The sequence below is a fragment of the Nocardia fusca NBRC 14340 genome, from assembly GCF_001618425.1.
Lineage (GTDB): Bacteria > Actinomycetota > Actinomycetes > Mycobacteriales > Mycobacteriaceae > Nocardia > Nocardia fusca.
On sequence record NZ_BDCU01000023.1, the window covers coordinates 115,343 to 173,013 of the forward strand.

Genomic DNA, 57,671 nt, shown 5'->3' on the forward strand with positions numbered 1-57,671 from the left:
GAGGGTGAAATCTCCGTCGCCGTTCAGGTCAGTGCGGATAAGTTCTCCGGCTCCGCCAAGGAGAAGATCACCGCCGCCGGTGGCACCGCCACCGAACTGGGCTGACGTTCGCCGGTTTCGACGACAGGGCGCCGGACGAGTGCAGGCTCGTCCGGCGTCACTGTTAGAGTTCAAGTGTTGTCTGCCAAGACCCGTCATGGGTTCGGCGATTTCCGACCGGGACACGCTGAAAAATTCCATGGCCTGACCATGTCGTTCGCCAGGAGGATCTGTGCTTTCCGCCTTCGTTACGGCCTTCCGGACTACGGACTTGCGGCGGAAGATTCTCTTCACGCTGGGGCTGGTCGCGTTGTACCGCCTCGGTGCCGCGCTACCGTCGCCCGGGGTCGACTACAGGGCGGTCCAGGAATGTATCGACCTGGTCTCCGGTGGTGACTCCGCCGGCATCTACCAGCTCATCAACCTGTTCTCCGGTGGTGCGCTACTGCAGCTGTCGGTGTTCGCCATCGGCATCATGCCCTACATCACAGCGAGCATCATCGTTCAGCTGCTGACCGTCGTCATCCCGCGGTTCGAGGAACTGCGCAAGGAAGGCCAGGCCGGCCAGACCAAGATGACGCAGTACACCCGCTACCTGTCGATCGCGCTCGCGATTCTGCAGGCCACCGGTCTGGTGGCGCTGGCCGCGCGCGGTCAGCTGCTACAGGGCTGCCAGCAGGACATCCTGGCCGATACCAGTGTCTTCGGCATGATCATCATCGTCCTGGTGATGACCGCGGGTGCCGCCCTGGTGATGTGGTTCGGTGAGCAGATCACCGAACGCGGTGTCGGCAACGGTATGTCGCTGCTGATCTTCGCCGGTATCGCCGCTCGTATCCCGTCCGAGGGTAAGTCGATTCTGGACAGCCGCGGCGGGCTCGTCTTCGGCCTCGTATGCGTGGCCGCGCTGCTCATCATCATCGCGGTCATCTTCGTCGAACAGGGCCAGCGCCGTATCCCGGTGCAGTACGCCAAACGGGTGGTCGGCCGCAAGATGTACGGCGGCTCGTCGACCTACCTGCCGCTGAAGGTGAACCAGGCGGGCGTTATCCCGGTCATCTTCGCGTCCTCGCTGCTGTACCTGCCGAATCTGATCGCCCAGCTGACCGGGTCGACCACCGCCGAAGAGCCCAGCTGGTGGCAGGAGATCATCCAGAAGTACCTGGTCAATCCCAGTAACCCGGTGTACATCGCGATCTACTTCGGCCTTATCGTCTTCTTCACCTACTTCTATGTCGCGATCACCTTCAACCCGGAGGAACGCGCCGACGAGATGAAGAAGTTCGGTGGTTTCATCCCGGGTTACCGCCCGGGTAAGCCGACGGCCGATCATCTGACCTACGTGCTCAGCCGGATCACCCTGCCGGGCTCCATCTACCTCGGCCTTGTCGCCGTACTGCCGAACGTGTTCCTCGATATGGGCGGTTCCGGCGGCGCGGCGCAGAATCTCCCGTTCGGTGGTACCGCCGTGCTCATCATGGTGAGCGTCGGCCTGGACACCGTGAAGCAGATCGAAAGCCAACTCATGAATCGCAATTACGAAGGGTTCCTCAAGTGAGAGTTGTACTACTCGGGCCGCCGGGAGCGGGCAAGGGCACTCAGGCCGTGCTGCTATCGGAAAAGCTGGGCGTACCACATATCTCTACGGGTGACCTCTTCCGCGCGAACATCAGCGAGCAGACACCGCTCGGTCTCGAAGCGAAGCGCTACATGGACGCGGGCGAACTCGTGCCCAGCGATGTCACCAACCGTATGGTCCGGTCCCGGGTTGCCGAGCCCGACGCCGCGCGCGGGTTCGTGCTCGACGGCTACCCCCGCACCGTCGACCAGGCCGACGCGCTCGCCAAGATCCTCGACGATCTGGGCAGCGAACTCGACGCGGTGCTGTGCTTCGTGGTCTCCGAGGACACGGTGGTCGATCGGATGCTGGCCCGGGGTCGCTCCGACGACAACGAGGAAACCATCCGCACCCGGCTGCGGATCTACCGGGACGAGACCCAGCCGCTGCTGAACTACTACGACGGCCTGGTCGTCTCGGTGGACGGCGTCGGTGAGGTCGACGAGGTCAATGCGCGGGCCCTGGAGGCACTGGGTCGTAATGCCACGACCGGTTAGCCCCGGCCGCGGGTGCGGCGGTAATCCTTCGGCGATGGGGAGCTGACCCGATATGGTCTTCGGTCGAAAGAACAAGAAGGTCGTTCCGTTCCGCTCCGCCGGTGAACTCGACGCGATGGCGGCGGCGGGCGCCGTCGTGGGTCGCGCGCTCGTCGCGGTACGTGCGGCCGCCGCGCCCGGGGTCTCCACGCTCGAACTGGACCGGATCGCCGAACAGGTGATCCGGGACGCCGGCGCGGTGCCCTCGTTCAAGGGCTACCACGGCTTTCCCGGCTCCATCTGCGCCTCGGTGAACGATCGCGTGGTGCACGGGATCCCGACCGAGACCGAGGTGCTCGCCCCCGGCGATCTGGTGTCCATCGACTGTGGCGCGGTGCTGGACGGCTGGCACGGTGACTCCGCGTGGACGTTCGGCGTGGGTGACCTGATCGAGGCCGACCGGCTGCTCAGCGTGGCCTGCGAGAAGTCCATGGTGGCCGGTATCGCGGCCATGGTCCCGGACAACCGGCTGACCGATGTCTCGCACGCGATCGAACTCGGCACCCGGGCGGCCGAAACCGAACACGGCCGCTCGTACGGCATCGTCGACGGTTACGGCGGGCACGGGATCGGACAGGAGATGCACCTCGACCCGTTCCTGCCGAACGAAGGCCGGCCGGGGAAGGGTCCGCGGCTGGTGGTCGGTTCGGTCCTGGCCATCGAACCGATGCTGACTCTGGGCACCCACGACACCAAGGTGCTCGACGACGACTGGACCGTGGTGACCACCGACGGGTCACGCGCGGCGCACTGGGAGCACACCGTCGCCGTGACCGAGGACGGACCGCGTATTCTCACCCTGCGCCCGGAATAGCCGCCGGCTCCGCACCGGATCGCTCGGTCGTTGCCCGATGGTGTTCTCCGCCGGGATCAGATCTCCAGCATGACTGTTACCGGGCCGTCGTTGGTGAGCTCGACCTCCATATGCGCCCCGAAGCGGCCGCCGGCCACCGTGGCACCGGACTCTCGAAGGGTTTCGGCGAGGAGGTGGACCAGTGGTTCGGCGAGCGGTCCCGGTGCCGCCGCTGACCACGACGGACGCCGGCCTTTACGGGTGTCGGCATAGAGCGTGAACTGGCTGACCACCAGGATCGGCGCGCCGAGATCGGCGGCGCTGCGTTCGTCTTCGAGAATGCGCAGGCGCCAGATCTTTTCGGCCAGCGCCCGGGCGGTGGCCTCGTCGTCGGTGTGGGTGACGCCGATCAGCGCGAGCAGGCCGTGGCGGATCCCGGCGGCCCGCGGCTCGATCCGGCCGACCACTTCGCCGTCGACGGTCACCTGAGCGGAGGTCACACGTTGTAGCAGGGCTCGCATACCGCTCGATCATGCCGCCCCACGGCGCCGCGCCGGAATCCGGGCCCTCTCTCGCAACCGCCGGAAAAGTCCGTGTTCACGTCTGTGTCACACCGGATTCGCTCCCGGCTGCCATGGTCGAGTAGATGGATTCGGCCGGGACGGGGAGGTCCGGCACGCGGGAGGAGTGGATATATGGGCGACAGGGTCGATTACAACGACGAAGCCTTTCGCGCGGCCGCCGTGCGTACCGGTGGGGTGCGAGACCGGATCAACGGGGTGATCTCGAAACTCGAATCCAAGATCAACGGTCGCGGTGAGCCCTGGGGCAGTGATTCGCTCGGTCGGTCCTTCGCCGTCGGTCAGGACGGCAACGGCTATGTGCCGTCGAAGAAGAACCTCCTCGACAGCGCCGGCAATGTGTCCGCCACCATGGGGCAGTTCCACGACGGTCAGGTCGAGAGCGCCGACTACCTGCAGGACATGGAAGACGGCAACCGCGACGGCCTACGTTGAGCCGGGCGGTTCCGCGACGATGACCAACGAGCAGGCCAAAGCCGAACTGGCCGCGATCATGGACGGCGTGCGGGAGCAGATGCGCACCATCGCGCGCATCCAGCAGCAGCGCGCCGAACTCACCGCCAGCGCGACGGCGCGGGGCAAGAAGGTCACCGTCACCGTGAACGCGGACAACACGGTGATCGATGTGAAATTCTCCGCCGATATCGACGAACTGAGCTACTCGGAGATCGCCAAGGCGGTCGTGGAAGCCACCCAGCGGGCGGTCCGGCAGATCTCGGAGAAGACCACCGATCTGATGTCGCCCTTGGATATCCAGCGATCTCGGATGCCTAAACTCTCCGACCTGGTGGAGGGCCTGACCGATATCGAGATACCGAACCCGGTCGCCGCGTCCACCGAGCGACCCGCCACCGCGGCGCGCCGGCAGGTTTTCGACGGCAGCGGCCCGCCGCCGGGCTGGGACGAGCCGGACGGTACGCGCCGGGGCAAGTCGGTCACCGACTCCAGCTGGTGAACCCGGGTAATCGGCCATGATCGAGCTCTGGGGCCCGCTGCAGCATCTCGCCTGGCTCGCGGGCGTGGAATGGCCACAGGGCAACGAGGACGAGATGTGGGCCCTCGGCGGCGACTGGCGTACCGCCGCCGACGAACTCGACGATATCGTCGCCGACATCCTCGAGGCCAACCGTGCGTCGCTGCATGCCTATCCCGAGGGTGACGGCGTCACCGAGATGATCGCCGCCTTCGACAGCCTCATCTCCGGTGACGGTTCCGACTCCGACCAGTCGGTGCCCAAACTGGCCGGCTACTTCCGCCAACTCGGCACGTCCGCCTACGACACCGGTACCGAGATCGAGTACACGAAGCTGATGTACATCTCGTCGCTGGTGCTGCTGGCGGCGGAGATCGCGGCCGCGTGGATCTTCCCACCTACCGCGCCCGCGGTGCAGGCCGCGGCGGTCGCCATCACCAGGGTCGCGGTTCGCATCCTGGGCCAGCGGGTCATGCAGGCGATCTTCCGGCTGGTCTCCAATAAATTCGTCAGTTTTCTGCTCCGGCATGTCGCGATCGACACCGTCCTCGGAACCATTCAGGAAGTCGGCATCCAGGCCTACCAGGTCGAGGCGGGGCACCGCCCGGATTTCGACCTCGGGCAGATCGCGGTCACGGTGGTCAGCTCGGCGGCCGGTGGCGCGGCGGCCGGCCCGGTGGGCGACATCATCGGGAACAAACTGCAGAACGAGGCGCGGGGGATGGGCCGCCAGTATCTGAACGGGGCGATCACCGGTACCGCCGCCGGTTTCGTCGGCGGGCTCGCCGGGACAGCGGCCGCCATCCCGACCCAGTTCGCCGTCATCTGGGCCGACACCGGCAGCTGGGACCAGGCCATGGACCAGACGATGTCGACACTGCCCCAGCAGTTCGGTCCGCTCGCGCTGGTGTCCGGCGCCACCAACGGCCTGGCCACCGGTGTGAACAAGGTCGGTGCCGATCACGCGTACAGCAGCCTGAAAGTCGGTGTGCACAGCGACAGCTATCGCAACACCTGGGGCGACCGGACCTTCATGGATCGGCTCAACGACGCGGTGAGCGGGCCCGGTACCCGCAGCGGCGGCCTGCCCACGGGAACCGGCGGCGCGCCCGCCGGCGCGGACGGCACCGGTGATCTCGGCGGCGACGGATCACAGACCAGCAGCCCGGCCCGGACACCGAACAGTGCGGGGGGCAGCGGCGAGGGGAATCTGTCCCCGGCCGGAAGCAACGGGCACAACGGTGACTCGCCGGGCGGAGCCGGGGACGCCGGCGGAAGCGACCGCGGCGGGCCTGTCGGCAGCGGATCGAACGACGGAGACACCGGCGGCGCCGGGACCCACAGCGAGGGTTCGTCATCGTCGGTGGACGGCGAGGGCGGTCGGCAGACCGACTCCGGAGTTGTAGCGGGACAGCAGGCCCCGCTCGGTGACGACACGGGGGGCGGCGGTGGGACCGCGCAGAACGGGGACAGTGGGTCCGCCGACCGCTCCGACTCCACGTCGGGTCCGGCCGATCGTTCCGATTCCGGTGCGGGTGCGGCCGATCGTTCCGAATCGGCGGAGCCGAGTGACCGTTCCGGTGCGGCCGATACGCGTTCTCTTGCAGCAGACTCCGGTTCGACCGCGGCGCAGGAACGGTCCGGCGAATCCGGTCTCGCGGCCGGACAACAGGAAGCCGGTGGGGCCGGGACCGGGCGTAACGCCGGTGACGCGGCGACCGGACCCGGAGATTCCGCCGGGGACCCCGCCCGCAGCGACGCACCGGGTCCGGTCGTGGGCGCTCCGGTCACCGGACCCATGGGCGCTGCCACACCGCCCGCCACCGCGGCGCCTCCGGCCACCCCCGCTACTCCGGCAGTGCCCGGTTCGACTCCTGGCGGGACCGGCCCGGCAGCGCCCGGCTCGACGAATACGCCGGGCGGCGCGTCCGATTCGCGCGCGCAGCCGGGTTCCACGGGAGAGTCCAGATCCTCTGCCGCATCGGAGGGCCCGCGGTCACGCGCCGGGGTCGGTGAACGGTCTCCCTATCCGGGCACGGACAGCGGCGTGCGCGCCGGCCGGACCGGGGCGCCGGTGCCCGACGCGAACAACTCCCGCCAGGTGGGGGAACGGCAGGACCCGGCCGGTGGCCGGATACCGGGCGATCTCGGCGACGGCCGGATCGGACCCGAGGACGTACTCCCGCTACCGGTGCCGGATTCCACCGCGCGGGACGCCGAAGCGCGGCCCGGGTCACGGGAGCCGGGGTCGCTCGGGGCGCGGCGCGCTGGTGGACCCCGGCCCGGCGACGACAGCGAAACCCGCGACCGGTCCACCGACGACATCGGGGAACGAGGCACTCCCGAACACGGCGAACCGCAGGGCACACCCGACCCGGCCGATCGCGGGGAATGCGCCCGGCTCACGCTCGCCCAGCTCGCGGCGGAAACCGGAAGCGACCGGATCACGCCCCCGGAGGGGCCGGTGGGTCCGCAGGGTATGGACCGGCGCCAGATGGAAGACGCCCTGGGCGGAAAACTCTACGACTACCCCGACCCCGGGCCAGAGCACTCCCGCCACCAGGCCGTCGCCGACGAACTGCTGCGTCAGGCCGCGCGGACGGACCCGCGTCTGGTGGCAGCGGGCCGCGGACCCCGCGCCTTCGTGGTGGACGAATACGCGGGGCCGGCGGACGAACACGGGGTCGGATCGCACGCCTACTCGCTGACGGTGCGTATGGATCCGCTCACCGGCGAATACCGGGTCGTGGTCTCCGATCCGGCGGCGGGGCAACGCCGCGGCTTCCCGCCGGACGTTCCGGCCGAACTGCGTCATGTCTCGGCGACCCTGCTCGACGGCGCGGGCAGAATACTCCCGCCGAGCGGCCACGACGGGCGAGTGCGGCCGACGGTGGAACGCTATCGGCGACACAGCCAGTCGGACTACGAGGTCAACCGCCAGCGGCGCGAGACCGATGAACAGTACGCGGCACGCCGCGCCGCCGAGGACGCCGACCTCCGGTCGCTTCTCGAACGCCGGCGCGCGGAGTATCTGCGCGTGATGGCGGAACAGGTCCGGGAGGGCGGGCCCGCCGAACTCGCCGACCGGTTCCGTGACCGCGCGGAGGAAGCCGACCGCGCGGCCGAGTCGCATCGCTCCGTCGCGGACGACCGGTGGGACGAGGCCCGCCGCAAACCCGAGAGTCGGATCTCGGACCGGCCGCCCGATCAGGACCGGACGCCTTCTCGTGGCGACGATGACGCGGCAGATCGGCGTGACGATGAGGACCCCGCCCCACGGCGTGACGACGAGGATGCGGCAGATCGGCATGACGACGAGGACGTTGCCGACCGGCGCGACGATGAGGACCCTGCCGGGCGGCGTGACAGCGAGGACAGTGCCGGGCGGCGGGAGGGTTCTGCCGGCAGGCGTGACCATGAGGACGTTGCCGGGCGGCGGGACGACGAGGATCCTGGCGGGCGGCGTGACGGCGAGGATCGTGCCGAGGAGGGCTCTGCCGGGCGGCGTGAGGATGAGGACGTTGCCGGGCGGCGGGACGATGCGGATCGTGCCGGGCAGCGTGATGACGAAGACCCCACCGATCGGCGTGACGATGCGGACGTGGCGGCCCGGCGTCACGGCGCCGCCGCCGGGCCGGTCCGCGACGAACCGGAATCGGGAACCGATCCCGGTCGCTACCGTTACGACGCGCAACCGGATGAACCGCAGCCGTACCGGCCCGCCGATCCCGGTTTCGCCGAGGCGCTGGCCGCGACAGCAGCGCTGCGGGAGGCCGAGCAGGTTCGACGTGACAGCGTTGTCGCGGCGTTGCGGACGCTCGCTGTGGACCTGGGGCTGGTCGAGCCGGGAAGCCGGCCGGATCTGCGGCAGTTGCGGCCGAGCCGGATCGGCCCGCGGATCGACGCCCTGCAGCAGCGGGTACGCGACGATGGCACGCTCAGCGATTACGAACGGGCCCGGCAGCTTGCCGACCTGGAAATGTTGCGCGCCCATTCGGAGCGTTACCACCGGATCGTCGGCCGGATGTCCGAGACGTCGCAGCTCCTGGGCGAACTGGGTGGTCTCGCTTTCGCAGTGGACGCGGAACTGCATCCGGGCGCGATCCAGCTGACCCCGTACGAGGGCGCCAGTACCGCCAAACTCGTGGTGGATATCGCGGTGCTGGTGCCGGGGACCGCCACCAGTGCCCCGAAGCTCTTGATCATCGAGGCCAAGGGCGCCGATTCGCCGCTCGGTGGTTCGCGGCGCGCCGATGCCCAGCACGGCGCACCGGAGTACCTGCGCGACACGCTCGCGGTCGACAAGAACCTCGCGACCGTGCTCACCGAGACGCCTGACCGGATGCGATCGCGCGGGATCGATCCGGACGGAGCGACCGGTCGCGCGCTCCTGCGCGCGCGGGAGGAACTGCTCGCCGCCCATCGCGACGGCACTCTGGAGGTCGAATACCACCAGGTGCGTACCGCGGCGACCGGCGAGATCACGGTGCGGCGGTTCGATCTCGAACGCGACGGTGCTCCGGTCCGTGTCGATGTCATCGGGGGGATCGACCGATCCGCGCCGGAGGGTTCCGGACCGGCCGTCCGCGGGCGGTCTCCGGGCGAGGACGATGCGCGGCGGAATCCGGATGTCGGCGATACCCGGCCGATTCCGGTGGTCGGTGATACGCGACCGATTCCGGTGGTCGGTGATACGCGACCGATTCCGGTGGTCGGTGATACGCGACCGATTCCGGTGGTCGGTGATACGCGACCGATTCCGGTGGGCGATGACGCTCGGCCGATTGCGCAGGACGGTGACGAGCAGCCGATTTCGGTGGTCGACGACTCGCGGCCGACTCCGGGAGTCGACGGCACGCCGCCGCGTGCAGAGGCCGACGACACCCGGACTGGTCCGTCGGTGGACGGTACGCGGCCCGTCCCGCTCCACGGTGCCGACCGGCCCTCCGATGCCCAACTGCTGGGCGCCCCGGACGACGACTCCTGGTCGGGGTTGGACTCCGTGCAGGTCGGTGAGCGGTTGCGCATTGAACTACGGGATCTCACCGGCAACCCGCGGTTCGAGGTCTTCGGTTTCGACCGCCCGGAGGTGCATCCGGAGGTGGCCCGCGAATACGCCCGGGCGCTGGTCGATATGTTCCGGGCGTATCCGTCCGCCCGTCTCGATTCGGTGGGATTCCGCGATCTGGGTCCCGGCGTGTTCGGCCGGACCCACTGGTCGCTCGACAACGGGATGCCCCGTGCCGATTCGATCGAGTTCAACGCGTCCATGGCCACCGATCCGGCGGCGGTGCGCCGCGAGACCGGGCACGACGCCGGTACCGGCTGGTTCCCGGATGTGGCGCGGGACCGGCCCGCCTACGCGCGAGCCGTCCACGAGTTCGGGCATGTGCTAGACGGTTCGGGCGGCCACCGGGCCCGCCGCGAGCTCACCGGCCACCTGATGCGGCATTTCTTCGACCGTCACCCCGCGGCCACCGGCGTCGAGGACTATTTCGCGTGGCTGCGCGAATCGCTGAGCGGGTACAGCTTTCACCCCGGTACCCCGCACCCGAACCCGGCGGAGGCGCTGGCCGAGGCCTTCCTCGCGACCGAGATGCGACGCGGCGGCGGCGCCGAGCCGGACCCGGCACCGCGCGACCGCGGCGACGATCCAGTACAACTGATCCGCGACCTGCTGGTCGGGTACGTGGACGCTCCTCCCGGAGTGGCCGCGCTGCTGATCGGGCCGCTGCACGACGGGCCGGAACACATCGGGTCCGACGATACGCGGTCACCGGATTCCGGCGACCGGCACCGCGATGCCGTGGACGACGAATGGTCGGCGATGGGCCTCGACGAGATCGTCGCCACGCTGCGCGAACGGTACCCGTTCCGGGAGATCACCGGGTTCGCCGATCGTCCCGGCGTCCCGCCGCTGGACCTCACGCTGGTCCGTGAGGTCGCACGGGCCGTCGACCTGATGATGTCGCGATTCCCCATGCTCGACGTGCACAACCTGCGCATCGGGCCGGTCACCGACCCTGACCACGTCCGAGGCCTCGCGGGCTACGATCTGGACCCGCGCGATGCCGATCGGATGGTCACCGACACCATCACGCTCAACGAGCGGCTGCTGCGCAACCCCGGCGAGTTCTACGCCTCGCGCCGCCGCTCCGAGCAGACCTTCCACTCGCCGCGCAACTCGGCCGACCGGCCCGCCTTCGCGACAACCGTCCACGAACTGGGCCACGGCCTGGACTACGCGGGCAGTACGCGAGCACGCGGGACGGTCGAGGATCTGCTGGTCGAGTACTACAGCGAGAAGACCGGCGGTTTCGATCCGGACGAGTTCAGCGTGTGGATCAACCAGCTCAGCGGCTACAGCTTCACCAACCGGGGTGACCTGAACCGACCGGAGGTCCTGGCCGACGCGGTTCTCGATGTCGTGCTCAACGGCCCCGATGCCACCGAACCCGCGCGGATCGTCTACGCGGCGCTGCTGCGGGAATCGATCGACAACTACTACGACACCTTCGAGAACGAAGCCGCCGCGCTGCGCATCACGGACCTGGGCCTGGGACCGTGGACGGACGGCTACGACCGGTCGGCCGCGGACAGGCCCGACCGGCCGGCGGGCGAAGTCGCCGACCGGCCCGGCGACAGCGCAACGCCGGATTCGGATATCGCGCTGCTCGGCTCCCCCGCGGCCGACCAGTGGTCGGATCTCGGCCCGGCCGAGGTCGGCGAGAAACTGCGCGACCATATGCGTGCGGCGACCGGTAACCCCGACTTCGCGGTGTTCGGGTTCGACCTGCCCGACCTGAACCCGGAGGTGGTACGCGAATACGCCCGCGCCGTCACCGATATGTACCGCGGCTATCCGCAGACCGATATCCGCGCGATCGGGATCGGGAACCGCCGCGAGGGAATCCTCGCCGACGCCGGACCGGCCTTGGACCGCGAGACGGGACTCGTCCACACCGAGGACATCACCCTCAGCTACCGGCACGCCACCAGCGTCGAGAACTTCCGCGCCCAGGTGCAGCGGGGAGTGGACAACGAACAGTTCTCGCCGACCATGCTGCGGCGGCCGGTATACGCCATGGCGGTGCACGAATACGGTCATGCCCTGGACTACGCCGGCGGGCTGCGGGCGAGCGCCACGGCCCAGCGCCATCTGCTGCTGCGGGCCGCCGAGGTGGGTGGCGATTTCGGCGCCTGGCTGCAACAGCTCAGCGGATACAGCCGCGACGACGACGGCCTGCTGCGCGGGCATGAGGCGGTACCCGACGCCTTCGCCGAATACATCATGGGCGGCGACGATCCGGCCGCGCGCGACGGCGCGGTCGTCACGCCGGTACGAGAGCTGTACGAGCTGCTGATCCGGCACGCCGACAACCCGCCGGGCGGCGTACTCGAACGCGCCGGGGAACGCGGCGCGATGGACGCCGGGCGCCGGCCCGATGACGACGGCAGCGGCCGGGATCGGCCGGACGACGACCGGGACGGCAACGGGCCCGAGACGAGTACCGGCGGTGGTGCGAAGAAACCTCCGGCCGGGCCGCCGCGTCCGGCCCCGCCGCCGGAAGAACCCGACGGCGGCCGGCCGGACCAGGAACCCGGCGGGGACGAGGCACCCATCGATCCGGACGCGATCATCGAGCCCTTGGTGATCGAGGTCGACGGTGAGCGGATCGCCTTCGATCTGGTCCCGGACGGTCCGGACCGCTGGCGGCTGGTGCCGCGGGGCGAGCTCCCCTCGGCGACTCCCGAGCGGCCGGCCGCGCTGCGCCGCGAGTTGGCGGCGATCCGGCGGATGTGGCCGGGCCGCGAGCCGCAGGTCAAATACCCGTCCGGATCCGGGTGGGACAGCCGTGGTCAGGCGGCGATCGCCGACGGTGTCGCCGGTATCCCCGACCTGGTGAACCCGGTTCCGCCGCAACCCCCGGCCACCCCGGCGCCCACTCCGGACCATCCGGTGATCGGTCCGGCGCCGGAATCCGGTCCACCCGATCCGACCCTGTTGCGGATCGGGCAGCAGCTGCCGGTGTGGATCGGCAACCGCGAGCACATTCCGATCTTCGGCCGGCTGTCGGCCCGGATGCGCGACGACGCGGGCGAATTCGTGCCGATGCATCCGGGCGACGACGCGGAGTACCAGCCGTGGCTCACCGACGGAACCCTGGACGCGGCCCGCGACCAGTTGCTCGCCGACCTGGATTCTCGTCGCATATCGCCCGCGCATGCCCTGCGGGACCTGCTGGCCGTGGCCGCCCGGCCCGATGCCACGCCCGAGCAGCAGCGGCGGATCCTCGATGCCCTGCGCGATCGCGAGCTCATCTCCGGCGACGAGGCCGCGGCCCTCGCCCACGGGCTGGCCGAGGAGAGCGAAGCGCGGGGCTCGGCTCTCCCCGTCGGGCCCGCGCCCGACGGGGAGAGCCTGACCGACGCGGCCCGGCGGCTGCTCGATATCGACCTGCCCGACGACAGTCCCGAAACCCTGGCCCGGGTCATCGACGAACAGCAGTACCGGGTGGCCCGGGCGACCGGGGCCATCGAAGGGCTGGCCGCCGCGGTGCGGCGCTACCGGATCGAGCAGACCCTGCCCTACACCATGCGGGACGCGCCGTCGGCGGCCGATACCGAGCGAGGGCTCCCCCGGACCGACGAACCGGTCGCACTGGACGATCCGGGCGGGCGTCGCACTGAGGACTATCCCGACGACGTCTTCGACGATGATTTCTTCGATGGCGAGGCGGACGCGCCCTCGCCGCGGCGGCCCGGCCGCTACGCCGCACCGGATCCGGAGGGCCGGCCGGTCCCGTTCCGCGACGAGATCAGCTTCATCGATCAGAACCCCATGGGGCGGTTCCTCATCGAGATACTGGCCGCCTTCGGCCACGAGCCGGGCCTGCTCGACACACCGCCGGTGGAGAACGGCGCCGACCAGCTGCCGATGTGGGGTGACGGGTACGAACTCGGCCGCGACCAGGGTCTGCGCCGATTCTTCGAGAACGCGTTGCGCCGGGACCAGATCCGCGACGAACTCGCGAGCTGGGCGGCGATGCGCGACCTATCGCTCGAGGACCTGCTCGCCGATCCGGAAGACGTACTGGACCGGTTGCGGGCCGAGAACGTGGCCCGTTCGGAACGAGTCGCCGAATTCGTCGCCGCCGCACGCGCCACATTGCCGGAAACCGGGCTCACCGACCCGGTCGGAGACCTGCTCGGACGGCAGATCGTGCGTCTCCCCGGCGGGGTCGGGCATCCGGATCGGCTGGTGATCGTCGACGGTCCGCGCGACCGCGAGCAGGTACTGGCCGACGCACTGGCCGCCGACCCCGAGCTGCGTCATCTGCTCGACCGGGGCGATCTCGTCCTGGACTACCGTGCCGTGCAGCGGGACTGGACCGGGGAGACGGTACTCGTGCCCGCGCCGGTCCCGCCGCTGCGCTATCTCCACGAGTCCATCCTGGGACGCGACCTCGAAGTACTGCTGGTCCGGGCCGGCGACGGCACCTGGCACCAGGTTGTCGGGTCCGCGGCGGACCACCGGGCGGCTCTCGGCGAGCCGGTGCCCCGCTCGACACCGGAGATCGTGGCCGAGATCGCCGGCATCCTGCACGAACTCGGTATCGGGCCGGACGTGGTGACGCCGGATGCGCCGGCCGCGACCGTGGGTGATCTGCTGCTGGACAACGCGGTGCGGGCGGTGCAGCTGGAGGCGCTGGCCGATTTCATCCGCTCCGCCACCGATATCGAGATCTTCAACGAGCTGACCGACGCGCGAAGTCGACTCGCGCGCCGGCTGGGACTGAACCTGATCCCGGACCCCGGTGCACCGGAACGGACCCTCACGGCGGAGTCGCTGGCCGACCGCCTGTCCGATACCGGGCAGCGCCGGGCTCTGCGTGCCCAGCAGTTCGCCGATCTCGCCGAGTACGCGAAACGCCTGCGCGAGGTGGATTCGAATGCGGTCGCCGCCGCCCGTGACCGGCTGGCCCGGCGGCTGGTGCCGGAGGACCTCGCCCGCAGGATGGCGACGCAGCGGGCCGCCGACCGCGCGGGTGTCGACCGGCGGATAGCGGCCCTGCTCCCGCCCGGCTATGTCGACGGCCCGGACGGCAAACGCGTATTCGCGGTGACCCCTTCGGGTCTGGATCCGAAGAAGTTGTTCCAGGTGATCCGGCGGCTGGAACGCGACGGTCACAGCGAGCTGGTGCACGAGGCGCTGGTCGAGTACGCGAACGCCCTCTTCGATATCGACCCCTACACCGATGTCCCCCGCGGCGATCGCACCGCCGATCCCCGGATCGCCGACGGCCGCTTCCCGATGCACGACCGGGAGGCCATGGGCGGGCTGCGCGACCTCATCGCCGAGGCGGTCCGTGCGGTGGGGGCCGGCGATTTCGCCCGGGCGGTGGCCGATGCCGCGAACCGGCCCGACAGCCATCGGATCCCCGACGACGACCCGGATCAGCGTCCCCACGCCGACCGGGACTGGGCCCGGCTGGTCGGGGTCGATCTCACCGGCGCCGACGACGCGACCTTCGTACGGATCTACGAGGCCTACCGGGACGGCCGGATCGAGAACCACGAGGGCCTCAGCCCCGAGGACCTGGCCGCCGAACTCGACCACCTGCGGCGCGAAGTCCGGGACCGGGCCCGGCGGATCGCCGCCCTGGGCCGGCTGCTCGACGAATACGCGCGCAGCCGGCGGTCCGACCTGGCCGCGGCGGGGGACGGGAAACTCGCGAGTGGCGCCGGTGATCCACCTCCGGGACCGGGACCGGCCGGGCCGCTGGGAGGTCCGGAGGGGCCGGGACCGCAGGGGCCGCTGCTCGGTCCGGAGAGATCGGGTCCGCAGAAGCCGCCGCCCGGTTCGCCGGGGCCGCTCGCACCGCGCACCGGCGGCGAGACACCACCTATGCCCGAGCCCGGTGACTCCGGCGACGGCGGCGGGAAGCCGCCGGACACGCCTCCCGCGGTCCCGGGAGATCCCGGCGAAGGCCCGGACGACTCCGGTCCCGGGGCGGAACCCGGATCGGGCGAGGCCTCCGCGCTACCCGACTCCTATGCGGAACTGATGGATTGGGTGGAGCTGCGCCGGGCCGAGATCGCGGTCGACGCGGCCGCCGACGAAGCGGCCTGGGCGCGCCGGCAGGCCGCCGACCGGCCCGGCGACGAACTCTTGCGTTTCCGTGCCGAACAAGCGGATCGGATGCTCGGCTACGCCCGCGAACGGGTCGACCGGATCCGGCTGGCCCAGGTGGACCGAGCGGCATGGAATGCCCGTATGGACGCCGACCGGGCGCGCTTCCTGGCCGATATGGATCCGGACAATTGGCTCGCCGGCCAGCGGGCCGATCTGGCCGAATGGGTCGCCCGGATGGCCGAGGAGCGGGCGCGCTGGTGGCAGGACATGCTGGGAGGTCCGGGTGGGGACACCCCGCCGGGCGGGCCGGGACCCGACCCCGATTCCGGGCCCACCGGGCCGAAACCGGATTCCGCGCCCACCCCCGAGGGAGCGCCCGAGCCGGACTCGGGAGAGTCGGAAGCGGAAGCCGGGACACCTCGTGGCGCCGCCACCGAGGCCGCGGGTGGCCGGCCCGGAACCGGCGGGGACCAGCAGATACCCGACGGCGCGGCGCCGGTGTCGGAGGGCGGGCGATCCGCGGCCGACGGCGCGGAGCCGGGCGATACCGGCGGCCCGCGGGCACAGGAGGAGGACGGCGGCGCAACCGGGCCCCGGCCGCACGATCTGCTCGCCGATGCCCTGGTCGACGCCGTCGCACGGTGTGACGAACTGACCGCGCGGATCGCCGAACTCGCGTCCGGTCTGCACACCGATGTGGACCCGGCCGCCTTCGGCACCGCGCGGATCGCCGAGACCTTGGGTGAGTTGCGCGGTCGCGATCTGGATGCCGAGGACAGGGTCCGCGTAGAGGAGATCAGTGGTCTCATGACCCGCCTGCTGCACGCGGAGCAGGAGGTGCGCCGGATCACCGGGCGCATCGAATACGACCGGTTGGTGGGGGAGCGGCACGGGGTCACCCGCGAGCGGGAGTTCCTGCGGGCCAAGATCACCGACCGGGCCCGCCATCTGGGCCTGCAGAACCCCGGTGGCTGGGCCGATCTGGGGCCGGAGGCCCGCGAGCGAATCGTGCTGCGTCTCGACGAGGAGACCGGATACGACGCGGTGGAGGTCGCGGGTGGGATCGACGAGTTGCCGCTGCACGACCGCAGCGCGGTGGGCGACCAGGAGCGGCAGCATCGCCGGGATCTGATCCGCAAGCTGATCGCCCGGACAGCGGAGTTCGACGAACTCGGCACCCGCCTGCGGGAACTGGACCGGCAGATCGCCGGAATGGAGCAGGGCCAGGAACTCCTCGACCGGCCCCGGCCCGAGGAGGTGACCGCCGAACTGGAACGGCTGGCTCGCGAGCGCGCGGCCGAACTGCACCGCATCAAACCCCGACGGACCATGCGTGACGATCTCGCCCGGCGGCTCGGGGTGGACGAGCACGACGACCCGGCCGCGGGCCTGCTCGAGCCCGGCGCGCTGGACTCGACGCTGCGGGACCTGCGCGAGGGCGCCTTCCGGGATTTCGGCGCGGGCGTCCTGCGGCCCTCGCAGTACCAGCGGCGGCTGCTGCGGATCGATGCGCTGGCGGACGTGGCCCGGGATGTGAACGAGGCCCATCACCGGATCGGCCGGCTCCAGGACGAAATGGCGCGGGTGGCGGGTGTCTGGCGTGCTCTGGTGGAGGCCGAGGGCGGCCGCATGGTGACCGATCGGGTCGGTGTGGTGGACGGCGACGAACCGCGGATCATCGTGTTCGGGCCGCGTCCGAACCCGGCGAATCCGCGCGCCGATCACGATGCCGCCCTCGACCACGCCCTGTACAACAGTCTCGCTGCCGCGCAGGCCATGGTGTGCCCGGAGACCACGGTGGAGTACCGGCGGGTGCTCGCCGACCGGGAGGACAACTGGCGGGTCGAGGAGATGGACCCACCCGAGGTCGAGCGGATGAGCACCGGTTGGGTCGCCGGTCGCCGCCTCGATATGACGCGGTGGCGGGACGCCGCGGGCGACTGGCACCCGGTCGACCCCACCCGCCCCGGTTGGCAGACCAACCGTGATGCCCCCGACCTGCCGAAGAAGTTCGGCCAGAAGGATCTGCCCGACGGTGTGAGCGGCTGGGCCAGCGAGGATGTCGTCAACGACATCGTGCTGCCCCTCGAGGATGTACCGGCGGGCAAGATCCCGGAGAGCACCCTGCCGGTCAACGCACCGATGGCGCCGGCGCAGTACGACACCTCGGGTATCGACCCGAAGGACCTGTTCGGCCAGCACTGGGGCGCGGACGCCTACAACGTGATGCGGTTGCTGCTGATGGCCGCGCTGGTGCCGAAACATCCGGCGGTCAAGGCGTGGATCCGGCGGCATCCGGAGATCGGCCGCTGGGTGCAGGCGCGGCCGTGGCTGCAGAAACTGCCGCCGTTCGGGACGGTGTTCCGCGGTTACGAATGGTTCGCACCGCCCGGAACCGATGTGCAGCCCATGCACCGCCGCTGGCAGGAAAGCGACCACCTGCCGCCGGCCGCGATGAACGAGATTCCCGAGGGACTGCGCCGGGAGTGGGAGCGTGAGGCCGAGCAGTGGGCCGAGGTACAGCGCTGGGCCGACGAAGAATACGACCGTTTCCTCGGCGACGACACCGATATCGATCGGATCGCCGCCGGTATCGAACGGTACCGGGCGGACCGGCAGCGGGCGGCGGCACGGGAATTCGTCGACCTGGTGCGGACCCGGACGGTCGGCGAACTCGGGGGTCTCGATCCGCTGGGGGATGTTCCGGCGCAGCTCGCGCGGATCGAGGCCGCGATCGACCGGGTGGCCGAGGAGGCCGGTGACCGGTTCGCCGTCGACGACCCCGAGCTGGTGCGCAACACAGTCGAGCAGGTCCGCGAAATGTTGCTGGGCGTGGTCGATCCGGCCGAGATCGTGCCCGGAGCCGATCCCGACGAGATCGTGCGGGCCGTCGACCCGGACGATATCGCCGAACTGCTGGCCGGGCAGATGCGCGACGACGTACCGCGCTTCACCCGGGCCGAACTCGAACAGATCAAGAACCACCTGATGGTCGACGAGCACTGGGTGCGCGACGCCGACGACCCCGACGGCGAACTGGCCCGGCGCCCGATGGACCGCCTCGCCGATATCGCCGAAGCCTGGCACCGGCTGCGGGCGGGTGAGCCGTTGCCCGCGGACCTGGTTCTGCTGCAGGACGCCCTCGCCGAGGCGCAGTATCTGGCCGACCACCCGCAGGCCACCTGGCAGGCGGCGAATACGTACGCCATCGGTCTCGGCCACCATTGGGATTCGCAGCGTCCCCCACTCACCGAGTGGCGGGCCGGCCGCCCCTACGCGCTACCCCCGCTACAACCGGACGCGGCATACCTGCCGCCTCCCGGCGGGCCCGTCCCGGATGACCCCGACAACCCGGACGGACCTCCTCCGGACGAGCCCGGCACCCCGCCCACGAACGGACCGGGTGGCGGTAAGCCTCCCGCCCACCCACCGTCCTCCGCCCACCACGCCCCGGAATCGCCGCAGGGCACCCGGCCGCCGCAGGGCAACGGGCCTCCACCGCCCCCGAACGACCCCGGTGGTCCGGGCGATCCCGGCGACCCGAGTGGTCCCGGCACGCCGCCCGCCGGTGACTCCGGCGCGCCGCGGCACGGCGATCCGCTCCGCGATCTCGTGTCCTTCCTCCGAGATATGGCGCACTGGCCCGCGCAGCGCACGGCCCCGCCGCTCACCGGTGCCGCCGCCGAGCACGCGCGTCGGCTGGCCGAACACTTCGGGCTCACCGGCGTTTTCGGTGAGTTGCGCGATCCGCTCGCCGCGCTGGCCGAACTCGCCGAGATCGCCCGGGCCCGCGGTTTCTTCGACGATCTCGATGGCGGGCCGCGGATGCGGTACCCCGCCGATTTCGGCGAACTGTCCACGGCGGAACGCTACGGCGACGAGCAGTACTGGCGGCACGAGGCCGATCCCGAACTCGCCGCCGCGATGCGGGAGGAACTGCTGCGCGCGGGTCTGCCGGTGGAGGACCCGCAGCTTCCCCCCGCACCCCCACACGGCGAACTGCCCGCCACCCGGCCGGAGGGCGAACAGCCCACCACGCCGCCGGCTGGTCGAGCGCTCACCACCTCGCCGGATGGTGCACTGCCGATCGCGTCACCGGATGGCGAGGTGCCCGCCACGTCGCCGGATGGTGCGGTGGCGTCCGCACCGGGGAACGGCGGAGCGCCGGCCCGGCGACCGGAGGGCGCGGCGGATCGCGGCCGGGACTCCGCTACCGGTCCTGCACCGCGGATGGAAAGCGTCGCCGAAACACGTGACGCACTGGCGCGCCGGCTCGGTATCGACGACGAGGCGCTCGGTCCGGACCGTCTCGGCGCCACGGTTTCCGACCACCGCTACCGGATCTTGTTGCGCGCCGGCGCGGTGGAAGCCCTGGCGGCCGCCCAGACCCGTGTGGATGCCGCGACCGACCCTGCCGAGCGCGCGGCTCGGCGTGATACTCGCGATCTGTGGGCGCGGCTGCTGGGCATCGATCCGGAGCAGTTGAACCGCGATCCGGCGGCCGTTCTCGATCGGGAACGCGCCGGTGTCGTCCGCGCCGCCGACGAACTGGCGGCCCTCGCCGACGGTGCGGTGGCGGCCCGGCAGCAGGCGGATTCCCGTTCACCCGAGCCGGGCGACACCCGCCGCGGCAATGTGGTGGTCGAGGGCGAGCGCGTGCCGGTGCGCCTGGTCGCTGACGACGGTGACCGCTGGCGGGTGGCGGAAACCGGCCGCGCGGTCCCGCCCGACGTGCCGACGGCGCCCGCGGACCCACCGCGCCGCACACCGCTGCTGCGCCGGATCTGGGAGTGGTTGCGCGATACCGGGTACACCAACGAGACCCCCAAGTATCCCTCCGGGTCCGGGATCGACAGCGCCGGACAGTCGCTGCTCGGCGACGAGGCCGGGCTGCCGTTGCGCAAAGCCGAGGATCCGACGCCGGGTGCGCCGGGCGACGAGTACGAGGTGCTGTCGACCAAGTTCAATCCTGTCCGCATCCTCAAAGAGGGTGTCACCCTGTGGAAGAAGCGGGAGCTGCTGCCGTTTCTGCGGCGGTTCACGTCCCGGGTGGCGCCACCGGGCCGCGATACCGCACCACTGCTGGACGAGGCCGGTAACGAATACCGCTACTGGCTCGACGAAGCCGACCCCGAGCTGGTGCGCCGGGAACTGGGGGTCGAACTCGACGACCTGAAACGCCTGGCGGAACAGGAGAACCCGGCGCTACCGGAGGCGCCGGGAACCCGGCTTCCGGCGCCCGGACCCACCCGCGCCGAACCCGCCGGTGCGGAGGTGCCGCGCAGTGCCGGTGAGATCGCCGGGTGGGCGGACGAACTGGCGGACGCCGCGGCCCGGCGCGACGAGCAGGCGGCGGCGCTGGCCGCGGCCGCCCGCGCTTTCGGTATCGATCCGGGCGAGCCGACTGCCGAGAACGTCCGCCGGGTGCGGGACCTCATCGAATATCAGCAGGCACGGCGGATCGGCGCACTGACCGGGCTGGCCGACGCCGCTCGGCGGTACAACGCCGAACACGCCGATATCCCGTACAGCGACGAGGCGACCTTCTTCGACGCCAACCCCCTCGCGCGTTTCCTACGCGAGGTGGTCGCCGCCTATCGCGAACCGCACCGGGCGCCGCAGTGGCTACCGGAATCGGTGCGGCGCCGCCTGCCCGGCCCGGCCGATCTCCTGGGCTGGGAGGGCGTGAACAACGGCGGCGAGCCCACCCGCGACTGGGGTGATCTCTTCGACACCGACCAGCCCGGCCGGGACGACGGCCGCCGGGTCTATCTGGAACGGGCGCTGCGCCGCGACCAGATTCGCGACGAGCGGGCGGTGTGGGCGCAGATCCTCGGCGATATCGACCTGGCCACGCTGGATGCCGGCCGACTCGCCGATACCCTCGCCGAGCAGCTGTTCCGCGTCCAGGACGCGGCGTTGCGGGTGGAGGAGCTCGCCCGGCAGGCCGACGAGTTCCTGCGTCGCGACGCCGAGGTCGACGAACTCGCCGGCCTGATCGGCGATATGGCGGCCCAGGAATGGGTCCACGCACAGGGTGGGGTCATGTTCGGCGACCCGGCGGGTCTGGGTCTGCTGCCCGGCGACCGGCCCGGGGCGCCGATGCGGCTGGTCGTGGTCGACGGCCGGCTCGAACACGACCGGGTGCTGGCCGACGCGCTCGCGCGCTATCCGGACCTCGCCGCGGCCGTGAACGACGGCACGCTGGATGTACGGTACGCACTCACCCGGGTGGAGCCGGGGCAGCCGCTGCCCGGCGGCGGGTACGGACCGGAGCGGATCACCGTGGCCGACGCGGGCGCACCGCGGGTCCGGCACCTCGCCGCGGAGGTCGAGGGGCGGTACGTCGATCTCACCCTCGTCGACGACGGCGACGGCTGGCGGGTGGTGCCCGACGACCCCGCCGACCCGGGCCCCGGCCACCGCCTCGACCCGATGTCGCGCGCCGAAATCGACACCGCCGTGCACGAACTCGCCCGGCGGCTGGGAGTCACCGACGAGGATCTGGCCGATCCGCGTCGGCTCGCCGCGGAACTGTCGGCGCTGCGCGACCAGAACGAGATCCGCGCCGCCCAGCTCGAGGCGATCATGGACCACGCGCGCACCGCCTGGGATATCGACACCTATCACGCGGTCGGCCGGGCCCGGGACATCCTGGCGCACCGCCTCGACCCGGCGGATACCGCCCCGCTCGGTCCGCCGCGGGCCGCGCAGATCGTCGCGGACCCCGCGACCCCGGGGGCCCGGCGGATCCAGCAGATCACCGGAATGCTCTCCTACGCCAAGGAACTGGCGGCACTGGATCCTACCGCGGTCGACGCGGCCATCGCGCGGCTGCGGCAGCGCCTCGACGCCCTCGACGAAGCCGTCCGAGTGGTCGGTACCGGAGATATCGAGGAAGCGATCCGGTCCCTCGTGCACCGGCCGCACGCCCGGCCCGACATGATCACCGCACTCACCGACTTCCTGTCCGCACTCGGGCGGATCGATGTCTTCGACCCCGCGACCCACGGCGATCGGGCCGTGGACCCGCGGGTGGGTCGCACCGAGATCCCGGTGCACGAGAAGGCGGTCCGGCATCTGGTCGGTCTGATCGAGAATCTGCGCCACCTCGCCGACGCTCCGCAGCGGATGGACCTGCTGGACGCCGAATCCGATCTACTGCCCGCCACCGAACTCGGCATCGGCCACGATTTCGCCCGGACGGTCGGCGTCGATGTGCCTCCCGCGGACCTCGCCCGCTGGGACGAGGTGCTGGATCGGCACCGCCGCGGCGAGATCGACGACGACCATCCCGAATTCGCCTGGGTACGCGCGGAACTCGCCCGCTGGAACGAGGTCTACGAGAAATACCGCGACGGCCGGCTGGACCGGCACGAACGCTTGACACCGACCGAACTCGCCGAGGTCCAAGCCGAATTGCGCGCCGAGGTTCGGCAGCGCGCCCGCGATATCGCGGCATTGGCCGAACTCGCCGGTCACGCCGCCCGGCTCGATGAGACCCGATTGCGCGACGAGCGGGAGCGAGCGGTGGCCCGGGTGCAACGTGCGCGAGCCGCCCTGCCCCCGCCCGGTCCGGAGCTCCCGGTGGCCGAGGCCGATCTGGCCTCGCATCCGGCACTGGACCGCCGGATCGAGGCGTTGCGGGGTCGCACGACCCGAATCGATGAACAGCAGGAATATCAGCGGCGCGTCTCCGAGTACGAGGACGCCGCCCGCCGGGTGATCGACGCCGAGGCCGATCTCGCCCGGATCGACAACGAACTCGAACAGGGCCCGATAGGCCGCGACGACCGGGCAGCAGACCCCGCCGAACCGCGCGGCGATACGGATGACGCCGGTGGACACGGCGGACGAACCGAACCGGGTAGCGGTTCGCGGGCAAATCGTGGTGCGGCGGGAGACGCGGATCCGCCCGGCGGCAACGGTTCCACCGGACGCCGCCGGATACCGATGCCGCGCGGATCTTCGCTGCGTCCCCATATTCCGCATCCGCCGCGCGATCGAGAGATCGATTTCCCGCCACCGTTCGAGAACGAGCGCGAGCCATGGCCGGTGGATCTCACCGATCTCCCCGTGCAGCCCCGGCCACCGGAACGGTCCGACCCCCCACAGCCGCCCGCACCGCCGGAGCCGCCGCCCGCACCGGGGCCTCCGGTTCCACCGACGGCGCCGATCCCGCCCGCACCGCCGGAGCCGCCCGTGCCGCCCGAACCCCCGACACCGCCGCAGCCCCCGACACCGTCGCAGCCCCCGACACCGTCGCAGCCCCCGACACCGTCGCAGCCGCCGACTCCTCCAGCGCCGCCGGGCCAACCACAACCGTCCGACCCACCGCAGCTCCCGGCGCCTCCCGGCCTGCCGCTCCCACCCGGATGGCCGACGCCACCCGCCGAGCCGCCGTGGTCACCCGTGGTTCCGGAACTTCCGCAGTCGCCCGGCCCACCGCTGCCCGGGCAACCGACGGTTCCCGCACCGCCTCCGGTCCCGGGCCCGTGGCCACCGGACGCGCACCCGCCGTTCGATCCCTATCCCGCCGCACCCGGCCCGGCTCGTCCACCGGAGCCGGGCAACCTTCCGGGCAGCGGCTTCCCGCCGGGGCCTCCCGGGGGCGCCGCCCCCGCGAACCCGAGTCCGCCGGGTGGTTCGGCACCCGGCGGTATGCCGTATCCGCCGATGCTGCCGCCGCCCGGCAGCGGGCCGCAGGGCGGTTCGCGCGAGCGCCCCCGCCACCGACACGCTGCGCCGGCCGACGGTCCGCCGCCGGCCCGTGGCGATGGAGAGACCGACGCGGCGGCCCCGTTGGTGGTACGCCCGTTCGCGGGGTTCGGTGTGCCCTCGGCGTTCAACCCGCGGACCGGCGCGTTGCAGGCGGCACCGGCCGCACCGGGCCGGGTCAGCGGTCTCTACGGCGAGATCGCCGGGGTGCCGGTGGTGCTGTACCGGCGGCACGGCCGGCTGGAGTTGCGGATCGGTGGGTCGACCATCGACCTGGACGGCCCGGTTATCGTCGAGTTGGCGACCGTCGCCTACCGGACCACGCGGTTCGCGCTGGTCCAGGGCGGACACCGGCTCGGTGAGCTGACCTACCGGTCGCTGCCGGAGGAGTTGGATTTCGGCGCGTATCTGCGGGATGTACTCGCCGATCCGCAGCGGCGCGCGCAGGTGTTCACCACGTGACGCGCGGGATGGTGGGCCGGGCGGATATCCGCGAACCAGTGAGGAGTAGCTATGCGTATCGGACATCCGAGCGACGACGAGTTGCGGGAGAACTTCGCCGAAATGCTCGAATCGGTCCGCAACGGCGGTGGTCTGCGCACCGAGACCGGACTGGACATGGAGACCGAGGACGCGCTGTGGGCGATCGCCCGCGCCTATCCCGAGGTTTCCGACGAGTTGGTGGAGGCGGCCCGCGCGACCTTCGCGGGGCAGCTCGACGGCACCAACGCCCGTGCCCGCCGCGCGGAACTGGAGCGGCAGTTCGAGGAGTTGCGGCGCGCCCGCGACGCGCACTGACCGGCCGCGGGCCGGCGTGGTCGGATTCGGCCGTCCGGTGGTTCCGGTTCCGGAGCGAGGCGATCGCCTCCGAGTTTCGTACGAGGGGAATGTGGGCGAAGTGACAAGGCCGGAAGACCCGGATACGCCGCAGGACGGGGACCCCGATGTCGGTTTCACCCTGTCACCGCCCACGCCGGCGCCCGATCCCGCCACGGCCGCTCGTGCGATCGTGCACGACGTCGCCCGGCAACTGGCCGCGGTCGCGCCCGAGGGCTGGCGCCGGGTGGACGCGGTGTTCGCCTCGACGGTGACCGCCGATGTCGGTTTCGCGGTCTTCTCCGACGAACGGCAGCACGCCGTGCGATGGACTCCCGGTCCTGAGGTACTCGCGCTGGTGCGTGAACACCGGTTGTTGTCCGCCGCGCTGGGGGACGGGCCGTGGTGGCGCCTGCTGCTGAGCCTCACCCGTGCCGGGCAGCTCGAGGTCGACTACGACTACGGTGACGAGCCGTTCCCCGACGATCAGTTGTTCGCGCCCGAGATCTACCGCGCCGACCTGGAAGCGTTCCCCCGCAGATCGCTCCCGGTGTGGCTGGCGGCGTATCTGCGGCACGGGGACCGCCAGCAGCGTTCCCCCGGCGTGGCCGCCGCACGGGCCCGCGCGGACCGGCAAGCCGGTGTTTCCGGGCGCCCGGTCGGCGACCTCCCTCCTTACCCGCTGATGGCCGCGCGCTGGGCGGTGCTGTCCGCGGCATTCACCGCCGCACGCTCCGAGTGGGGTCCCCGGTTGCGGCCGGGACTGCGCTGGTTCGAGGGAGCCACCCGCAGCGGGTCGTCCCTGCACGCGCTGCCCGCCGGTCGCGCGGTGCTGTCCGGCGGTGTGTGGAACGCACCGGAACTCGATCGGGCCTACAACGGTGCGGACGAGCTGCCGCAGCTGTTCCGGGGCGCACCGGACTGGGTCGCCGATCAAGTTCTCAACCACCGGGCGGGCGCCGGGATGCTCACCTTCTGCTACTGGTGGGACGGGCAGAGCTGGTACCGCGGGGACTCGCCGGACCCCGCGGTGATCACCGACGCGATTCCCGGGGTGCGCGAGGCGGATACGGTCGCGCGGATCGTGACCGGTCTGCTCGGTCCCGACCCGTCGGGCGAGCAGCGGGCTGCCGCCACGGACCTGGTATCGGCGGCCGAAGCGGGTCTCCTCACCCGTGCCGCACTCGCCCGTGTCTTCCCCGAGGACGGCGACTTCGATCTCGACGCCGCCTTCTATCAGCTGGTGATGGGCGGCGTGACCGCGCCGGAACCCCTCGCGGCCGACGCAGCGCTCGACCGGGTCGGCAGGTACCTGACCGACAGCGGCGCGGACACTTCCGGGTATTCCGTGGCGGAACTACGCGCGGACCGGGTGAATACCGGGTGGATGGTGTACGTCCCGGTGCCGCCCGGGGAGATCGCGGTCGGCCGGGCGATCTTCTACCTGGCCGATGACGGGGTGCTGGAGCGTTCCTCGTCGTCGGTGGCGCCCTCGCGCTATCTGCCCGAATTCGAGCAGCGGTTCCGCGAACGTAACCGCACGTTGCTGTAGCGCGCGAACCGACTGCGCGTCAATACAGTTCGTGACCTGTTCACGCAGTGGACGGCGGCGCACCGAAACTTCGATGGCCGTTCAGCGCGTGGTGGGCCGAGGGTAAGACTCGGCTGCGATCTTCGGTTGTGACCCGTGCTGTCGCCGGGCGTCGGTGAGGAGGGCGTGAGCGAATGGAGTGCCCGGCGCCGATGCGTGACCAGGGTGCCGGTGATTGTGGGATCACCGCGACCCCGTCGTCCGGCCGGACCGCGATCCGGCCGGGTGTTCAGTTGTGTGGTCCGGGGGTGGGAGTCCCGGGATCGGACGCCGGAATCGTATCGGTCCGGTGCCCAGCCGATCTCGAGTCGCTGTTCCCAGCATTGACGAGTGGCAGGACGCGGAACTTCGACGTGGCGGGAGTGTGAGGTATGGCCGGCGACGACCCGTGGGGTGCTTTCCGGGACCGCGCCGCGAGCGGCGGCGTGGCGTTCGAGGAAGCTGTCGCGCGGGACGCGGCGCAGTTCTGCGCCGACCTGATCAGCATTTTCGATGTCGTCGACGGGGTCGCGCCGCTGCTGGTGCCGCTGACGAAGCTCGGACCCGAATCGTTCTCCGGTCCGGAGCGGCTGCGCGCGAAGTACGACGAGGTCGCCGGTGAGTTCGCCGACGACATCATGTCCGGGCATCGCCGGCGCGTCACCGACCTGGGCGAGGCCTTCGTCCTGGCCGGAAAGCTCTATCAGGAAACCGATGCGGACGCGGCCGGGACGTTCGCGCGGATGGTGGACGACAGTATGGCGGGCTCGCTGGTCGAGCACGCGTTCTCGCACTACGACGAGACCGACGGCTGGGTCGACGAGACCTACACCCTCGTTCCCGATCTCGGGAATTACGCCGATAAGAACAACAAGTTCACGCTGCCGAGCGGACTGTCGGGTTTGCCCGGTAGCGCGGGTGCGGAGGGGTTCGCGGCGGAGGCGCCGCCGGCCGGTGGACTGAACTTCAACCAGTTCTGGTGGCTGGGCCAGGAGATCAACGGCGCTTCCCAGTTCATCGCGGACAAGGCCACCTATTGGATCCGGATGAAGATTCAGCTGGACACCGGCTTCACCGATTTCGACCAGGGGATGCAGGGCCTGCTGGAGTCCGACCGATGGAAAGGTCAGGGGGTCGAGGGCGCGACCACGGCGGTCCGGGCCTATCTCGGCAGCGGCAAGCATCTGATCTCGGCCATGCAGCAGCTCGGCGACAACCTGCTGAACGCGTCCCAGTGGATTCAGAACACCGCGCTGGGTATGCCGGACAAATCGTGGGCCTACACCCGTCAGGAGGGCGGGGACGCCGCCGTCCACCAGCAGGAGACCTTCGCGCGACAGGTCTACGCGAACTGGTACGAACCGGGAGTCGAGCTCTCGGCCGGCGCGATTCCCAAACTCGTGAAGCCCACCGAGACCACCGGACCACCGGCGAACGACGGCGGGGGCGGTGGTGGCGGCGGCGCGAACGGTGGTGGCGGCGGTGGCGGTGGCCAGAACGGGCGGTACGAGCAGCAACAGGCGGCGCTGCAGGAGATCGATCAGCAACGTGCGGAACTGCTGGCCGCGCAGCAGGATCTCGAGGAGCAGGCGCAGGCGCAGCAGGCCGCGCTGCAGCAGCAACAGCAGGCTCTCGAAAAGCAGCCGGAGGCGCAGCCGCTGTTGCAGGCGGCGCAGCAGGGGCTGCAGCAACTCGGCCAGATGGGACAGCAGTTGTCCACCGCCGCGCAGCAGGCGCTGCAGCAGGCCGGTATCACCGGGCTCCCGGGGATGCCCGCGTTGCAGGACGCGGTGAAGAACTACCAGTCGGCCTTGCAGAAGGCGGGGAAGTTGCCCGCCGGTCTGGGTGGGGGCGGTGCGGGTGCCGGTGGTGGCGCCGGTGGCGGGCCGGGCGCGGTCGGCCCGAAGTCCCCGCAGGTGCCGAACATGGAGAAGGCCGCCAAACTGTTTCCCCGCGCTTCCCTCGCCACAACGGTCGGCGGCGCGCAGTCCGCCGGTGTCGCCGCGTCCTCGATGGGGCAGGGCGCGCCCATGGGCGGTATGCCGATGGGCGGCGGTGGCGCGGGCGGCGCTGCCCAGGGCGGTCAGCAGAAGGACCACAAACGCGCCGACTACCTCGATTCCACCGAATGGCTGGAAGAAGGTATCGGTGAGCCGTCGGTCGTGGCGAAACCCGTGGTGGATCAGTGATCGCCGGGGCCGGACCGCGGCTGTGGCGGTTCACCGATATCGAGTTCTACGCCCTGTGGACGGCGGCGACCGGGGAACTCGGACTGCCCTTCCCCTTCCATTTCACCGCCCGCACCCTCGACCCGCAGAAGTTCCGGTTCGACCAGCGGCAGGCACACGCGGAGTTGCGCGAGCGGCTGGGGGAGACATTCGATCCGGTGCTCGATGTCCTCGCCCACCCCGATATCCGGGTGGTCCTCAGCGGCAGCGATCACCGCGAGGGCGACGAGCCGCGCAGTGTCGTGCGGCTGCTGGGCGCCCGCCGGGCCTCGGCCGGCTATGTCGTCTCCTCGCTGCCCGGTGCGAGTTTCTGGCACAGCGGCGGTTTCACCGTGACCGGATGCGACGCGGTGCGGCTGGCGGACGAACTGGTGGCAAAGCTCCCCGACGTACCCGCCGGGAGCCGTGGTGAGACGGTGCTGCCGCGCCGTGCCGCCCCGGACCGGGGGGAGACGCGCCCCCGGAAGGCTCCCACCGTGCGTGATTCGTTCGCCGCGTCGGAGTTCGAACGCGGGTCGGCGTTCCTCGCCGCGCCCGTGAGCTGTGTGGGAACCATCGATGTGGAGCAGGGTTCGTCGATCTACGGCCCGCGCGGTATCACTCGCCACCGGATGGACTGGCGGGACCTGGTCGACGACGGCAGGTATCTGGTCCGCGGGGCCGACACACCGATCGCCGCACCCGCCGGCACCGAGTTGCTGACAGGCGCGATCAATTCGATGGTGGCCCAGGTGGTCCGGGTCATCAAGGACGAGCGTCGCAAGGTTTGAGCGGTCTCACCGCCGGCGGCCGTGCTCGTCCCATTCCCGGATCGCTTCCAGTTCGCCGTGCTCTCCGAACAGGCTCTCGGCGGCGAGGCGACCGTTCGGATGCCACCGCCGGAACACCCCGCGCGGCTGCCCGCGACAGCTCTCCCCCTCCGATTTGAGCCGTCCGTCGGGCCACCACTCCCGGCAGCTGCCGTGCCGCAATCCGTCGAGGTAGAACTCCTGGGACAGCAGCTGGCCGGGCACCAGCTCTTCGACCACCTCGCCGGTGAACGGCTGCCCCGCGTACTCCAGTCGTAGGTCGGCGGTCACCGTGGTCGGGTCCTCGTTCAGGTCGATTCGCCTCATCGCGGATCTCCCGTGGGTCCGTGCACGCGGACAGAATATCGATGCGCTGGGCAAACGCGGTGCATATGCGGCGAATTCGCGGCGCCCACTCGTCTCCGCCGACGGCCGATCGGACCGGCGCCCCGCCCGGAGGAATATCGGTGGCGGGCTCGGCCGGCTGCGCGGGCGTGGTCGCCGGCCCACCGCCGACCGTGACATCTCGCAGGCCGCTGCGGCTCGAAGTGAATTCCGGCAGCCGGTGCCGTTCGATATTCGGCTCTACCGCATCGGTGACGCGAACAATGAGCCGTTGAATAACGGTCGATAAATGGTCGAATTGTGTTCCGGGAACCTCGGTCCGGTATCGAACCGTCCCGGCGCAGGCTCGATCGGGCACCTCCCGCGGTGTGCCTCTTTACATCTGGGTGGTCAGGTCAACAGTGATCGCCTGGTCCGGAAGTCGCGTCCGGCTATCCGCGGTGCGGTCATCACCGGCCGATAACCGTCAGTTCATCTCGGCGATCGATACTCGAATAGAGAAATGGTCCGGATCACGAAATTTGGGCGTGTGCGGTGAAATATGCGCGAGGGTCACGCCGCCGGGCCGTTCGAACATCGGAGGAGGCTGCACGATGAGCGATTCCGGCCGGGTCGGATCGGAATTTCCCACCGAGTTCGGCGTGCATTCGCTGGCAGGGACAATTCGCGTCCGGACAACGGAAATGGGTTTGCCCGTGGCGATATCCGTGGAACCCGGGCAGCTGCGCCGCGATCCGGACGCGCTCGCCGGCGAGATCCTGCGGCTGTGTAAACAGTCGGCCGCGCGGGCGGGCCTGGAGCGGCGAAAACAGCTGCAAGAGGCAGGTTTTACCGCCGAGCTACTGCGGTCGACCGGGCTGCCCACCGAAGCGGAGGTGGCGCGGCAGGAGATCGTCGACGAGCAGGACTACGACACCGAACCCGAGAGCTGGCTGCGTTCGGTCTAGACGCCGCGGCATCGGCGCCGCGGAATTCGGGCGCGAGAAGAGAAGGCAGACAAAAGGTCTCTATCTATTCGGAGGTGGACGTGGTCGAAACAATGGATGAACTCATCGCCAGAGTGCAGCAGCAGGTTTATCGTCTCACCGATCTACGTGACGCGATGACCGGCATCCTGATCACCGAGACGTCATCCGACGGCACGGTAACCGTGGAAGTGAACGGAAATGTCGCGCTGACCGGACTGAGTTTCACCGGCGCGATCAGCAAACTCACTCCCGAACAGTTCGAGAAAACGCTGGTCGATACCGCGCGGGCGGCAGCTCACCGGGCCGTGACCGAACTCGGTGAGTTGATAAACGACTTCAATGCGGAGAGCACTAGGTAGTCACCGAGTGTTAACCGCGCCGCGATCGCGGCCGAAGGTATCGAATGGGTAGCGTTGATTACGAAACATTGTGGGATGTTTCGGGATTGGACGAAGACATGAACAACATTCACGTTGTCCCGGATGCGGTTCGCCTGTACGGCAGCGAATCCGCGGCCATGGCGGCCGGGGTGGCCGCGGCCGGCGCGGTCGATCAGGCGGCGACGGTCGCCTTCGCGGCTCCGGTGTTCGGGCTGATCGGTCAGGAATTCCTGGCCGCGTTCGCCTACGCGCAGGCCAATCACCTGTCCTCGGTGGCCGAACTCGCCGCCGTGCACGCCGGCACCGCGCTCACCGCGTATCAGGCCGCGGCGAGCTACGAGATCGCCGACGCCGGTAACGCTACGAACATCGGCGCGGTGTTCCCGGGTTCATGAGTGCCCCAGGAGCAGGCGCGGCCCCGCCTCCCGGCGCGGAGGCCCTCGACCCGACAGTGCTGGACCTGTTACGCGGCAGTGCGCTGGCGCCGATGCTGGACAGGCCGGTGAACGACATCCTGCACAGCATGGGATTGCCGCATCTGCCGGAACTGCCGGCGTTCGGCCAACTCCCGGATATGCCGCCGCTGCCGACGATCGATCTGAGCGCGCTGATGCGCCCGCTCACCGATCTCGCCTCGGCCTTCGGCACCGGCCGATTCGGTGCCCCGGCACCGGCCGCCCCGGCGGACGGTGCGGCCGCATCGCGGGACGCGGCGGCCGCACCGCCCCCGCCGGTGGACCCCACCCAGGCGTTGTCGCAGATATCGACCGTGATGCAGACGCTGCTGCAGGTCGCGCCATCGGTCCTGCAGACGGTCATGAGCCTGTGGCAGGGGATGGGTGCCACCGAGGCGGCCGAGAAGGCCGGGGCGGCACAGGCGGACGCGGCCGCGCTGGAGGCGCAGAGCACCGGCGAGAAAGCGCACCTGGCCAAGGGCGCGACCAGCGTGGCGATCGGCGGCGCGGAGATGGCCGCGGTCATCGCCGCGTTCTCGGCGAAGCTGGCGCTGGCCCCGCTCTATGCGACGTCCGCGGGCGGCGCGGCGTACCTGGTGGCCTCGGCGGTCGAGGCGGGCGTCGAGGGGCTGGCCATCACGGCCAAGACCAAGACCGAACTCGGTATCGAGGCAGTGGGTATGACGCAGACCGGTGAGAAGGTGCCCATCACCAACGCACCCACCGGTGTGAACCCGGCCGATCAGATGAACCAGCTGATGCAGCTCGTCGGAATGGTCACGCCGCTCATCGGGACCGTGGGGCAGGCCGCCCGGTCGCTGGGGCAGCCGGCCGCCGCGAACCCGGCACTGTCCGCGCCGAAACCCATCGACGCGCCGGGCGCCACGGACGGCCCCGGGCACCACGAGCCGGATGAAGCGCGGACCGGAGGTTTCGGTGGTGGTGGCGGCGGTCTCGGTGGGGCAGCGACGGGGGCGGCCGCCGCGCCGCTGAGCCCCTTTCCCGGGACCAGGACCGCGGCACCCGGTCCGCTCGGTGCGGTCGGCGCGCCGGGTGGACTCGGCGGCGTGTCGTCGGGGTCGGCCACGGGCGCGGCCGCCGCGGCGCACAACGGGGCCGCGAATTCCACCGCGGCCGGCAGCGGCCCCGGTGTGATGCCGATGGGTGCCGGCATGGGCGCCGCCGCGGGAATGGCCCGCGACGGGGAATCGGTGACCGACGGTTCGGCGCGCGGCATGGTCTCGGCCGCACACGGCGACGAAGTGGTCGGGACGCTCGAAGGTATCGCGGTGCCGGTCGTCGGCGCGGCGGAAACAGCATCGGAACCACCGCCGGACAAAGAACTCACGCTCTGAGAGCACCGGCGAACAGCACACAGGAGGGTCTCATGAACAACGAGATGGGCGAGGTGTACGACGGCGTCCGGTTCGACCCGGCCGCGGCGGGCAAGGCCTCGTCGGGGCTGGACACGCTGGCCGACCGGCTGGCCGCCGATCTCGACGCGGCCGCGCAGGCGTTGACCGTGGTGCCGGCGGGGATCGACGAGGTGTCGGGGCGAGCGTCGCAGACCCACAACGATGTCGCTACCTCATATCTGGCCGGCGCGCGGGCCAGTGTGCAGGAGATGCGCAAACTGGCCGCCACGCTGCGGCTGAGCACGACGCAGTTCGACGGTATGGAAACCGACAACGTCTCGAACCTCGGCGGCCCGAAGGCCTGACCGCGGCTCGTACCGGCGACGATCGAAGGGTATTGCGCAGCGATGATCGAACCACCGCAGCCCGGTTTCACCGGTGTCGTGTGGCCCGCGCGCCCGGCCGACCGGCTGGCCCGCGACCTCACCGCCGGCCCGGGTGCCGTGCCGATGGCCGAGGCGGTCCAGGCGTGGGCCCGGCTGGCCGCGTCCTTCGGCGCGGCGGTGGTGGAATACGAACGGATGGTCCTGGAGATGCGCGGCGCCTGGGGGTCCGGGCGCAGCAGCGAAGTGCTGCAGCGCATCTCGACATTGCGCGACTGGCTGGTCGACGCGGCGGCGGCGGCGACGGCCAATGCCGCGCGCTTCCAGGCTCAGGTCGCGGCCTACGAGATCGCCCGGCTGGCGATGCCGCATACCGCCGATATCGAACAGATCCAGCAGATCCAGCGGATGCTGGAATCGGTCGGCGGCATGCTGGGGGCCCCGATCGCAGCGATCGCGGCCGAGACCGACAAGGACGCGGATATGGCCAAGGCCGTGGCCTCCCGGGTCATGGAGAACTACGAGAAGGCCACCGAACCGCTCGCGTCGTCGTGGCAGCATCCCACGCCACCGGCGATCGCGCCCGATACCGCGCTGGCCGCCGAACACGCGGCCGCCGCGCCGGGCGCGACCGCACCGGCGCCGGCGGTGCGTGGCGGTGTGCCCATGGGCGCGCTGGGCATACGGGTGGGCGCGATGCCGATTCCGGCGGCGATGCCGCGGGTCCCGGTCGCCTACACCGCGCCGATCTATACGCAGTCCGCGACGGCGCCGGAGGTCCTACCGCAGAACGCGTCGGTCGCCGCCGGTGGTTCTTCCCAGGCGGCGCCGCTCGCGCCGGGGGCGATGGGTGCCGCGAACGCCGCGGCCGGCGGGCAGGAGGCGCCACGGTTCCCGCGGGCGGGCCTGTCCGGTGACGAGGACGATCATTTCGCCGGCGAGGGCGAACTGCGGGCCGCGCCGGCGGTGCTCGGCGCGGTGGAGGCGCCGGCGGTGCGGGCGCACGCCGGAGGTACGCGGTGAAGACTTTGAGCAACGACGGCCTGCTCGCGGTCGCCGAGCGACTCGGTGTGCAGACCCTGCCCCTGGTGCTCGCCGCCGGACCGCGGCAGGACTCCTACGACGAATGGCGGGCGGCTCGGGAGCGAGCCGTCGCGGAACTGATCACCGCGGAGGTGTTCGACGCCGAGGGCGATGTGGACATCGATCTGGCCGACGCGTTGTACATACTCGCGCAACCGGATCACGAGCTGGTGGCCCGCGGTTACGGGCCCGAGCACACGCTGCGCGGATGCGTCGCCGGCCGCGCGCAGCGGTACGCAGTGGCGATCCGGACCGGGGACAGTTTCGATATCGGGACCATCTGGTGCGACGGTTCGCCCGCCGCGCTGGTGCGGCCGCTGCTGGACGCGCTCGGGCCGGGGGAGCCCGCCGCGGTCGGTGGATTCAGCGCGCCGGCCGACGAACTCGCCCACCGCCTGAACGCCGCCGAGACCACCGGCGACTACGCGGACGCCCTCTACGCGCTGGGGGTACCCGACCGCGACGCCACCGTGCTCGGCTCGGCCTTCGGCAGCTGCCACGCCTACACCGAGATCGTGGCCTACAGCCACGAGGACGGATCGACCACCCGCGCCCCCGGCGCGGTCGCGGTGTACGACACCGAACGTGGGCGGATCGCTGCCGCTCCCATGGTTTCACCGGACCGGCAGGTCTGGTCGACGGTCACGACGGGCACCGACCATCGGGTCGCGCAGGCGGTCGCCGGGCTGCTCGAGGGTCTGCCCGGGGGGAGGTGGCCGACACCGTAGTTCTCCCGGTGCTAACCCACCGTCTCTTCATCTCGAGATCGTCGGATCTCGGCACTGAAACGAACGCACGAAAGGAACCCCACAATGGCTACACAGGGTGTTGATCTCGATCTCGAGCTGGTCAAGAAGGCGACCGGCGAGATGTACCAGGCCATCGAAAATCTGCGGCTGTCGGTGAAGGCCGTGGATTCGGCCGGCGATGCCGCGCGCGCGGGCTGGAAAGGCGATGCCAACGCGTCGTTCGTCACCACCTCGCAGGCCTGGAGCGACGAGTCCGACCGGCTGAACCAGAAGCTCGACGAGCTGACCAAGGCCACCGAAGACGCCACCCAGACCATCCTGGGCATGGATGAGGACGCCTTCATCCCCGGCGGCGGCTACACCAGCCTCTGACTTCGTAGCACGGCACTTCCACCTATCCACTGCACCGAGAAGGAATTGGGATCATGAGCGATATCTTGTACGACAAGCCCACCATGGAGGCCTTGTTCGACTCGCTGAAGACCGAGGGCAGCAAGATCCAGGGTGAGATCGAGGCCCTGGCCACCGCCAAGGACAACTTCCTCAACGCCATGGCCGGCCAGGGCGCCCAGGAAGGGTTCCAGACCGCCCACGGCGCGGTGAACACCGAGCTCGAGGACACCCTCACCAAGCTGGATCAGCTCGCCGCGGCGGTGGAGAACGCGCTGCACCGCGCGCTCGAGACCGATAAGAAGATCGGCGACGGCTTCGCCGCTTTCGGCTGATCGCGCCGCACCGGAAGTCGAACGGCCGGCTGGATCGGATGAGGATCCAGCCGGCCGTTCTCGTGCGTTCGGTCGCTCAGCGCGCGGCCAGGGATTCGCCGATGTAGTGCATCTCCTCCTGGGTCGTCACCATGTTCACCGTCGTCGTCACGGCGGGGGTGCGGACGGTCACCCGGTTGGGGGCGCCCGGATCCTGGATGAGTGAGACGTCCGCGTCGATCGACCCCGGCGGGTCGTGCGGCTGCCGGACGTGCACGATGGTCGCCCCGCCCGCATGGGAGACCGGGTCGACACCGTCGAACACCAGCACCGTGGTGCTCGGATAGGGCGCGGTGGGCAGCGGCGGTGGGCCGGGCGGGTGGTAGCTGACACCCGCCGCGCGGGGCGCGATGGTGAGGATCTGCGGGGCATCCAGATTCCGGACCAGGGTCTGCCAGGCCTCGGGCCGGGAGGTGTGCACGATGGCGTGCGCGCCGAGTCCGGTGGCGCGCAGGATGACCTGCTGCGCGAGATCCAGTGTCCCGATCACCTCGAGCTGGCGGGTGCCCTCGCCGATGAGCGGTACCGCGATGCCCTGGCCGCGGTCGTCGGCACCGATGAGCTGGCCGCAACCGGCCGTCGGCACAGTGAACTCGGCGAGCGCGGCGAGCGTGCCACGGTAGGCGACCTCCCGTCCCCAGTGGCCGGTGTGGCCGACCGGCAGCGTATCGAGCAGGATGCGCAGCTGGTTCCCGTAGAGCTGACGCAGTCCCGGCAGTGGTGGCTGCTCGGGCGGTTCGACCGTGTCGAACCGGACGACGGCGTTGAGGACCACGGTTTCGGCCAGTTCGGTGTGCGGGTCGTTGCGGCCGATACCGGGCCGCAACCGCAGCGTGACCGTGGTGGACAGGCTGGGCGCCGCCCAGATATCGGCCAGTCCACGCGGGCCCACCATATCGGCACCGATCTGATATTGGGCAAGGTATCGGCCTTGGGATTCCAGCCATTTCGGGGATTCGGTCAGCTGGTCCACGGAGAAACCGTGGGTGAGTTCACGGACCGCGGTGTTCATTTCGGTCGCGGTGAGCACCGAGGCCGCGATACCGTGCGCGGCCAGCCGATTCGCCACCCGCCGGGTGGCGATGATGGCGGCGCGCAGTGCTCCGGTGCCGCCACCGCCGCGGTTGTCCACCGCCTCGGCGTTGGCCAGCGGGTCCAGCCGTAGCACCAGCCAGCAGGTGCGATGGGCGATGGCCGGCAGTGGGCCGAGGATCCGGTTGTAGAGGTGCGCGGCGATTCCGGTCCCGGCCGTCCGCGCACCGGTGCTCACGACATCGATACCGGCCAGGGTCAGGTCGAATTGGTCCAGGCAGCGGGCGATCTCCGGCAGTGGCAACAGCTGTTCGGTACTGAGCGAACCGGGGCGCAACAGGGTGAGAGTGTCCGGTGGCGGATCGATGCGCAACATGGTGAGCAGCAGATCCCCGTCCCAGCGCACCCCGTATCCGCCACCTTCGGGCAGTGGTACATCGAAGGCCGCGGCACGATCCAGGAGTCCCGTCGTTACCTTTCCACGCCGGGCCACTTCGCCGGCGATCCGGGCCATCGCGGTGCGGCCGCCGATCGGGGTCAGGCAGATCACCGCAGTGACGACGCCCGCACCCAGCGAATACCAGACCGAATTGCTGAATGCGAGGACGATCCACGCGATGAATGCCGCGAACAGAATTCCGGGGACGACTATTCGAAGTGGAAATATACGGAACAACCAGAATTCGGGATCCCGCAAAGTGTCGTACGCCGATCGGCGATTATCTGCCGAATCCTCGGAATCGACTTCTTCCGTGATTTCGGCGACCCGCGGTGCGGAGTTCATCGTCTCGTTCACTGCTGTTAGTTCCTGCCTCGGTGGCATGCGCTCCTCGGTGGGCCACCAGGGATTCCACCGATTCGGGCCGACGTAACCATCGGGAATTACGGTACCGTGTCGAAGGAGATCGCGGTCGATAGCTCGATGGAGTCCTGAGTGCCAGCACAGCTGACTACCCGTGCCCAGGTCAACGGGTACCGTTTTCTGTTGCGCCGTCTCGACCACGCGCTGGTGCGCCGCGATGTCCGGATGTTGCACGACCCGATGCGCTCTCAGATCCGTTCGCTTCTGGTCGGGCTGGTGCTGGGCATCCTGATCATCGCCGGTGCCGCCATCCTGGCGTTCCTGCGTCCGCAGGGTGCGATCGGGGACGCGCTCATCGTCTCCGGTAAGTCGAGCGGCGCACTGTATGTGGTGGTGCAGAAAGAGGACGGCAGCCGGACCCTGCACCCGGTACTCAACCTGGCCTCCGCGCGACTGATCACGGGCAGCGATGCCGAACCGCACGCGGTGAAGGACGATAAGCTGGACTCCCTGCCGCGCGGTCCGCTGCTCGGCATCCCGGGTGCGCCCGCCGCCTTGCCCGGATCGGCGCAGGGCGGCGATTCGCACTGGTCACTGTGCGAATCCATCGAATTGTCCGCGGGTGGCAGCGCAGCGTCGGCAGCCGGGGCGACGACGACTGTGGTCGCCGGTCGGCCCGAACTCACCGACCGTATCCGGGCCGCCGGCCCGGCCGAGGCGCTCCTGGTGGCCCGCGACGACAAGACCTACCTGGTCTACGACGGTAAACGCGCCGAGGTCGACCCGAACGATTCGGTGCTCTCGCGCGCGCTCGAACTGCCCGGCCATCGTCCGCGTCCGGTCGGTACCGGCTTCCTGGGTGCCACCACCCAGGTACTCCCGCTGAAGGCGCCGGTCATCGATCGCGCGGGTGAGCCTGGTCCCGGGCCGCTGGCCCGGATTCCGATCGGCGGCATCATCTCCGTGGCCGGCGTGGGCCGGGACAGCAGCTCCGAGATGTTCGTCGTCCTGGCCGACGGTGTGCAGCCGGTGTCGCCGTTCGCGGCCGAAGTGATCCGCTACGCCGATTCCCAGGGGATGAGCCAGGTCGAGGTCCTGCCGCCCGATGTACTCGACGAGGTACCCGTGGTGCGGCGGTTGCCGATCGAGGACTTCCCGGACGAGATCCCGGAGATCGTGGAAGCCGAGGACGGGCCGGTCACCTGCATCGCCTGGTCGAAGTCACCGGGCACCGCACCGGCGGGTGAGGGTACCGGTGACGGGCCGGGGGAGCGGGCCACCGTCGGACTGCTGATCGGGACGCGCTTGCCCATCGCCGAATCCGCCGCGCCGGTGGAACTGGCCACCGCCGACAGCAGCGGCGACCGGGTGGACCAGGTGTATCTCGCTCCCACTCATGGGGAATACGTACAGATCACCGGTCTCGAGCCGGGCAGCCCCCGGCGGGGCAGTCTCTTCTACGTGACCGACAACGGTATCCGCCACGGCGTGCCGGACCCGGCCACCGCCGGCGTTCTGGGCCTGGGCTCCACCCCGCATCTCGCGCCGTGGGCGATCATCGGCCAACTTGTCCCCGGGCCGACATTGGATCCGCGAGAAGCCCTGGTCGGCCACGATTCCCTGACCGAGCCCTGACCTGGGGCGGCCGGCCGACGGGTGAGGCCAGGGTCGGCCGACCGGCGCTCAGTCCGGGTCGGTCCAGCCGATGTTCAGCGACGCGAGGACGGTGGTCAGCGCGAGCCGCATATCGGGTTCCTCGATACGCCGCAGTACCGCCTCGTCGATATCGGTGAGGTCCAGTGATTCGTCGTTGGCCAGCCGGAACTCGCGTTCCTCCTCGGCCGCCTCGATCACATTGCGGATGAAGCGACCGTTACCCGCCAGGTCCACGCCGCGCCGGGGCTGCCCGTTCTGGTCGGTGCTCTCCATGGTGTACAGGTGGTCGCAGGCCCGGATCAGCACCTTCAACGCTTCCTCGGACAGATCCGAGTCGCGCTTCTTCGCGATGACCTCGCCGATCTGCCCCAGCTCGGTGGCATTGTAGGACGGGAACTGCAGGCGTTTGGCGAAACGCGAGGCCAGACCGTCGTTGGCGGCGAGCAACCGGTCGATCTCACCGTCGTATCCGGCGATGATGACCACCAGGCGGTCGCGGTCGTTCTCCATCCGGGCCAGCAGGGTATCGACGGCTTCGCGACCGAACGCGTCACCGCCCGACAGGCCGGTCTGGATCAGCGTGTAGGCCTCGTCGATGAAGAGCACGCCGTCCATGGCGCTGTCGATCAGCTTGTTGGTCTTGATGGCCGTGCTGCCCAGATGCTCGCCGACGAAATCGGCGCGCTTGGCCTCGACCATCTTCTCGGTCTGTAGCAGGCCCAAACCGCAGTAGATCTTGGCGACCACCCGCGCGATGGTGGTCTTACCGGTACCGGGTGGGCCGGTGAACGCCAGATGCTGCCCGCGTGGCACACTGGCCATTCCCTTCTCCGCCCGGATCTTGGCCAGCTGCGCGGTCGACTGCAGCTTGGCGACCTGGGTTTTCACCGATGCCAGCCCGATTTGGGAATCCAGCTCGGCGCGTGCCTCCGCCAGCGTCTCCTTGGCCCGGTCCTGGACCTCGGCGCGGTTCATCTGTTCCATCGTCGGGGAGGAGGCCGGATCCCATTTGTCGGTCCGCGCCTCGATCACCTCGCGGTTGGTGACCGTGATGCGGTAGGTGCGGTCGCGCATGGCCGCAGCGTTCGCTTCGAAGTCCGGTGCCTGCGAATAGACTTTTTCGAACAGCGCCTGGGCCTGCTCCTCGTTGCCGGTCTCGCGCAGGCACAGGCCGCGACAGAACATGGCGGTGGAGCGGGCGGCGGGAATCGGTCCCTGCTCGGCGGCCGACATCCGGCGGATGGATTCGGCGAACAGTCCGAGCTGGCCGCAGGCGGTGCCGACCATGACGTGCGCGCCGGCCGCCAGGTACGGGTCGTCCCATTCCGCCGAAGCGGCCAGCACGGTCATCACATCGGGCCAGCGCTGCGTGGTGTAGTGCAGCACCCCGCGGACATAGGCCGCTATGCGGTTGTCGGCCTCGCGTTCCCCCTCGCTGAGCCGCTGACCCGTGCGGTAGGCGTCCAACTCGTTCAGAATGCGTTCGGCCTCGTCGAAATCCCGGTCGGCGATCAGCTGCGCCGCCCAGGCCAGGGAGATCTCGGTCCGGCTCGACAGTGGATAGTCGATGTAGAGGCCCGGCTGGAACCGGGCGGTGAGCTCTCGGGGCTGCAGGCCCACCCGTCGCTGCTCGCGATAGAGCGTGGCGTCGCTGGTCTTGTACAGGTTGAACAGCACGTCCTTGGTGAGTTCCCCGGCGGCCGCCCGGCCCAGCCACGCGTCGCACATCCCCGGATCCCATTCGGTGGCCCGCTGGAACGCGAGTTTGGCGTACTCGAGGTCGCGGGCGGACTCCTGTCCTTCGATGGACAATCCGAGCGACAGAACCCCGGCGTCGAATGCGCGTTGTGCTTGGCGGTTGCCGGTCATTGCAGGCGCTCCCCGAGTTCTTTGTATCGGTGTTGAAGAGAACGTTATCTGGATACCAGACTACCGATCGCGCGCGCCTCGTCGCTCCGTTACATTGGGTGCAGTTGCCGAGGGAACCGGCACCAAGAAGTCACCCGAGCGAGAGTTCACGAAGAGTGCCGAAGTTGTTCACGCAGACCGTGTTCCGCGGTTCACTGCCTCTCGGAATATGAAAAGCGGACGGCGGATTGATGGTTTGTCGTCGGCCCAGTCGTGAAATGTCGAGCGGGATGTGGGTGGGGAGATGAGTACACCGGTCGAGTCGCCGAGCACCAGCCGCGCGCAGGAACCGGAACTGGCCAGGATATCGGTCATCGGCGGTAACACCCAGGTCGACGTGGGTTTGCCCGCGGCAGTCCCGATCGCCGGTTTCATCGGCGAACTGGTGGCGCTGATCGAATCACGCAGCCCGAAGTTGCCGGACTCCGAGGATGACGCGGGTCCGCTGTCCGCCCAGCGCTGGACGCTGGCCCGCCTGGGGCGGGAGGCGATCGCGCCGAGCCGCACCCTCAACGAAGCCGAGGTCTACGACGGCGAACTGCTGGTGCTGCGCTCGGTGTCCGCCAAGGAAGCCCCCGCGCTGTTCGACGATGTCATCGACGCGGTATCCCGGCTCACCGCCGAGGAGTTCACCGGCTGGTCCGGCGCCTCCGCGCGCTGGATGGGCCTGGTGACCTCGGCGCTGACCGTGCTCACCATCCTGGCGGTCCTGGTGGTCTCACGCGGGGCCGGAGATCCGCTCGCACCGGGATTGGCGCTGCTCGGCTCGGGTCTGGCCGCGTTGGTCGCGGCCGGGATCACCGCGCGCAGGTACCGCGACGAACTCACCGCCTCCTGGCTTTCGGCCGATGGGTTGATGCTGCTGTTCGGCGGCGCGGCGCTGCTCGTACCGGGCGCGCTGGGCAGTCCGCACCTGCTGCTGGGCAGTTCGGTGCTGCTGGTGGCCTCGATACTGGGATACCGACTCACCGGGGTGGGCGCGACCCTCTTCTCCTGCGCCGCGGCGTCCGCGGTGTTCGCGCTGGTGACCGCCGTCATCTATCTGATCTGGCATCCCGGGTTGCCGAAGGTGGCCGGCGGACTGCTGGTCGCCGGCATCATGATCCTGTCGATGGTGCCGCGGCTGGCGGCCCTGCTGGCCCGGCTGCCGATCCCTCCGGTGCCGACTGCGGGCGCTACCATCGATCCGGCCGATCACGAACCCCGCCCGACCATCGAGGGTATCGGCGCCATCGGTGCGACGGCCCTACCCTCGGCTGCCGGCCTGGGTGAACGTGCCCGGGCGGCAAACCGATTCCAGACCGGTCTCATCGGTGCCTGCACCGCGAGCGCGGTCATCGGCGCGTTCGGGGTCGCCGACCCGCTGGGCGCCTACCGGTGGCAGGGCGTCACACTGGCGGTGATCACCGCGATCATCTTGGCGCTGCGGGGGCGCTCGTTCGCCGATATCACGCAGGCCGCGACCTTGATCGGCGGCGCCTGTGTGACCTTTGTGTCCCTGGTCGTCGGATTGTCCTTCGGCAACGGTGATCTCGTCCTGGCCTGTGCCGCGACTCTCCTCGCCTTCACGCTCGGCGTGATCGGTTTCGGCGTGATCGGCCCGCATATCGAGGTCACTCCGGTGGTCCGTCGGGCGATCGAACTCTTCGAATACGCGCTGATCATGGCCGTGATCCCGCTGGTGCTATGGGTGATGGGGATCTACGGCACGGCCCGGAACCTGAGCATATGAGTGCTCGCCGGCCACACTGCGGTCTGCTGCGGATGCTGTGCGCGGCCGGTGTATTGGGTGCGACGGTGGCGTTGCCCGGTCCGTACGCCGGGGCGGTACCGCAACCCGCGATCGATCCGGGCGCGCTGGGCGCGGCCCAGGCGATCAGTGGCCGGCCCGCTCCACTCGAGCCCACCGAACAGCGCGCGGTGTGCGCCGAACCGCTGCTCACCGGCGCGCCTCCGAGCGAACCGCCGATGGCGCAGCAGGTTCTCGATCTGCCCGCCGCCTGGCATTTCAGCCGCGGCGCCGGCCAGAAGGTGGCGGTGATCGATACCGGCGTGAACCGGCATCCGCGCCTGCCCCGGCTGCAACCCGGTGGGGACTACGTCTCCGATACCGACGGCACGGTCGACTGCGACGGGCACGGCACCCTGGTCGCCGGGATCATCGGCGCGCAGCCCGTTCCGGACGACGCCTTCGCCGGGGTCGCGCCCGACGCGGAGATCCTGACGATCCGCCAGCTGAGCCTGGCCTACGAGAAGAAGGACAACAACAACCGCGACGCACCCGGCAAGATCGCCACCGAGGGGTACGGCAGTGTGCTGACCCTCGCGGGCGCGGTGGTCCGGGCCGTGGACATGGGCGCCACCGTCATCAACATCTCCGAGGTGGCGTGCACCCGGGCCGGGCTCGATACCGCCGACAGCGCACTCGGCGCCGCTGTCAAATACGCCTACGACCGCAATGTGGTGGTGGTGGCCGCGGCCGGCAACCTGCAGAGCGACGGCGCCTGCGAGACCCAGAACTCGGGTGCGGGCTGGAATTCGGTCGCGACCGTGGCCAGCCCGGCGTGGTTCTCGCCGTATGTGCTGGCGGTGGGATCGGTGGACCCCGACGGGCAGGGCTCCGAACTCTCCCTGAACGGTCCGTGGGTGCAGGTGGCCGCCATCGGCCGCAATATCGTTTCGTTGGACAGCAAACCCGGCGGTACCGGACTGGTCGACGGAGTGCAGACCACCGAGGGCATCCGTTCGGTCGAGGGCACCAGCTTCGCCGCGCCGTATGTGGCCGGCCTGGCCGCGCTGGTGCGGTCTCGTTTCCCCGAACTCACCGCCGGGCAGGTGATGGACCGGATCACCCGGACCGCGCACGGCCCGGGAACCGGTCGCGACGACAAGATCGGGCACGGTCTCATCGATCCGCTGGCCGCGCTGACGGCCGAACTGCCGGTGGAACCGGTGAGTACGGGCGCGGCCGTCGCCAAACCCATCGCGGCACCCGTGCATCCGCCCGGGCCCGATCCGCGCCAGCGCTTGATCGCGATCACCGGGTCGGCGATCTGCCTGGCCGGTCTCGCGATCGGCGCCGCCGTGGGGTATCCGTTTCGCCGGCCCCGGCGTGAACTGGATCTGGCACCGGACCCTTAACTCGGCACCCAGCTCACCGTTCGTCGCCGATCGAAGAAGGAACCATGGCTACCGAAGGTTTCGTGCGCCGTCCTCGCATCGCCCCGCCCCGGGCTCCGGGCGGCGAGGTCGCGCTGACCGCGCCCCCGGAGGTTCCGCGTGCCATCCCGGCGCCGCTGATGATGAAGATCATGCCGGTGGTCATGGTGGTCGCGGTGATCGGCATGATCGCCATGATGGCGATGATGGGCCGTAACCTGCTCGCCAATCCCTTCATGATGATGTTCCCGATGATGATGATCATGTCGATGGTGGGCATGATGGCCGGCTATCGCGGCGGTGGTGGTAAACGCGCGGTCGAGCTCAACGAGGAACGCAAGGACTACTTCCGTTACCTCGACCAGATACGCCGCGATGTGCGCCGCACCGGCGGGAAGCAACTCGAATCTCTGAGCTGGAGTCATCCCGAACCCGCCGATCTGCTGTCGCTGGTGGGTACCCGACGGATGTGGGAGCGCCGCCCCAACGACCCCGATTTCGGTCATGTCCGGGTGGGTGTGGGCAGTCATCGGCTGGCCACCAAACTCGCCCGTCCGGAGACGGGCCCGCTCGAGGATCTGGAACCGGTGTCGACCGTCGCGCTGCGCCGGTTCGTGCGTACGCATTCGGTGGTGCACCAGTTGCCGACCGCCGTCTCGCTGCGCGCCTTCCCCGCCATCAATATCGGTGGCGATCCGGCGGAGTCGCATACGCTGGTGCGTTCGATGCTCATGGAGCTGGCGACCTTCCACGGTCCCGACCATCTCGCCATCGCGGTGGTCTGCAGCGATCCCGACGGACCGGTCTGGTCGTGGGCGAAATGGCTGCCTCACCTGCAGCATCCCACCCAGCGCGACGGGATGGGCTCGGTCCGGATGATGTACCAGTCGCTCGGCGAACTCGAGACCGCGCTGTCGGCGGAACTGATCGAGCGCGGCCGGTTCATGCGCAATCCACAGCCCACGCAGGGCCGGCTGCACCTCGTTGTCGTCATCGACGACGGCTACGTCAGCGGCAACGAGCGGCTGGTCGCGGAATCGGGCCTGGACTCGGTGACCGTGCTGGACCTCACCGCACCCGAGGCCGGTCTCGCGGTCCGGCGCGGCCTGCAGCTGGTCTGCGCGAATTCGGAAGTCTCGGCCAAGAGCGCGGCCGGTGTCGAACGTTTCGCCGTCGCCGACGAGGTGAGTATCGCCGAGGCCGAGGCGTTCTCCCGTGCCCTGGCCCGGTATCGCCTTGCGACCGCGGCGCAGATAGTCAGCCTCGGGGAGGGCGCCACGGCCGACCCCGGATTGATGGCGTTGTTGAAGATTTCCGACGCCGCCCAGATCGATCCCGCCCGGGTGTGGCGCCCGCGTACCGCCCGCGAGCGGTTGCGGGTGCCGATCGGTATCACCCCCGACGGCACTCCGGTCGAGATCGATATCAAGGAGTCCGCGGAGAACGGGATGGGGCCGCACGGCCTGTGCATCGGGGCGACCGGTTCGGGGAAATCGGAATTCCTGCGCACCCTGGTGCTCTCGCTGGTCACCACGCATTCTCCCGATGCGCTGAACCTGGTGCTGGTCGACTTCAAGGGCGGCGCGACCTTCCTGGGCCTGGACCCGCTGCCCCATGTCGCGGCGGTCATCACCAACCTGGAAGAGGAACTCTCCCTGGTCGACCGGATGAAGGACGCCCTGGCCGGTGAGATGAACCGCCGGCAGGAACTGCTGCGGTCCTCCGGTAACTACGCCAATGTCACCGATTACGAGAAGGCGCGCGCCGCCGGTGTCCCGCTGGATCCGCTGCCCGCCCTGTTCGTCGTGGTCGACGAGTTCTCCGAATTGCTCTCCCAGAAGCCCGATTTCGCGGAACTGTTCGTGATGATCGGGCGTCTCGGCCGCTCGTTGCACGTGCATCTGCTGCTGGCCTCGCAGCGCCTCGAGGAGAACAAACTGCGCGGACTGGAGTCGCATCTGTCCTACCGGATCGGCCTGCGCACGTTCTCCGCCAACGAGTCCCGCGCGGTCCTGGGTATCACCGACGCCTACCATCTGCCGAGCGTGCCCGGGTCGGGCTATCTGAAGAGCGATGCCTCCGACCCATTGCGGTTCAATGCCAGCTACGTCTCCGGCCCGTACGAGGCGCCGCAGGGCGCGGCGACCGGCGAGGACGGCAGGCCGGTCGCTCGGCAGCGTCCGGCCGTGTTCACCGCGGCACCCGTGGAAATCCCCGAGGCCGAGACCGCCGCGGCGGTGGAACCGGCTGCCGCGATCAACCCGCTGCTCGAATTGCCGCCTCCGCCGTCGGAGGTGGGTGCGGGCGCCCTGGACGGCGAGGGCGTGCCGGACTCCCTGCTCGATGTCGTCGTCAAACGGCTCACCGGGCACGGCCGGCCCGCGCACGAGGTGTGGCTGCCGCCGCTGGACGAATCGCCGACGGTGGATATGTTGCTGCCCGACCCGGATTGGCGCTCGCCGGTCAACCGGCACGGTCAGCTGTGGATGCCGATCGGGGTCATCGACAAGCCCTACGAGCAGCGTCGTGATGTGCTCACCATCAACCTGGCCGGCGCGCAGGGCAATGTCGCGGTGGTCGGGGGTCCGCAGTCGGGTAAATCGACCACGCTGCGCGCCATCATCATGGCCGCCGCCGCCACCCACACTCCCGAACAGGTGCAGATCTACTGCCTGGATTTCGGTGGCGGCAGTATGTCCGGGCTGGTGGGTATTCCGCATGTCGGCTCGGTGGCCGGCCGGCTGGACGGTGACCGGGTGCGCCGGACCATCGCCGAACTCACCTCTCTCATGCGTCAGCGCGAGGAGCGGTTCGCCGAACAGGGCATCGAGTCGATGGCCGAGTACCGCCGCCGCAAGTTCGCCGCCCTGCAGCAGGGCATCGCCGATCCGTTCCCCGAGGACGCCTTCGGCGACGTCTTCCTGGTGATCGACGGCTGGATGGCGATCCGGGAGGAGTTCGAAGTACTCGAACCGCAGATCAATGCCATTGCCGGACAGGGGCTTTCGTTCGGTATCCACCTACTGATAGGTGCCTCGCGCTGGGCCGAGATCCGGCCGGTGGTCAAGGACCAGATCGGGACCCGGATCGAACTGCGCCTGGGTGACCCCTCCGACTCGGAGATGGGCCGCCGGGTGGCGCACCAGGTCCCGGTGGGGCGGCCCGGGCGCGGTCTCACCGCCGACCATCTGCACATGCTCATCGCGCTGCCGCGACTGGACTCCGACTCCGGCACGGGTGCTCTCGCCGAGGGCGTGACCCGGGCCCGGACCGAACTCGCGCAGCTGTACCCGAACCGCCGGGCGCCCGAGGTGCGGATGCTGCCGCTGAAGTTCGAGCGTGCCGACCTGATCGAGCAGGCCCGCTCGCGCGGCATCGAATCCGGTGCCACGAAGGTCGTGGTCGGACTCGGTGAATCCGAACTACAGCCGCTGGTCCTGGATTTCAACGCCGAACCACATTTCATGGCCTTCGCGGACGTGGAATGCGGTAAGACCACCCTGCTGCGCAATATCGTCATGGGGATCACCGAGAATTCCACCGCCGAAACGGCCCGGGTGATCATGATCGACTATCGGCGCACCATGCTCGGTGTTATCGAGGGCGACCAGCTCGCCGGGTATTCCACCTCGTCGCAGACCTGTGCGCCGATGATAAAAGAAGTCGCTGCCTATCTGGCAAAACGAATTCCCGGATCCGATATCACCCCGCAGCAGTTGCGGGAACGCAGCTGGTGGAGCGGTCCGGAGATCTACATCGTGGTCGACGACTACGATATGGTCGCCGCCGGCAGCGCCAACCCGTTCCAGCCCCTGATCGAATTCCTCCCGCAGGCCCGCGATATCGGTATGCACCTGATCGTCACCCGCCGCATCGGCGGGGTGTCCCGCGCCCTGTACGACCCGATCCTGGGCACGATGAAGAATATGTCGGTGGACACGCTGATCATGAGCGGGTCCAAGGACGAGGGCAAGCTGATCGGTGATGTGCGGCCCACCAAGCTGCCGCCGGGGCGCGGCACGCTGATCTCGCGCAGCCGCGGTATCGAGATGGTGCACATCGCGCATCTCGATCCGCTGTGAAGCCGTCCGAGTTGTTCCGGGCGCGAGTCCCGGTGCGGATCAGCCGGAGACCGGCAGCACGATCGGATCGCGGGCCAGCCGGGTCAGCGGCAGACCGGTCGGGATACCGAGCGTAGGCCCCTCCGGCAGCCAGTCGTCGACATGCCGTTCGAACAGCGCGCACGACGGGCTCGGATCGTTCGGGTCGGCGACGCGGGCCAGCCGGAATCCGGCACGCCGGTAATAGGCGTGCAGGTCGGTATTCGCCGTCCACGCGTCCAGCCGTACCCAGCTCCGGCCGTGCGCCCGGGCCAGCGCCGCCGCGTGCGCGAGCAGCCGGCGCCCGACGCCGAACCCCGCGAAGCGCAGATCCACGATCAGATAATGCACGATGAGCGCGTCCGCCAGTTCCGCGCCGGTCCACAACTCTCGATCGGCGCGGTCGTTGACGGTGATCGTCCCCGCCGGTTCGCCGTGCACCTCGGCGATCCAGGTTTCCCACGCGGCCACCGCCCGGGCCACAGCGCGCGCGAAATAGTCGATGGACAGCCCGGACGCCTCGGTCGACCATTGGTCCGAGCCGCGGGCGGCGAGCCATGACGAGCGTTGTAGCCGCAGGCGGCGAATCAGGTCCAGGTCATCGAGGTCGGCCGGCCGAATTTGCACCGTCATGAGCTAGAACCATATCTCCGACCGATCGGTCTGATCCAGTACGCCACGGATCACCGCGATCCCGGCCGGATCACCGAGCTCATAGGCCAGCCGATTGCTCGCCGCGATGGAACGATGACGGGTCACCCGGGTGACCCGATCGTGGTTCGCCCCGATCCGCAGATGATCCAGCAGCACAGTGCCCATGGCGACACCGAGCACCGCGGCCTCCTCGGTGTTCGCCGGACGCGCGACCAGCGAATCCCGGTGCGCGGTCTCGCCCTGTCCACGTTCGGCCAGCCGGCGCGTGGTGCCCTCGGGAATATCGTGCGGTGAATCCAGCCCGGTGGCCTCGGCCAGATCCCGGGGGTAGAAGCTCACCTCCCACGACCACGGTTCGTTGTCCAGATACTGCACGACGGTCCGGGCCACCACCCACGAATCGACCGGAATACCGAGCCACTGCGCGACACGCTGGTCCGCGGGTTCCATTCGCGCGCTGAATTCCTTGGTGGGCACCCGGCCCGCGGCGCGCGCGATCTCGGAGAAGATATCGTGGGCGGCCCGCGGCCGATCGGGACGGATATGGTCGGTGACCACGGATTCCAGCACCTCGCGGCTGCGGACGATGGTCCCCCGGGAAGTAGCCGTATAGACGAGATTCTCGGTGACCAGCACCTGGATCGCGTTACGTGCGGTGGTGAGCGAGACCTGCATCTGCTCGGCCAATTCGGTGTGACTGGGCAGGCGTTCCCCCGGCTGCCACTTGCCTGCTCGTATCTCCTCGCGGAGGTGGTCCGCGATCCGCCGATACGTCGGACCGTCCGCCATCGTGCTCCTCGGGTGGTCGCCAGGTAACGAAGTGTACGCTTTTCGTGTCCAGGGGGGCCTGTATCGCTTGACAGTAGCCTTCGGCGGTTTATTGTAATCAACGTACTGACCCGGTGTTGTGCGGCGATGAACGGCGAGGCAACCGTGACAGGTTCGGATACAACAGTCGTAATGGCTCTTCCCGGCGCCCAGCGCGGCGCTGATCCCTTGGCGCAGAGCGGGTCTCCCGGTCTGCCGAATTCGGACCTACTGGTGCGCGCCGCGCGCGGACACCGGGTCGTCGGGGGTCAGCTGCTCTGGTACGCCCGCGATTTAGCGGTACTCCACGAGCGCAGATTGGTGGGCCGCGGCGGTTCCATCGTCACCGATCCCGACCGGCTGGTCGAGATCGACCGGCGCCGGATGGAATTGGTCCTGGCCATCGATGATTGGGTGGGGCGCAATGTCCCGCAGCACCGGCTCGGTGTCACTCTGCACACCGAAACCGTCGGCGCGATCATCGATCGGCTCGCCGAATCCGCGGTCCGCGCGCACCACGCGTTGATGACCCTGGACGCGGACGACGAACTCCTGCACGGCGCCTGGCATCATCTGGCCGAACTGGCCGATGCCTACGACGCGCTGGTCGGCGATGTGCTGGCCGGACGGCGCAGGTTGCCGGAGTGGTGACACCCCGGGCCGGTCGCCGCCACGGCCGGCTCGGGGTCCACTGCGCGGTACCGGGTCCGAGCGCGGGTTTCAGCCGCCCTGATGCGGCTGGTAGCTCTGCGTGAAATCGTCGGCCACGGTCGCCGCCAGTTCCACGTAGGCCCGCTTGGTCTCCTTCTTCAACCGCGGCAGGTCGATTTCGGCGCCCTCGGACATATGCGGGTCGAACGGGATCATATGCACCGCCCGGCAGCGCGACAGGAAGTACTGCCGCAGCTGCTGCACATCGATGTTCGGCGTACCGTCGCGCGGCGAGTTGATCACCACCACGGCGTTCTGTACCAGATGGTGGTAGCCGTGCAGCGACAACCAGTCCAGGGTGGCCGACGCGCTCTGCGCGCCGTCGATCGCGGTGGGGGAGATGAGCACCAGCGAATGCGCCAGTTGCAGTACGCCCGCCATCGCCGAATGCATCAGACCGGTACCGCAGTCGGTGAGGATGATGTTGTAGAACCGCTGCAGTATCCGGGCCACCGCGCGGTACTCGTCCTCGTTGAAGGCCTCCGAGGCGGCCGGATCACGTTCACTGGCCAGCACTTCCAGGCGGCTGGTCGCCTGCGAGGTGTGCCGCCGGACATCGGAATAGCGTTCGATGGCCGGATCGAGCAGCAGATCCCGGACGGTGGACCGCGTCTGCAGGGGGACGCGCTGCGACAGCGTGCCGAAGTCGGGGTTGGCGTCCACCGCGATCACCCGGTCCCCGCGGATCGAGGCGAAAGTGGAGCCCAGTCCGATGGTGGTGGTGGTCTTACCGACCCCGCCCTTGAGGGAGAGCACGGCGATCCGATAATCGCCGCGCACCGGTTGCCGGATCCGCGCGACCAACTCCTGCAGCCGCCGTTCCTCCGCGGACATGCCGGGATTGATCCGGCCGCCGGACGCGTGGTGCACCACTTTGCGCCAGCCCTGGCCGGAGGCCTTCTTCGCCCGGCGAACCGAGACGTCGTCGAGGGACGGCGCGCCCGGCCCCGGCGCCCCGAATCGCGCCGGGTTCTGCTGCCACTGCTGCGGGGGCGGCCCGCCCTGCTGCTGCCAGGCCGGCGCGCCACCGTGCTGCTGCGAGGGTGGGGACTGCTGCTGCCACTGCGGGGGCGCGGGGTTGTACTGGGCCGGGGCCGGGCCGGGGGCCTGCGGCGGCGGTCCCGGCTGCTGCCATTGCTGCCGCGGGCCCGGAGCCTGGGGCGGCGCCGGGGGGAGTGGCTGCCGCGGCCGGTTCGGTTCGGGGGCGTGCCACTGGGCGCCTTCGGTGGGGGACGGGGCTTCGGGCGCCCGCCACTGCGGGCTGCCGTGATCCGGCGCCGGCGCCGGACGCTCGGGCCGCACCTGATCGCCGAGCCCGCCGGTCCCGCTGTGGCGCGGCGGGGGAGCGCTCTCCGGCGCGCGCGGCCCGTCCTGGCCGGGCCCGGTGCGCGGTGCCGGCGGGGCGGTGCTCTCCGGAGCCCGGAAGGGATCCGGCGTCGGGAAGGGCTCCGGTGCGGGGGAGGGCTCCGGAGCGGTGAAGGTGTCGGGCGCCGTGAACGAATCCGGTGCGGGCGTCGGTGCATCGACGGGCCCGGGGAAGGCGGGCGCGGACGATTCGGCGGGAGGCGTCGGCTCCTCGGCGGTCCCCGCGCCGGCCGCGACCTCGGAAGGAGACGGCGGCAGATCCGGAAGTCGCCGCAGCTGCTGCGGCACCGGACCCTCGTCGGGGGGCGAAGCGTCGGCGGGTGGATCCGGCAGCGGCGGGGGCGGCGGCAGCGATGGCGGTTGCGTCGGCAGCGACGGTGGTTGCGTGGGTGCCGCAGCGGCGGGTCCGGGCGCACCGCCGGCCCGCTCGTCCGCGCCGGCGGGCCGTGGCTCGGGCGCCGCCTGCGGCGGGATCGGATGGTGCGGGCGCAATCGGTCGAACTCCGGCGCCGGTTCGCCCGGCTGCCGAACCGGCAGCTCCGGTGGATCGGCCGCCGGGGCACGGAAAGCATTAGGGGCCGCCGTGGGCGGCGGCGCGCCGTCCGGACCCCACTGCGGTCCCGGGCCGGGTACGGGCGGAGGCGGCACATCAGGCCGGTCGGCGGGCGGATACGGCGTCGGCGTGGCCTGCTCGGCCTGCTGGAACGGGTCCGCGCCGGCATGGCGTGACGATTCGGCGTCCTCCGGCCGCGGTGTGGCCCACTCGTGCCGGCCGGTCGCCTCGGCCCAGTTGTTGCGCTCGGCGGGGCGGGGTCCGGTGTTGTTCGGGAGGAGTGTCCCGACGCGGTCCTCGAGTGACGGCTGGTCCTTGTTCTTGTTCCGGAACCAGCCCTTACCCTTTTTCTTGTCGCTCTCGGCGGAACGGTCCTCGCCGCGGCCGCGGCGGGCGAAGAAACCCTCCGGCGGTTCGGGGGTCTCGGGAATGACCTCGTCCTGAGGCAGATTCTGGACCGGCGGTGGCTCGTAGTTGCGGAAATTCCCCTCGCCGACCCCGGTGACCTCGGTATCGGCCAGCCATGGTGGCAGCATGGGGAGGCCGTCGTTGCTGCGGCTCACCGGTCCCCTCCTGGAGTGGTCGACCTCGGACAGCGGCCAGTTTACGCGACAACCACCCTTGCACTCAGTGCCGGGGAGCCGGGTCCGGGCCGCGTGACGCGCCTCGCGGAGACTACCCCTTTTTGCCCGATCACATACCTACCGGTAAGCTGACCAGGCGGTGTATCAAAGCGCCGCCTGTTCGTGTGCGATCGGTTGTCGTGTTCGCCGTTGTACACGGTGTGCCGTTCCCGCGGTCGCACCGGTGTGCGCCGGCCGGTCTCGCGGGCAGTACCAGGGCAATCAGACCAGGTTGAGTGTAACCGGGATCGCGGAGGATATGGCGAAGAAAGACGGGGCCATCGAGGTCGAGGGGCGGGTTGTCGAGCCGTTGCCGAATGCGATGTTCCGGATCGAGCTCGAGAACGGGCACAAGGTCCTCGCGCATATCAGCGGCAAGATGCGTCAGCACTACATCCGCATCCTGCCGGAGGACCGGGTCGTCGTCGAGTTGTCGCCGTACGACCTGTCCCGCGGTCGGATCGTCTACCGCTACAAGTGAACGAGTGGGCCCCGGCTCCCTCCCCGAGATTTCCCCGGTCGCACCCGACCGGGGTCAACTGTGTCCACACCTGTAGGTGTGGGCCGCTACGAAAGATTGGACGGACGTGAAGGTTCAGCCGAGCGTCAAGAAGATCTGCGAGAAGTGCAAGGTGATCCGGCGTAACGGCCGGGTCATGGTGATCTGCGACAACCTGCGGCACAAGCAGCGGCAGGGCTGACACCGGGCCTGAGCACCGAACGCGGTTCGGACTGGCACGCAGAAGAACTCCCAGCTCCAGCCGCACACTGAGGATTTTTCCGGGGTGACCCGGAAGGGTGTGCGTGCCTACCCCCGGAACGGAGGCCGGGGCCCCACCAGACGAGGGGACGGACAGGGAGCAGACCTCCGCAACATTAAGGAAACTGCCAGATGGCACGTCTCATGGGCGTCGACCTCCCGCGCGAGAAGCGCATGGAGATCGCACTGACCTACATCTACGGCGTCGGTCGTACCCGCTCCAAGGAGATCCTGGCCGCGACGGGCGTCAGCCCGGACCTGCGCTCGAAGGATCTCACCGACGAGCAGGTCACGCAGCTGCGTGACTACATCGAGGGCTCGTCCCTCAAGGTCGAAGGTGACCTGCGTCGTGAGGTCCAGGCCGATATCCGTCGCAAGATCGAAATCGGCTGCTACCAGGGCCTGCGGCACCGCCGTGGCCTCCCGGTGCACGGCCAGCGCACCAAGACCAACGCGCGCACCCGCAAGGGCCCGAAGCGCACCGTCGCCGGCAAGAAGAAGTAGGGGATAAGCGATGCCTCCGAAGTCCCGGGCCTCCGGCCCGAAGAAGAGCCAGAAGTCGCGCCGCAGGGAAAAGAAGAACGTCCCGCACGGCCACGCACACATCAAGAGCACGTTCAACAACACGATCGTGTCCATCACCGACCCCTCCGGCAACGTCATCTCCTGGGCGTCGTCGGGCCATGTCGGGTTCAAGGGTTCGCGCAAGTCGACCCCGTTCGCCGCGCAGCTGGCCGCCGAGAACGCGGCCCGCAAGGCGCAGGAGAACGGTGTGAAGAAGGTCGACGTGTTCGTCAAGGGCCCGGGTTCGGGCCGCGAGACCGCGATCCGTTCGCTGCAGGCCGCCGGCCTGGAGGTCGGCACGATCTCCGATGTCACTCCGCAGCCGCACAACGGTTGCCGTCCGCCCAAGCGGCGTCGCGTCTAAGCGGGAAGGAAGGTAGAGCACAATGGCCCGTTACACCGGACCCATCACCCGCAAATCGCGTCGCCTGCGCGTCGACCTGGTAGGCGGTGACCAGGCTTTCGAGCGTCGCCCCTACCCGCCCGGCCAGCACGGCCGCGCGCGGATCAAGGAGAGCGAGTACCTGCTCCAGCTGCAGGAGAAGCAGAAGGCCCGCTTCTCCTACGGCGTCCTGGAGCGGCAGTTCCGCCGGTACTACGAAGAGGCCAACCGCCTCAAGGGCAAGACCGGTGACAACCTGCTCCGTCTGCTGGAGACCCGGCTGGACAACGTCGTGTACCGCGCCGGTCTGGCCCGTACCCGCCGCCAGGCCCGCCAGCTGGTCAGCCACGGCCACTTCCTGGTGAACAACAAGAAGGTCAACGTTCCTTCTTTCCAGGTCACCCAGTACGACATCATCGATGTCAAGGAGAAGTCGCTGGCGACCCTGCCGTTCCAGGTGGCGCGGGAGACCGTCGGTGACCGCCCGGTCCCCGGCTGGCTCCAGGTCATCCCGGGCCGGCTGCGCATCCTGGTGCATTCGCTGCCGGAACGCGCGCAGATCGATGTACCGCTGCAGGAACAGCTGATCGTCGAGTACTACTCGAAGTAACGGTCGGCTGCGCCGCTGGTGCGGACCGTCGAGGTGACGGTCCGCACAACCCCTAGACGAGGCGTCAAATAGCGGGCGCCCAAAACAGGAGGATTGATCCCATGCTGATTTCCCAGCGTCCGACCCTCACCGAAGAGGTCATCGCCGACAACCGGTCGAAGTTCACCATCGAACCGCTCGAGCCGGGCTTCGGGTACACCCTCGGTAACTCGCTGCGGCGCACCCTGCTGTCCTCGATCCCGGGGGCCGCGGTGACCAGCATCCGCATCGACGGCGTTCTGCACGAGTTCACCACCGTGCCCGGTGTGAAGGAGGATGTCACCGACATCATCCTGAACCTCAAGGGCCTGGTCGTGTCCTCCGAAGAGGACGAGCCGGTCACCATGTACCTGCGCAAGCAGGGCCCGGGGACCGTCACCGCCGATGACATCGTGCCGCCGTCGGGTGTGGTCGTGCACAACCCGGATATGCATATCGCCACCCTGAACGACAAGGGCAAGCTCGAGATCGAGCTGGTCGTCGAGCGTGGTCGCGGTTATGTCCCGGCGGTGCAGAACAAGGCGACCGGTGCGGAAATCGGGCGGATCCCGGTGGATTCGATCTACTCGCCGGTGCTCAAGGTGACCTACAAGGTCGAGGCCACCCGTGTCGAGCAGCGCACCGACTTCGACCGGCTCATCCTGGACGTGGAGACCAAGAACTCCATCAGCGCGCGGGACGCGCTCGCCTCGGCGGGCAAGACCCTGGTCGAACTGTTCGGCCTGGCCCGTGAGCTGAACGTCGAAGCCGAAGGTATCGAGATCGGCCCCTCCCCGGCCGAGGCGGATCACATCGCCTCCTTCGGGCTGCCGATCGAGGATCTGGACCTCACCGTCCGTTCCTACAACTGCCTGAAGCGCGAGGGTGTGCATACCGTCGGCGAGCTGGTGGCGCGGACCGAATCGGATCTGCTGGATATCCGCAACTTCGGCCAGAAATCCATCGACGAGGTGAAGGTCAAGCTGCACGCGCTGGGCCTCTCGCTCAAGGACAGCCCCGCGTCCTTCGACCCGTCCAGCGTGGTCGGCTACGACGCGAGCACCGGAACCTGGTCCGACAGCGGCACTTTCAGCGATAACGACGGCGGCGAGCAGGACTACGCCGAAACCGAACAGCTCTAGGCCGCCGGGGTAGGCGCCCCGGAACGGCCTTTACCAAGGAGAACCCACAATGCCCAAGCCCAAGAAGGGTGCCCGCTTCGGCGGGTCGGCGTCGCACCAGAAGGCGATCTTCGCCAATCTGGCCACGGCGCTGTTCGAGCACGGTCGGATCACGACCACCGAGGCCAAGGCCAAGGCGCTGCGCCCCTACGCCGAGAAACTGGTCACCAAGGCCAAGGCCGGCACCCTGGCCGACCGCCGCGAGGTGCTCCGGGTGATCCGGAACAAGGACGTCGTGCACGATCTCTTCGCCGAGATCGGTCCGTCGTTCGAGGGCCGCAACGGCGGCTACACCCGGATCATCAAGACCCTGCCGCGTAAGGGCGACAACGCCCCGATGGCGATCATCGAGCTGGTCCGGGAGCAGACCGTGACCAACGAGGCCGATCGCGCCCGCCGGGTCGCCGCGTCGCAGAAGGCGGAGGATAAGGCCCCCGAGGCCGAGACCGAAGCCGAAGCCACCACCGAGGCTCCGGCCGAGGAAACCGCGGCCGAGGAAAAGGCCGA

39 protein-coding genes (2 of these 39 running past the window's edge) are annotated in these 57,671 nt (G+C 69.7%); 32 read left to right on the forward strand and 7 right to left on the reverse strand.

What is annotated here, in order from left to right:
- From rplO to map, 4 genes are all read left to right on the forward strand, one after another.
- Positions 1-105, forward strand: partial view of a 50S ribosomal protein L15 gene (rplO, locus tag NF4_RS14595; protein WP_063127882.1) — the 3' end only. 339 nt of this gene lie to the left of the window's left edge; 105 of the gene's 444 nt are visible here — the last part of the coding sequence; its start codon lies beyond the left edge, outside the window; the stop codon is at positions 103-105.
- A 166-nt stretch (positions 106-271) separates the two neighbouring features.
- On the forward strand, positions 272-1,597 hold the full coding sequence (secY, locus tag NF4_RS14600; protein ID WP_063127883.1) for a preprotein translocase subunit SecY: 1,326 nt from the start codon (positions 272-274) through the stop codon (positions 1,595-1,597).
- The gene (locus tag NF4_RS14605) at positions 1,594-2,154 is read left to right on the forward strand and encodes an adenylate kinase (RefSeq protein ID WP_039822471.1); all 561 of its coding nucleotides are present in this window, start codon (positions 1,594-1,596) and stop codon (positions 2,152-2,154) included. The genes secY and NF4_RS14605 overlap by 4 nt, the downstream gene beginning before the upstream one ends.
- Positions 2,155-2,206: 52 nt before the next feature.
- The gene (gene map / locus NF4_RS14610) at positions 2,207-3,007 is read left to right on the forward strand and encodes a type I methionyl aminopeptidase (RefSeq protein ID WP_063127884.1); all 801 of its coding nucleotides are present in this window, start codon (positions 2,207-2,209) and stop codon (positions 3,005-3,007) included.
- Positions 3,008-3,063: 56 nt separating this feature from the next.
- Here the strand turns inward: map and dtd are convergent, their stop codons facing one another.
- On the reverse strand, positions 3,064-3,507 hold the full coding sequence (dtd, locus tag NF4_RS14615) for a D-aminoacyl-tRNA deacylase (RefSeq protein ID WP_063127885.1): 444 nt from the start codon (positions 3,505-3,507) through the stop codon (positions 3,064-3,066).
- Positions 3,508-3,681: 174 nt separating this feature from the next.
- Between dtd and NF4_RS14620 the strand changes: the two genes are divergently transcribed.
- The 7 genes from NF4_RS14620 to NF4_RS14650 all read left to right on the forward strand — a co-directional run bounded on the left by NF4_RS14620 (position 3,682) and on the right by NF4_RS14650 (position 29,779).
- Positions 3,682-4,002: a hypothetical protein gene (locus tag NF4_RS14620; protein WP_063127886.1), complete on the forward strand. Its 321-nt coding sequence runs from the start codon at positions 3,682-3,684 to the stop codon at positions 4,000-4,002.
- Between the two features lie 19 nt (positions 4,003-4,021).
- On the forward strand, positions 4,022-4,522 hold the full coding sequence (locus tag NF4_RS14625) for a YbaB/EbfC family nucleoid-associated protein (protein ID WP_063127887.1): 501 nt from the start codon (positions 4,022-4,024) through the stop codon (positions 4,520-4,522).
- A gap of 16 nt (positions 4,523-4,538) precedes the next feature.
- Positions 4,539-24,857 carry a WXG100-like domain-containing protein gene (locus tag NF4_RS14630; RefSeq protein WP_063127888.1) on the forward strand — a complete coding sequence of 6,773 codons (20,319 nt, stop codon included), beginning with the start codon at positions 4,539-4,541 and terminating at the stop codon, positions 24,855-24,857.
- Between the two features lie 51 nt (positions 24,858-24,908).
- Positions 24,909-25,193, forward strand: coding sequence for a hypothetical protein (locus NF4_RS14635; RefSeq protein ID WP_063127889.1), 285 nt, complete (start codon positions 24,909-24,911; stop codon positions 25,191-25,193).
- A gap of 100 nt (positions 25,194-25,293) precedes the next feature.
- Positions 25,294-26,763: a hypothetical protein gene (locus tag NF4_RS14640; RefSeq protein WP_084533134.1), complete on the forward strand. Its 1,470-nt coding sequence runs from the start codon at positions 25,294-25,296 to the stop codon at positions 26,761-26,763.
- Positions 26,764-27,173: 410 nt separating this feature from the next.
- Positions 27,174-28,970 (forward strand): hypothetical protein, encoded by a 1,797-nt coding sequence (locus NF4_RS14645; RefSeq protein WP_063127890.1) that lies wholly within the window; start codon positions 27,174-27,176, stop codon positions 28,968-28,970.
- Positions 28,967-29,779: an ESX secretion-associated protein EspG gene (locus tag NF4_RS14650; protein ID WP_232330467.1), complete on the forward strand. Its 813-nt coding sequence runs from the start codon at positions 28,967-28,969 to the stop codon at positions 29,777-29,779. Before NF4_RS14645 ends, NF4_RS14650 begins: the two co-directional genes overlap by 4 nt.
- Before the next feature lie 6 nt (positions 29,780-29,785).
- Here NF4_RS14650 and NF4_RS14655 read toward each other — a convergent pair whose 3' ends face one another.
- Positions 29,786-30,124, reverse strand: a complete 339-nt coding sequence (locus tag NF4_RS14655; protein WP_063814587.1) for a toxin-antitoxin system YwqK family antitoxin — start codon at positions 30,122-30,124, stop codon at positions 29,786-29,788.
- Between the two features lie 611 nt (positions 30,125-30,735).
- Here NF4_RS14655 and NF4_RS14665 point away from each other — a divergent pair.
- From NF4_RS14665 to NF4_RS14705, 9 genes are all read left to right on the forward strand, one after another.
- The gene (locus NF4_RS14665; protein WP_063127893.1) at positions 30,736-31,089 is read left to right on the forward strand and encodes a hypothetical protein; all 354 of its coding nucleotides are present in this window, start codon (positions 30,736-30,738) and stop codon (positions 31,087-31,089) included.
- Positions 31,090-31,163: 74 nt separating this feature from the next.
- Positions 31,164-31,469, forward strand: a complete 306-nt coding sequence (locus NF4_RS14670; protein WP_232330468.1) for a YbaB/EbfC family nucleoid-associated protein — start codon at positions 31,164-31,166, stop codon at positions 31,467-31,469.
- A gap of 98 nt (positions 31,470-31,567) precedes the next feature.
- Positions 31,568-31,885: a type VII secretion target gene (locus NF4_RS14675; RefSeq protein ID WP_063127894.1), complete on the forward strand. Its 318-nt coding sequence runs from the start codon at positions 31,568-31,570 to the stop codon at positions 31,883-31,885.
- Positions 31,882-33,300 carry a hypothetical protein gene (locus NF4_RS14680; RefSeq protein WP_063127895.1) on the forward strand — a complete coding sequence of 473 codons (1,419 nt, stop codon included), beginning with the start codon at positions 31,882-31,884 and terminating at the stop codon, positions 33,298-33,300. Before NF4_RS14675 ends, NF4_RS14680 begins: the two co-directional genes overlap by 4 nt.
- 32 nt (positions 33,301-33,332) lie before the next feature.
- Entirely contained in the window at positions 33,333-33,665 is a 333-nt protein-coding gene (locus tag NF4_RS14685; RefSeq protein ID WP_063127896.1) for a PE family protein, read from the forward strand.
- Positions 33,666-33,707: 42 nt separating this feature from the next.
- Complete coding sequence (locus tag NF4_RS14690; RefSeq protein WP_063127897.1) at positions 33,708-34,706, forward strand: PPE domain-containing protein; 999 nt, start codon at positions 33,708-33,710, stop codon at positions 34,704-34,706.
- On the forward strand, positions 34,703-35,494 hold the full coding sequence (locus NF4_RS14695) for an ESX secretion-associated protein EspG (RefSeq protein ID WP_063127898.1): 792 nt from the start codon (positions 34,703-34,705) through the stop codon (positions 35,492-35,494). Before NF4_RS14690 ends, NF4_RS14695 begins: the two co-directional genes overlap by 4 nt.
- Positions 35,495-35,578: 84 nt before the next feature.
- A complete protein-coding gene (locus NF4_RS14700) occupies positions 35,579-35,887 on the forward strand; it encodes a WXG100 family type VII secretion target (protein ID WP_063127899.1) in 309 nt (102 codons plus the stop codon).
- Between the two features lie 53 nt (positions 35,888-35,940).
- On the forward strand, positions 35,941-36,240 hold the full coding sequence (locus NF4_RS14705) for a hypothetical protein (RefSeq protein ID WP_063127900.1): 300 nt from the start codon (positions 35,941-35,943) through the stop codon (positions 36,238-36,240).
- Positions 36,241-36,316: 76 nt separating this feature from the next.
- Here NF4_RS14705 and eccE read toward each other — a convergent pair whose 3' ends face one another.
- Positions 36,317-38,107: a type VII secretion protein EccE gene (eccE, locus tag NF4_RS14710; protein ID WP_232330469.1), complete on the reverse strand. Its 1,791-nt coding sequence runs from the start codon at positions 38,105-38,107 to the stop codon at positions 36,317-36,319.
- A 138-nt stretch (positions 38,108-38,245) separates the two neighbouring features.
- Between eccE and eccB the strand changes: the two genes are divergently transcribed.
- Positions 38,246-39,748, forward strand: a complete 1,503-nt coding sequence (gene eccB, locus NF4_RS14715) for a type VII secretion protein EccB (RefSeq protein ID WP_063127902.1) — start codon at positions 38,246-38,248, stop codon at positions 39,746-39,748.
- A 48-nt stretch (positions 39,749-39,796) separates the two neighbouring features.
- Here eccB and eccA read toward each other — a convergent pair whose 3' ends face one another.
- Positions 39,797-41,638, reverse strand: coding sequence for a type VII secretion AAA-ATPase EccA (gene eccA / locus NF4_RS14720; RefSeq protein ID WP_063127903.1), 1,842 nt, complete (start codon positions 41,636-41,638; stop codon positions 39,797-39,799).
- A gap of 283 nt (positions 41,639-41,921) precedes the next feature.
- Here eccA and eccD point away from each other — a divergent pair, with 283 nt between their 5' ends.
- Genes eccD through eccCa form a run of 3 tightly spaced genes read left to right on the forward strand, consistent with a single transcriptional unit; the run spans position 41,922 to position 48,918 of the window.
- Positions 41,922-43,409, forward strand: coding sequence for a type VII secretion integral membrane protein EccD (eccD, locus tag NF4_RS14725; RefSeq protein WP_063814588.1), 1,488 nt, complete (start codon positions 41,922-41,924; stop codon positions 43,407-43,409).
- Positions 43,406-44,818: a type VII secretion-associated serine protease mycosin gene (gene mycP / locus NF4_RS14730; protein WP_232330470.1), complete on the forward strand. Its 1,413-nt coding sequence runs from the start codon at positions 43,406-43,408 to the stop codon at positions 44,816-44,818. The genes eccD and mycP overlap by 4 nt, the downstream gene beginning before the upstream one ends.
- 44 nt (positions 44,819-44,862) lie before the next feature.
- Complete coding sequence (gene eccCa, locus NF4_RS14735) at positions 44,863-48,918, forward strand: type VII secretion protein EccCa (RefSeq protein ID WP_063127905.1); 4,056 nt, start codon at positions 44,863-44,865, stop codon at positions 48,916-48,918.
- A gap of 39 nt (positions 48,919-48,957) precedes the next feature.
- Here the strand turns inward: eccCa and NF4_RS14740 are convergent, their stop codons facing one another.
- Entirely contained in the window at positions 48,958-49,569 is a 612-nt protein-coding gene (locus tag NF4_RS14740) for a GNAT family N-acetyltransferase (RefSeq protein ID WP_063814589.1), read from the reverse strand.
- Positions 49,570-49,572: 3 nt separating this feature from the next.
- The gene (locus NF4_RS14745) at positions 49,573-50,379 is read right to left on the reverse strand and encodes a GntR family transcriptional regulator (RefSeq protein WP_063127906.1); all 807 of its coding nucleotides are present in this window, start codon (positions 50,377-50,379) and stop codon (positions 49,573-49,575) included.
- A gap of 171 nt (positions 50,380-50,550) precedes the next feature.
- On the opposite strand from NF4_RS14745, the gene NF4_RS14750 reads away from it, so the two are divergent.
- On the forward strand, positions 50,551-51,048 hold the full coding sequence (locus NF4_RS14750; RefSeq protein ID WP_063127907.1) for a DUF4254 domain-containing protein: 498 nt from the start codon (positions 50,551-50,553) through the stop codon (positions 51,046-51,048).
- Between the two features lie 69 nt (positions 51,049-51,117).
- On the opposite strand, the gene NF4_RS39285 is transcribed toward NF4_RS14750, so the two are convergent.
- Entirely contained in the window at positions 51,118-53,589 is a 2,472-nt protein-coding gene (locus NF4_RS39285) for a MinD/ParA family ATP-binding protein (RefSeq protein WP_439956756.1), read from the reverse strand.
- 319 nt (positions 53,590-53,908) lie between these two features.
- On the opposite strand from NF4_RS39285, the gene infA reads away from it, so the two are divergent.
- The 7 genes from infA to rplQ all read left to right on the forward strand — a co-directional run.
- Entirely contained in the window at positions 53,909-54,130 is a 222-nt protein-coding gene (gene infA / locus NF4_RS14760; protein WP_003418601.1) for a translation initiation factor IF-1, read from the forward strand.
- A 106-nt stretch (positions 54,131-54,236) separates the two neighbouring features.
- Entirely contained in the window at positions 54,237-54,350 is a 114-nt protein-coding gene (gene rpmJ, locus NF4_RS14765) for a 50S ribosomal protein L36 (protein WP_025347279.1), read from the forward strand.
- A gap of 191 nt (positions 54,351-54,541) precedes the next feature.
- Complete coding sequence (gene rpsM, locus NF4_RS14770) at positions 54,542-54,913, forward strand: 30S ribosomal protein S13 (protein ID WP_030522614.1); 372 nt, start codon at positions 54,542-54,544, stop codon at positions 54,911-54,913.
- Positions 54,914-54,923: 10 nt separating this feature from the next.
- Complete coding sequence (gene rpsK, locus NF4_RS14775; protein ID WP_030522613.1) at positions 54,924-55,337, forward strand: 30S ribosomal protein S11; 414 nt, start codon at positions 54,924-54,926, stop codon at positions 55,335-55,337.
- 22 nt (positions 55,338-55,359) lie between these two features.
- The gene (rpsD, locus tag NF4_RS14780; RefSeq protein WP_063127908.1) at positions 55,360-55,965 is read left to right on the forward strand and encodes a 30S ribosomal protein S4; all 606 of its coding nucleotides are present in this window, start codon (positions 55,360-55,362) and stop codon (positions 55,963-55,965) included.
- Positions 55,966-56,066: 101 nt separating this feature from the next.
- The gene (locus NF4_RS14785) at positions 56,067-57,125 is read left to right on the forward strand and encodes a DNA-directed RNA polymerase subunit alpha (protein WP_030522611.1); all 1,059 of its coding nucleotides are present in this window, start codon (positions 56,067-56,069) and stop codon (positions 57,123-57,125) included.
- A gap of 49 nt (positions 57,126-57,174) precedes the next feature.
- Positions 57,175-57,671, forward strand: partial view of a 50S ribosomal protein L17 gene (gene rplQ, locus NF4_RS14790; RefSeq protein WP_063127909.1) — the 5' portion only. The gene runs 25 nt beyond the window's last position; only the first 497 of its 522 coding nucleotides appear in the window; the start codon lies at positions 57,175-57,177; its stop codon lies beyond the right edge, outside the window.

What these genes read in the sequence shown, in the direction of transcription:
- map (WP_063127884.1), top strand. Translation starts at nt 2,207, where the DNA reads ATGGTCTTCGGTCGAAAGAACAAGAAGGTCGTTCCGTTCCGCTCCGCC.
- dtd (WP_063127885.1), bottom strand. Translation starts at nt 3,507, where the DNA reads ATGCGAGCCCTGCTACAACGTGTGACCTCCGCTCAGGTGACCGTCGAC.
- NF4_RS14620 (WP_063127886.1), top strand. Translation starts at nt 3,682, where the DNA reads ATGGGCGACAGGGTCGATTACAACGACGAAGCCTTTCGCGCGGCCGCC.
- NF4_RS14625 (WP_063127887.1), top strand. Translation starts at nt 4,022, where the DNA reads ATGACCAACGAGCAGGCCAAAGCCGAACTGGCCGCGATCATGGACGGC.
- NF4_RS14630 (WP_063127888.1), top strand. Translation starts at nt 4,539, where the DNA reads ATGATCGAGCTCTGGGGCCCGCTGCAGCATCTCGCCTGGCTCGCGGGC.
- NF4_RS14635 (WP_063127889.1), top strand. Translation starts at nt 24,909, where the DNA reads ATGCGTATCGGACATCCGAGCGACGACGAGTTGCGGGAGAACTTCGCC.
- NF4_RS14645 (WP_063127890.1), top strand. Translation starts at nt 27,174, where the DNA reads ATGGCCGGCGACGACCCGTGGGGTGCTTTCCGGGACCGCGCCGCGAGC.
- NF4_RS14655 (WP_063814587.1), bottom strand. Translation starts at nt 30,124, where the DNA reads ATGAGGCGAATCGACCTGAACGAGGACCCGACCACGGTGACCGCCGAC.
- NF4_RS14665 (WP_063127893.1), top strand. Translation starts at nt 30,736, where the DNA reads ATGAGCGATTCCGGCCGGGTCGGATCGGAATTTCCCACCGAGTTCGGC.
- NF4_RS14675 (WP_063127894.1), top strand. Translation starts at nt 31,568, where the DNA reads ATGAACAACATTCACGTTGTCCCGGATGCGGTTCGCCTGTACGGCAGC.
- NF4_RS14680 (WP_063127895.1), top strand. Translation starts at nt 31,882, where the DNA reads ATGAGTGCCCCAGGAGCAGGCGCGGCCCCGCCTCCCGGCGCGGAGGCC.
- NF4_RS14685 (WP_063127896.1), top strand. Translation starts at nt 33,333, where the DNA reads ATGAACAACGAGATGGGCGAGGTGTACGACGGCGTCCGGTTCGACCCG.
- NF4_RS14690 (WP_063127897.1), top strand. Translation starts at nt 33,708, where the DNA reads ATGATCGAACCACCGCAGCCCGGTTTCACCGGTGTCGTGTGGCCCGCG.
- NF4_RS14700 (WP_063127899.1), top strand. Translation starts at nt 35,579, where the DNA reads ATGGCTACACAGGGTGTTGATCTCGATCTCGAGCTGGTCAAGAAGGCG.
- NF4_RS14705 (WP_063127900.1), top strand. Translation starts at nt 35,941, where the DNA reads ATGAGCGATATCTTGTACGACAAGCCCACCATGGAGGCCTTGTTCGAC.
- eccA (WP_063127903.1), bottom strand. Translation starts at nt 41,638, where the DNA reads ATGACCGGCAACCGCCAAGCACAACGCGCATTCGACGCCGGGGTTCTG.
- eccD (WP_063814588.1), top strand. Translation starts at nt 41,922, where the DNA reads ATGAGTACACCGGTCGAGTCGCCGAGCACCAGCCGCGCGCAGGAACCG.
- mycP (WP_232330470.1), top strand. Translation starts at nt 43,406, where the DNA reads ATGAGTGCTCGCCGGCCACACTGCGGTCTGCTGCGGATGCTGTGCGCG.
- eccCa (WP_063127905.1), top strand. Translation starts at nt 44,863, where the DNA reads ATGGCTACCGAAGGTTTCGTGCGCCGTCCTCGCATCGCCCCGCCCCGG.
- NF4_RS14740 (WP_063814589.1), bottom strand. Translation starts at nt 49,569, where the DNA reads ATGACGGTGCAAATTCGGCCGGCCGACCTCGATGACCTGGACCTGATT.
- NF4_RS14745 (WP_063127906.1), bottom strand. Translation starts at nt 50,379, where the DNA reads ATGGCGGACGGTCCGACGTATCGGCGGATCGCGGACCACCTCCGCGAG.
- NF4_RS14750 (WP_063127907.1), top strand. Translation starts at nt 50,551, where the DNA reads ATGGCTCTTCCCGGCGCCCAGCGCGGCGCTGATCCCTTGGCGCAGAGC.
- infA (WP_003418601.1), top strand. Translation starts at nt 53,909, where the DNA reads ATGGCGAAGAAAGACGGGGCCATCGAGGTCGAGGGGCGGGTTGTCGAG.
- rpsM (WP_030522614.1), top strand. Translation starts at nt 54,542, where the DNA reads ATGGCACGTCTCATGGGCGTCGACCTCCCGCGCGAGAAGCGCATGGAG.
- rpsK (WP_030522613.1), top strand. Translation starts at nt 54,924, where the DNA reads ATGCCTCCGAAGTCCCGGGCCTCCGGCCCGAAGAAGAGCCAGAAGTCG.
- rpsD (WP_063127908.1), top strand. Translation starts at nt 55,360, where the DNA reads ATGGCCCGTTACACCGGACCCATCACCCGCAAATCGCGTCGCCTGCGC.
- NF4_RS14785 (WP_030522611.1), top strand. Translation starts at nt 56,067, where the DNA reads ATGCTGATTTCCCAGCGTCCGACCCTCACCGAAGAGGTCATCGCCGAC.